Genomic DNA, 54,829 nt, shown 5'->3' with positions numbered 1-54,829 from the left:
GAGCTCAGGACCACGTACTGGCTTCAACGAAATTAATCTTCCACCAAGACAGCCAGGATCATCAATTATGCCTGGAAAAGTGAATCCTGTGATGTGTGAGGTTATTAACCAGTTATCTTTTCAAGTGATTGGAAATGACCATACGATTAGTTTAGCATCGGAAGCTTGGCAGCTAGAATTAAATGTAATGGAGCCTGTTTTAGTCTTTAATCTACTGCAATCTCTATCCGTCTTGAATAATGGAATGCGAGTATTTAGAGAATTTGCAGTCGAGGGCATTACAGCAAATGTGGAAAGATGCTTAGGTTTAGTTGAGGGTAGTGTTGGAATCGTAACAGCTATTAATCCTCATGTTGGCTATGAGGTTGCGACTCGAATTGCAAAAGAAGCCATTCAAACGGGTCGACCGGTAAGAGAAATTTGTTTTGAAAGAGGAATTCTCTCAGAAGAAGAACTGAATGAAATTCTGAATCCAAAAGAAATGACTAATCCAGGTATTGCTGGGTCTAGGTTTATCTCCATGTAGTTTTGCGCAAGCTGAAGGGACATTACATGTCACCTTCAGCTTTTTTTCATTTGTGCCGAAAAATCAGTTGAGGGAAAGAAAGCTGACATGTCATAATAAGCATAGAGATAGATAAAAGGTGGCCAATTCATGAAAAAGGTATGTGCCGGTTTAGTGTTGTTCGTTTTGGTAACTGGCTGTCAAGGGGATGCTGATTCTACTGATTTGGCAAATAGCTCGGTAAAAGGGGAAAAGTTTCATCCAATTGAGCCTAAAGAACAAGGGGATTTAGAAGTGATAGGATGGTTTGATAATCAAACCATACTGTATCTTCTTTCAGGAGAAGACTCGTTTGAGATGTATAGGCACGACATTTTTACAGGGGATGATGAGCTTTTATATTCTGATGACCAAAGCTTTCATCGTTTAGATGCAAATTACAATCATACACGATTTGCGCTACAAACGTTAAACGATCAAGATCAAGCCGAACTAATTATTCTAAATGCAAATGGTGAGGTGAGTAGCACACCAACACTTGAAGCAGATGATTACTCGATTTATTGGAGTCCGTATGATGAAGCTGAATTTATGGCTGTCGCTTTTTTACCTGATTGGAAACAAGAGGTATATCATATTCAGTTGGATCCGTTATCGATTGATAAAACAGGCATTCAGAGTAGCTATTTGCAATGGTCTTCTCCGGATTCTGTATCTTATTTAAACTGGAGTATGATTCCGTCTATTGAAGCCCCATTAAAACAATATGAACTAAGTTCATCCAAAATTACTGATGGTTATGGTTCGGGACTTTTCTAACCATGCGAATTTGTATCAAGATCGGTCTGTTTTAGTGAAATACAAGGAAATTCATGCAAATGAAATTCTCTACGAATTCACGGATGGAATGAAAAAGCTAGGTTCATTAACCATTCCAAGCTTTAAATACATTTTCGGAACAATGGTGGATTACATCATATGCCTTTGATGGATTACATGACATTTTCTATTATTTACGACCTCAATATTCAGCTGATTATGTATCCTATAAGGATGGGTTTGAACTGCTTGCCTATGACCTAAATGACGATTCATATACAAATTTAGGGCATGTGGATCATCAAGAGCCGCTTGTTTTATCTGATGATGGTAAATGGATCTTAACTGGCTCTAATAAACAAAAGCTCATGAATACCAATGATGGCTCCGTTTTCAAGCTATACTAGCATATGACTTTGCAAGAGAACGGTTTTCTGTCATACTGAAAGTAGAATTATATATAGACTAGGGGTGCCATTTTGTGGCTGAGAATCAGGAGATCTTCCTTTTACCCTCGTACCTGATCTGGATTATCCAGCGTAGGAAAGTCGACTAACTAAGCTTATTAACTTTGTAGCCGTACTCCTAACGCAGGAGTACGGCTTTTTGACGATATTAGGAGGATTATACATGAAGGAATTTCGGTTATATGCAATAACAGGGGAAGAATTTCACCCCGGAAAAGAGTTAGTGAATGTGATGGAACAAGCAATTCTTGGAGGAGTTGACATCGTTCAGCTTAGAGATAAAAAAAGCAGCAAAATAGACGTTCTTAAAAAAGCTAGGAAGCTTCGTGAAGTGACCAAAAAACATGGTGTTACGTTTATCGTAAATGATCATATTGACGTGGCTCTTGCCGTAGGTGCTGATGGAATTCATGTTGGACAAGACGATCTTCCTCTGGATGAAGTAAGAAGAATTGTTGGTCCAGATATGGTCATTGGAATCTCAACTCATCAAATAGATGAGGCTATACAAGCTGAAAAGGGAGGAGCCGATTATATCGGTGTCGGTCCAATATTCCCGACAAATAGCAAGGAAGACGTAGTTGATCCAGTTACAACCTCGTATATTCAACAAATTGAAGCGGAAATTAGCATTCCATATGTAGCAATTGGTGGGATCAAACGACATAATCTTAAACAAGTGATGGACGCCGGTGCTAAACGAGTTTGTATGATCACGGAGATTGTAGAAGCTGATGACGTAAAGGCACGCTGTGAAGAGATTATTAACCTGATGGAGGAGGCGACGACATGACCGTTCAAGTTAATGGACAACAGGTCTCACTTGAGGTTCAGACTCTTGAAGAGCTAGTTGATCATTATCAATTAGATCACGAGCTTGTTGTTACAGAAGTAGATGGTGCGATTATTGCTAAAGAGGAACGATCATCTACAAAGATTGCTGATGGTATGAAGATTGAATTGGTTCATTTTGTAGGAGGCGGTTAATGTGAAGCATGATTCGTTAGTTATTGCAGGCAGAGAGTTTTCGTCGAGGTTTTTTTTAGGAACAGGTAGATATCCGAACCCTTTTGTACAAAACGAGGCGATTAAAGCGGCGGGAGCTGAGATTTTAACGTTTGCCATTCGTCGAGTGAATCTGGAGAGTCCAGGTGAGGATGCGATTCTGCAGCATTTGGATTCTACGGCTTTTACGTATCTGCCGAATACGTCTGGAGCAAGTAATGCAGAAGAGGCTGTAAGAATTGCAAGACTCGCCAAAGCCTCTGGAATTAGTGATTGGATAAAAGTAGAGATTAGTGCAAACGAAAAAACATTACTGCCAGATCCAATTGAAACACTAAAAGCTACAGAGATTCTTGTAAAAGAAGGGTTCACGGTGTTACCGTACACATCAGATGATCCTGTTTTGGCAAAACGACTTGAAGAGGCAGGGGCAGCTGCGGTGATGCCAGGTGGATCGCCAATAGGTACAGGTCTTGGTATTTTGAATCCATATAATATTGGTTTAATTGTCGAGGAAGCAAATGTACCAATTATTGTAGATGCTGGCCTAGGTGCAGCAAGTGATGTGACACAGGCGATGGAGCTTGGTGTGGACGGTGTTCTGATGAATACACCAGTAGCAAAAGCAAAGGATCCTGTAAGAATGGCACAAGCAATGAAGCTGGCAATAGAAGCTGGACGCCTGGCTTATAAGGCTGGACGAATTCCTAAAAAACCGTACGCAACAGCAAGCAGTCAACTAGAATCATTTATCGTTAAATAGAGAGTGTGTGAGTTATATGGCAGATCGTATGATCGTTCTTGGAGGCGGGGTAATTGGACTCGCCACTGCTTTTGAATTACGTCAACGTGGACTAGAAGTGGCTGTTCTAGAAATTAAATCATTTGGTGGGCAGGCTTCTGGGGCAGCTGCGGGGATGCTCGCACCTTATTCCGAAATCGGAGAGGACCCGGATGATTTCTTTCGCCTTTGTTTATCAAGTTTGCGGCTATTTCCTAAGTGGCAGGCTGATGTAAAAAAAGCTTCAGGTCTTGAATTTGAGTATACCGAATCAGGAAGTCTTCATTGTGTGTACCATGAGGCTGACCTTTTATCCTTATCCTCTCGTCAAGGATGGCAAAAGGAATTTGGTGTAGAAGCTACTATACTAAATCAATCAGCTACCCAAAAACTTGAACCTGAGTTATCTGGTGAAGTGATTGGTGCGATTCACTATCCAGAAGAAAGTCATGTCTATGCACCGGATTATGTAAAAGCGCTAGAAAAAGCATGCGAAAGATCTGGCGTGGAACTTTACGATCATTTAGAGCATATTAAGCTTGAAGAATGGGAATCAGGTATTCGCTTAACATCTAAAAGTGGACAAGAATTTGAAGCAGATCAACTCGTTATCTCTTCTGGGGCATGGGCAAAAGAATACGAAGATGTCTTCTCTTTAAACTTTCCAATTTACCCAATTCGGGGACAGATTTGTGCCTATCAACTTGTGCCAGAACGAATCAAGCATATTCTTTATTCGAGCCAAGGCTATCTTGTCTCAAAAGCTGATGGAACACTTGTGAATGGTGCCTCTGAAGATATTGCTGGATTCGAAACAACAGTAACGGAAAAAGGCATTAATCGATTAACAAACTGGAATCATCATATGCTACCTTTTCTACAAGAACTTAAACCATTTCATCAATGGGCAGGTTTGCGTCCAGCTACTCAAGATGGGTACCCGTTAATTGGTAGGCTACAGCAAGCAAATCGAGTTATCTTTTATCCTGGACACTACCGCAATGGCATTCTGCTAAGTGCAGCTACTGCTAAAGCAGTGGCAGATCTAGCTGTACGTCAACTGCCTTTCATTTCATTAGATCGTTTTGAACCAGAACGTTTTTCATAAAAGAGGTGAGCATATGACACTCGCAAAAGTATTGACCATTGCAGGATCGGATAGTGGTGGAGGAGCTGGCATACAGGCAGATTTAAAAACTTTTCAAGAGCTTGATACGTATGGCATGAGTGTCATTACCGCCATTACTGCTCAGAATACAAGAGGGGTTCAAGCTGTATTTCCCGTACAATTAGAAGCATTACGAGCACAATTAGAGTCAGTTTTGAGTGATATTGGCGCACATTCTGTAAAAACAGGGATGCTCGTATCAGCCGAGCATATTCAGATCATTGCAGAGTTGCTTTCTACTTATGGATATAACAATCTCGTTATTGATCCAGTTCTCGGCTCAACTACTGGCTCTGAGCTGACAAAGCAAGAGGCTATCCATGAATTAAAAACAACATTATGGCCAATGGCTACAGTTGTTACACCAAATCTAATTGAAGCAGCGCGAATATTGGAGACGGCTCCTATTGAAACCGTTCAAGAGATGGAAGAGGCTGTTTATCAATTGCATGAGTTAGGGGCATCCAACATCTTATTAAAAGGTGGTCATCTGCCTGGAGAGGAATCCATTGATCTTTTATATGATGGACAGAATCTAACCCACTTCTCACAGAAACGTATAAATCAGGCGAATACACATGGAACAGGGTGTACATTAGCATCAGCTATAGCTGCAGAACTAGCTAAGGGAGCAGATATAATTGATGCTGTTGAGACCGCCAAAGCCTTTGTTACTTGTGCCATTAAAGAAGGATTTTCAATTGGTAATGGAGCGGGTCCCGTTAACCACTCCGCATATCGCCGTCGGTCATAAGAACTGGCGGTTTTTGAGTGTTTTCTTTCGCTTATTATGTATTCATGGTAACGTAGAGACACAAAGAAATCTGGGGGATAAAGGATGAAGACACGAGGCAATCATTTTATCGTTTTTTTATTACCAGCACTTTTAATGATTGTAATGGCGGTTGGTGGTTATTTCTATCTGAAAAATGATCAGTCAAATGAAGTGACTAACGCTGATTTGCAAGATAACATCGATTGGTCGGGATCACTTATGGCATCTACTGTTGAGTTATCGTGGCAGTGGCGAGCTATGCCAGCTGACGGCATGTTTGGTGATGACTATATCGGGGTGACGGGGGCAGTCGAGAGTCTAAGTGTAGAGCTACACGCATCAGATGGAATATTGTATGAAGCCGATGGAGTAGAGGTAGATAACGGCTGGATTGTAGCCTTCCCTAATGAACTAGATGAAAACAAAAGTCTTGGCAATCGTGGCACTCTTATTATTGAGCTAGAGTCTGATGATGTGTCTTATGAAGATCTAGAAGTATTTTTGTTACATACGTGGGCCCAACATGCGCCACTTGAACAACAGGATGCAACATTCTCAGACCCAACATTTGGTGAAGCAAGTAATGTCCCTTTTTGGGTAGAAGAGATTGAGGTAAGCTCGTATGTTCATTAGAGGCATGTCTTTCCAAGCAGGGGTTTTTTATATGACAAACCATTATGTAGCCTGTGCTAGCCATCATAAGGGGGAACTTACTTCATGGGTTGAGCCTATTTCGTTAAAAACGAGTATAAAGATGGGGAAAGAATTGCTTATCAGTTTACCAACCGTTTTGTGATCTTGACATTATTAGTTCTGGGAGGCATCATCTTGCCTCCTGTATTATGGGAAATGACAGGTCTCCCTTTTTATTCACTTTTATATTTGGCTTTTGGCATGCACTTTCTGTTCCCAAAGAAGTTGCGCAAATATCATGGAGCTGAACATAAAGTATTTAGTTCAAAGGGCTTAATCACTCGAGTGAGGTTAAGAAAGATCCAACAGGCATCGATTGTAAATCGTGGCTGCTCAACGAATGTGATTGTTGTTTATTTTTCAAGCGTACTTTTAGGTAGCATTCTATTGGTTCTGGCAAGACTAGATGTAGCCACAGCTTTAGCCATTTCTTCCTATGGCGCAATTGTACCTGCTTGTTTTACGGAACGACTCAATAAACATTGGCTAAAGCGATACATTTTGCCAGTATCAGCTTTTTTACAGCGATATGTTACAACTAGCGAACCCGAGCGAATGCATCTCTTAGCAGCTATTACCTCATACGGGTTATTAGCAGAAAAAGAGTTCCCACACCGAATAAGAAGAATTAAAAAAGAGAGGAAGAAAAAAATGGCGATTGTAGATGTAACAATCATTCCGATTGGAACAGAGGGACCAAGCGTAAGTGATTATGTAGCAAGTATTCAAACCGTTCTCGAATCTTATGGAGACAACATCACCTATCAACTAACACCGATGAGTACGTTAATTGAAGGGGAGCTACCTGTTTTATTTGAAGTCATTCAAGCGATTCATGAAGTGCCATTTAAAAGCGGCATTAAGCGAGTGGCGACTAATATTCGAATTGATGACAGAAGAGACAAGCACCAGACAATGGAAAGTAAGCTTGCATCAGTCCAAGAGAAAATGGTTCAATAAAACACAAAAAGCGAAAGCCACACGTCTTACATGTGTGGCTTTCGTTTTTTGTCATGCTTACAGTCTCTTTTCCATTGTAACATGAGGAATTCCGGCATCCATAAATTCTCCAGAACAAACTGTATACCCGATTCGTTTGTAAAAGCCAGACGCATGTACTTGTGCATTTAACTTGGCAACATCAAAACCTTGTTTAGTTACTTCCGTTTCGATTGCTTCCATTAACGCGGCCCCTGCACCAGTTCCTCTCATACTTTTCTGGATGCAAACACGTTCAAGTTTTGCATACGTTTCTAATAGGCGTATTCGTGCTGCTCCAGAGGGTACACCATGATCATACAGGACAAAATGAATGGCTGAATCATCTTCATGATCTCGTTCAAGATCTATTGATACACCTTGTTCCTCAACAAATACGTTTTTTCTTACGGAAAAAGCATCTTCTAATTCACGTGGAGTCGATACAGTACAAATGTTCCAGGTGCTACTCTTCATGTTGTAAGTTATTCTCCTTTTAATTCAAACGTCTTCACAATACTCCAACGACCATCCTCTTGCTGCCTGGATAAGATGAAATTCAGAAATTATTTCACTATGAGAAAATCCGCTCATCTTAAGTTGACCAATGAGATCGTCATTTTCTGCTTTTGGCAAATCTTGAGCAATCGTAATATGAGGGACAAATGTGTGTGCCATTTCTGATGAAAAAGGTGGTGAATGAAGTTTTTGATGTAGTGTTAACAGAGTTTCGTGCTCACGTATTTTTAAAAAAACCTTATGATATAAGGGGATGAAGGAATCCGCCTTATAGATCTCAATTACGACCGGTGGTTGCTCGCTTGCTACACTCTCTAATGAGTCGATGTAGGTAGATCGTTTTTCTTCATCTACTTCAAAAGGATCTGTTAGTGTTATATGTGGAGGAATGGATGCATAATGAGAATCAAATCTTTTCCTGAACGAATTTGCCTCGTCTTGTAATTCTTTTGATGGAAAAAGAGCAATACCATAAGTCATTTTAATTCCTCCTCATTTTAATATGTGTGACTTAAAAAGGTAGCATCACTTTTAATGCTGTTGGCAGATCTTTCTGCCAATATGTCCACGTATGGTTCCCTTCAAAAATCCGGAAGCTATACGTGAATGGAGAAGCCTCGAGTAGCTCCGATAATTCTTGATTTGGAGTAAGAAAATCCGCTTCTTCACCGTTTGTCATTTTCACTATGGTTTCCTCGGAACCTATCACATGATATAGAGATAAACTGTTCTTATACTGATGATCTCGAACCGCGCGCATAACATGCTCATCAACATACGGAGAGTGCATCATGACCTGACCAAATAATGTGGGATATTCTAAGGCAGTTAACAATGAAATGGTACCTGCAAGAGAGTCACCTGCTAGCGTCCTTGCAGATGGCAATTGATGAGTAGGAAAATTGTCATCCAAATACGGTAGGAGTTCAAATGCAAGAAATTTTCTATAAGCTTCTGAACGTTTGCCTTCTGGATGATAGCGCTCTCTTCTTTCAGGTACACTAGGATAAGGTACTCCTATTATGATGGTTTCGCGAACCTCATATTCACTAATTAAAGCCTCAAGTTGTCTCGGAATTCTTCCTAACTGAAAAAAATCCTTTCCATCTTGACAGATTAACAAGTCATAGGATGAAAGAGGTGTATAGTTTGGAGGAAGATAAATTAAAAGGGTAACCTCATCATCTAAATATTTACTTTGAATTGTGGTATCCTGTAACGTTCCTTGGAGCGTAGCCATGATGAAATCACCTTTCTTATGCAAAAAATAAGTCTTACTTTAAACCTTTAGATGTACTTTAGCCTAGTTTATCATATATTGTACAAAAAGCGATGAATCTGCCTATATGGTAGAATAGAAAATAAGGGAGGCGGTTACAATGATAGAAAGAGTTCCGTGTAAAACGGTTGAGAAAGCGGCCAGACAGAAACTTGCCGAACGTGGTGTCACAATTGAAGCAATCGCTGAAATTGTGTATGATCTTCAAAAGCCCTATGCAGAAAATTTAGACATGGCTTCATGTATAGAAAGCACAGATGCAGTACTTACTAAACGCGAAATTCAACATGCTATTTTAGTGGGTGTTGAATTAGATGAATTAGCTGAAAAAGGAATGTTAAGTGAACCTTTATTAAGTATGGTTAAACAAGACGAAGGATTATTTGGTGTTGATGAAACAATTGCTCTAGGTTCGGTATTTGGTTTTGGCAGTATAGCTGTCACTACTTTTGGTTATTTAGACAAACAAAAAGTAGGTATTATCGATGAATTGGATAAAAGGAAAGAACAGGTGCATACGTTCCTTGACGATCTTGTTGCAAGTATAGCTGCAAGTGCCTCGGCTAGGCTTGCCCACCGTATTCGTGATATCGAGGAAAACAGACGATTAGTTGATATTAGAAAAAGAGAAGAGGAGGACTTAATTGGTTAAACAATTTCTTTGAGAAAGATATGAATGTTTGATTTAATAGAAGGGAAGCATAAGAAGAAAGGTATGGGAAGATGAAATCAGAGTTGCCTCGTTGGATCTATTATAAGCAAGTATTTTATTCTCGGTTTCAAGCTGGTTGCTTGAAAGCGAAAATTGAGGATAACTGGCATAATGGTTATGAGGTAGGTCCTCTTGTTGAAGTGAAAAAACTTAAGTCAAATCGTTACGTTGTACGATACACGTATGATGAGATCATCTGATTTTTCTTTTTCATTGTCTGTATTTTCTAAATACCATTAAACTCTCTTTTAAATACTCCAACTCATCCATGCTAACAGATAAAGTATGATTGCTTTGTGTTTTGAGAATTGCAGGAGAGTGCGAATGACTTTGATCTGTGCGTCCGAGCAGATAGTCCACGGATACATCAAATGTATCTGCGAATAAATATAGGATGTCCATATCGGGTTTGCGAATGCCATTCTCATAGCCAGAAATAGTAGATGGAGCTAGGTTCATACTCTCTCCTAGTTGCTTCATCGTTAAGTTATGCTGTAATCTTTGTTCTCGCAGGCGAGAGGCAAACATAAAGGAATCTCCCCGTTTCATTATGGTATAGCCTTATTATACTTTGCGTAATGCAAAGTGCCAAATATTTTGGGGTTTATATTCGTATTGAATTGACGATTATGCAAAATGCATTATAATACATTGAAGGTACGTTACGATGATTTCAGGAGCAGGATGTGAGCATGTGATGAGCTTAGTAAAAAAAGCGAGACAGGAGCTTGGATATAGTTTGGAAGTTGCAGCTAGGGAAATTGGTATCTCTGCCGGATATCTTTCTCAAATTGAGAGTGGAAAGCGGCAAATCAGTTCTGAACGAGCACTCCTCATCGCCAACGTTTACAATGTTAACCTCGAAGACATCTTTACAGCAACAAGGTTTGGAAGAAAAGAAATAGAAAGTTTGTTAGATACACAAAAGACAGGCGGAGATTAACTCCGGCCTGTCTTCTTTTCTTTTTTACTTGGGATGAATCATTTCTTCAGGACGAACAGCTGCATCAAACTCTTCTTCTGTAAGCAATCCAGAGCTAATGGCGGCTTCTTTTAATGTTGTACGTTCGGCATGAGCTTTTTTAGCAATTTTTGCTGCATTCTCATATCCAATATGTGGGTTAAGAGCTGTAACAAGCATTAATGAATCATTAAGATATTGAGTCATCTTCTCTTCATCAGGCTCTAGTCCAATTAAGCATTTATCATTAAAGCTTTGTAAACCGTCTGTTAGTAGACGAAGTGATTGAAGCACATTAAAAATAATCACTGGTTTAAACACATTTAATTGGAAATGCCCTTGACTTGCTGCAAAACCAACAGATGCATCGTTACCAAAAATTTGCGTAGCAACCATTGTTAAAGCTTCACTTTGAGTAGGGTTTACTTTTCCTGGCATAATGGAGCTACCTGGTTCATTTGCCGGAATAACGACTTCTCCAATACCACAACGCGGACCACTTGCAAGTAAACGGATATCATTGGCAATCTTAAACGCATCTGCTGCCAAGGCTTTAAGTGCACTATGAAGATGGACTAATTCATCATGACTTGTTAGGGCATGGAAGTGATTTTGAGCCGCTTTAAATGTGGCTCCAGTTTGACTCGTTAATTGAGCAGAAACCTGTTCTGAAAATTCAGGTGGGGCATTAAGACCGGTTCCTACTGCTGTTCCGCCAATCGCCAATTCTCTAACATGATCAGTACTTTGCTTTATCATTAATTCACACTTTTCAAGCATGCGTTTCCAACCACTAATTTCTTGTCCAAATGTTAGTGGTGTTGCGTCTTGAAGATGTGTGCGTCCGATTTTAATCACATTTTCAAATGCTTTTTCCTTTTCAGCAAGTGTTGTAGTAAATGTTTGAACTGCTGGTAGTAGGTGATTCTCTACATAAAGAACCGTAGCTACATGCATAGCTGTTGGGAAGGTATCGTTTGAGCTTTGTGAGCGGTTTACATCATCATTTGGATGGACTTTTGTGTCATGACCATTTTCTTTTAGCCATTGATTTGCTATGTAGGCAATTACTTCGTTTACGTTCATATTAGACTGTGTGCCGCTTCCTGTTTGCCAAACAACAAGAGGGAAGTGATCATCGTGCTGTCCGTCTAGAATCTGGTCAGCTGCGACAGTAATCGCTTCGACTTTTTCCTTTTCAAGTCCTTTCAAAGATCCGTTTACAATCGCTGCTGCTTTTTTAAGATGAACAAATGCATAGACTACTTCTAATGGAATTTTTTCCTGACCAATTTTAAAGTTCTCTAAACTACGTTGAGTTTGAGCTCCCCAGAAACGATCTGCGTGTACTTGAATCTCACCAATTGTGTCTCTTTCTGTACGTGTTTGCACTATGCGTCACCCTTTATCACTTATTTATAACACTATTATCATAACAGATATTCAGATTTCCTTAAATGAAAACGTAAAACATTCAAAATGGAGGGACAGGAGTATAAGGATAAACCATAAAGACGAATGATTCTTAGTAGTCATTCCTCTCCCGGGATGAGGGGGCACGCTTTCCGTGGGCGGGCGCCCGCCTAATTTGGCTACGTCAAATCATTTCAACATTGGCCGTAAATCCCACCGGAGTCGGGCTACACTATCCCGTCCGTTATGTGGGAGCGTCATAATTTTTGTCGGATTTAAGACGTTATAAGAGGCTTAATCAAAAAATATAATTATCTAAATTTTAGTAATTAGGCTCAAAATATAAACGAAACAAACGACCAACAAACCTTAAAAAAGGATTGTTAGTCGTTTAGGTTTTACATAAAAGGGAGTATTTATTTCTTTCCCGACCTCTTAGTTTGATTACTCGTCAAATAGCTTTAGATACAGGTTGTATCCTTCTTCTTTTAGATCTTTTTTAGGCACAAAACGAAGGGCAGCGGAGTTTATGCAATAGCGAAGTCCATTCGGTCCAGGTCCATCATTAAAAACATGGCCGAGGTGAGAGTCTGCTTCCTTACTGCGGACTTCTGTGCGGACCATAAAATGACTGCGGTCTTCTTTTTCGAGTACTTCTTCTTCAACGATTGGTTTAGTAAAACTAGGCCAACCGCATCCTGCATCATACTTATCAGTTGAACTGAAAAGTGGTTTTCCGGAAACAATATCTACATAGATTCCATCTTCTTCATGATCATGATATTCGTTTCTAAATGGCTGCTCCGTACCGTTATTTTGAGTAACCTCATATTGAATAGGAGTTAGTTTTTCTTTTAATTCTTCTTTAGTTGGTTTTTGTGACATTATGATTCCTCCCAATTTGATTTAATAAATGCTTCACGACCAGAACCTTTTCGATACATCTTATAACGTAACGGATTTTTTTGGTAGTAATCCTGATGATACTCTTCTGCTGGATAAAAGGCAGAAGCAGTTATGATATCTGTAACGATTGGATTCTTGAATCGGCCGCTTGCTTCAAGCTGATCACGAGACTTCATTGCAGCCAGTCTTTGTTCTTCTGAATGATAAAAAATGGCAGTTTTATATGAATGTCCTCGATCAAAAAATTGACCACCTGCATCTGTCGGATCTATTTGTTGCCAAAAAACGTCGAGAAGTTTTTCATATGAAAACTCATTTGGATTAAATGTAATCTGAACAGCTTCGTAGTGTCCTGTTGATTCGCTGCACACTTCTTCATAGGTTGGGTTTTCAGTTTCTCCACCTGTGTAGCCAGAGACTACTGATTCAATACCTGGATAGGAATCAAATGGTTTAACCATACACCAGAAACATCCGCCAGCGAATGTTGCGATTTGATAAGTTGGTTCAGTCAAATTAAACTCATTCCCTTCTCGCCTTTTCAATCTCTTACTGAGTCTCTACTATATCATAGTGTGCACATAACTTAAGAAGGATACGCTTGAAAGCTGCGACAGATGGATTTTCTCTTATTATCAAAAATAAAAAAACGAACCATTATGTGAGTTGATCAACATAATGATTCGGCTTTTTTATAGCTTGTCCCAGTCTCTCGGGTTAAGATGTGGGATTTTGATTCAATTTGGTGGGGAGTGTTTCAACGGCTTCGGTGACTTTATCTAATTTCCGTTCCAAGCGGTTAAGAAGGTAGAGAGTCACCATAATCGGAAAACCATATTCACTGATTAAAGGCACCCATAGCTCAACGCTACTCATCGCTTATGAACCTACGGCAATGACGGTTACTTGGTGATCAACTAGTCGTGCACCTTTGATAGCGGAGAGACGACCGCCTGATGAAATGAATACGTCTTCGGCTAGAATTGTTTCCATGACAGTTTGAACAAGCTCAGCATCAACCGGTTCAATTGGATGATCAATACTAAGTGTGACCTGTTTGCCCTCTTGATTTTCAAATAATAGATCAAGTTTTTTGCTCATGAGAATCCTCCTTTTGGTTTGTAAACAGATTAGTCAATTGAATACGTGTTTTGACGCGAGATGCTATCAATCTGATACTGCTGTAAGCTAATTAATGCAGTAGCGACAGCTGTTAGAGAAGAATCACTAGCTTCTCCTTGGATATTTTGGAATGATTTTGTTGCCATAACATCCTTGCCATCATCGGCCAAACCGACATGGAATTGTAGAACTAAACGAGTTCGCTTGGTTACCCATCTTATCACCTCCTATATGCTATAAGTCGCAAGGAATAAGAAAAAGAGGGGATGGGAAAATTATTGTTTTAATGATGACTGTATAGGGGTAAGGAATAAAGATACCTAAAACAAGGAGATGAATAGCACATATGGAAGAAAAAAATCAACTGGAATCATCCCCAAAAAGTGTGCTATATATCTCGACGAGTATTATGGCGTTGCTTATATTGTGGGGAGTATTTTTCCCTGAGCTTTTAGCAAGTACAGCGGGACAGGCATTAGATTGGGTCATTGAAACCTTTGGCTTGTTTTTATATGCTCCTACTATCTGCGTTTGTGTTAATTGGACTGGGCTTAGCTGTTTCACCATTTGGAAAAATTAAGCTTGGAAAGGAAGAGGATAAGCCAGAGCATTCATGGTGGTCATGGATTGGCATGTTATTCGCTGCTGGTCTTGGTGTTGGATTTGTATTTTTTGGAGTAGCTGAACCGCTTCTCTATTATCTAGATACACCAGTTGGCATTGAATCTGGCACGGTTGAATCAGCAGAAGCAGGGTTACGATATGGTGTCTTTCATTGGGGGCTCCATGCGTGGGGGGCATTCTCAATTGTCGGATTAACACTCGCATACGTGCAATATCGTAAAAATAGACCAGCATTGATTAGCTCAGCATTTTATCCATTATTGGGTAATAAGGTGAATGGCTTGGGCAGGTCGAGTCATTGATATCTTAGCTGTCATTGCAACTTGTGCCGGCGTTGCAACAACTTTTGGTTTGAGTGCTTTACAAATCTCAGGAGGACTGTCATATGTTACGTCACTTCCTAACAATATTTATGTACAACTCGTAGTAATTGCTATTGTAACGGTTTTATTTATTTTTTCAGCAATAAAAGGAATCGATAAAGGCATTAAAAGATTAAGTAACATTAACCTTGTTATTGCGGGATTGTTGTTGTTATTTGTTTTATTTACTGGTCCAACCCTATTTATCCTTGAAAATTTGGTTAATACGTTTGGAGGATACATTTCGAATATTGTGTCGATGTCGTTTACAATGACACCTTTTAGTGAGAGTGAGTGGTTAGGAACGAATACCATCTTTTTCTGGGCTTGGCATATGTCATGGTCACCTTTTATTGGACTATTTATTGCTCGTATCTCTAAAGGTAGAACCGTACGTGAATTTATGGCTGGTGTCTTACTGGTGCCAACATTACTCGCTGTGATTTGGTTTACTACATTTGGCGGAGCTTGGACTATTTTTTGAAATGTATGGAAATGCAGGTCTGGCGAACATTGTCTCAAGTGAAGTTGAAGTGGCAATGTTTGTTTTACTCGAACAATTACCGTTAACTTCCTTAATAAGCGGAATAGCTATCATTCTCATTTTGATCTTTTTTATCACTTCTGCCGATTCTGCAGCTTTTGTGCTTGGATCAATGACATCAGGAGGAAATTTGAATCCAAGTCTCAAGCTAAAAGTATTATGGGGAGCCTTAATTGCTGTACAGCCGCTGTATTACTTATAAGTGGTGACGGTGGACTTGATGCCCTGCAAACTGCAGCGCTAACAGCAGCATTACCATTTGCTTTTATCTTGATCTTTATGATTGTTTCGGTATTCATCATGATGGGCAGAGACCTTGGATATGAAAAAAGAAAAAGTCGAAGTAAACAATTAGACTTGATTAAGTTAGAAGTACGAGATGATATTAAAGAGGATATCTATGAGGAATTAAAAGAAGAGGTTTATGAAGAGGTTAAGCAAGAACTTCAGGAAGAAGAATCAAAAAAACAGAATGATGACAAATAATTTAAGCAGCCGGACCAATTAACCTAGGTCTGGCTGCTTTTTCGTTTGAATAAAAATGTGCTGATGTAGAGAACAACTAAACCGGAAGCATATATGATAAGGGGAACCCCAAAATCTTTTTCATTTAATAGGAGATAAAACGAGTAGATCAGCAAGGCAAACATATAAAAAAAACAAGTGAAAGTGAGTCCTTTTTGATAAGCTATAGAATCCTCTTTTGTATCTTTTCTGAAGAACAGTCCCACATTATTGACTCCTTTATGTACTGGTTGCTTGATTTAGCGCGTGACGTTTTAATAAGGAGACGATTTCCTTTTTGGTTTCTTCTGATGAAGAGAGCTCTAATCCATAGCTATAATCAACAGAAGATTGGCGTTTCCATTGAACATTACCTTTAAATACTAATGGACTATCTTCAAGTGTACAGGTTAATTGAAGTGTTACCGTATATAATTCTGGATCTGGTAAGTTATAATGAGTTTTAATGCCAACACCGCTTGGACTAAGGTTTACGATAAAAAGGGTGCCAGCCGAAACTTGTACTGCTTTTTCGTTCATCTGAACAATTTCAAACGTTCCCTCAAGACTAGGTTTAAAATCATATCGGAAGCTCTCATCACGTTTGTAACGCATTATTAGACTAATCCTCCTTCATTGGACCATATAAACCCATTATCGGCAGAATCTATACGGAAATCAAGTGATAAAATTGAATGCCAAAATGAATCGAGAAGTATGCAAGCATACTAGCTGCAGTGAAATTAAGCCATTTGAGTACTTTAGGTTTCATTAAAAATGAGGAGAAATGTGTTAAGAATGATAAGTTCATATTCCAAAGCAAGATGCCTGTGAAAATTAAAAGACTGTGCCAAAGGATAACAGAATCACTTGATTGTTGAATTAATTCACTTAATACAGATCCATAAATGCCAAACCAAAACATTATATTAATGGGATTAATTAAAGCAATCATAAGTCCTGTATAAAAACAGTTCCAAAAAATTGTTTTTTTCGGTCGGTTTAAATGGCGATCCTTCCATAATGACTGCGGTGCTTTTTGAAACGTACGAATACTTAAATAGGCTAAAAATAGGCAACCACACAAATATAAACAAAGCTGAGTGATCTCGTGAGTTAGCAGAGAGCCTAATCCAAAATAGATGGTCGTCATAAATAAGGCGTCAGCAGTCATTCCTCCAATACCTACAGCGATTCCTCCTAAAAAACCATTTCTTAAGGTCCGATTGATGATTTCTAAACAGATTGGTCCAACGGGAGCTGCTAGAGAAATGCCTAATATAATAGCTGAGATTGCAGTGATCACGTCGCTTCATCCTTTCTCGTCCAACAATACGGTCTTTTACTAATAGATGTACTTGTCCTGATAAATAGACGTGTTATTTTTTGCGGAATATGTAGAAATGTAAAGAGATCTATAAAATCGATGTGAAAGCGATTACAGATAAAAGGTGTGGGGTAGAGAATAATAAGCACGATATCCTAACTAAACTGAAGGAGGAATTCATAATGAGTAAGAAATTATTGTACAGTATGATGGCAGGTATCTTTTCAGTCGGAATGTTGGCGGCTTGTGGTGATGGAGGAACGGACGAGATGGACCCAGGTGACCCAGTCGATCCAGGTGGTGACGAAATGGGAGAAGATAACTCTGATATGTAATTCAGTAAGACTCACTTATACTATTGGGTACGCGAGTCGGCTGACAAGCCACACCTTGTTAGCCGATTATTTTTGTGCGATCATTCTAGCGTTTTTTTTCTTCTATGTCATGGTAAAATAAGATTTATGACAAGGAGTTGAACGAACGAATGAGATTTAAAATTGGCTATCGAACAATTAAAACTGCAATTGGTGTTTTAGTGGCAACGGCCATCGCCCAAGCGATGCAGTTAGATTCATTTGGATCGGCAGCCGTTATTACGATTTTATGTATTTCAGTTACAAGAAAAAATTCATTACGAGTCTCATGGCACCGGTTTGCAGCTTGTTTACTAGGTATGGGATTAAGTATGGCAATGTTTGAGTTATTAGGATATCATCCGCTGATACTTGGGTTGTTTTTGCTCTTATTTATTCCAATTATTGTTGCTCTTAAATTAAGTCTAGGAGTTGTGACAAGCTCGGTAATCGTTCTTCATATCTACACACACGCCAATGCAACAGTTGATCTATTTATTAATGAATTGTTATTAGTTGTTGTTGGAATTGGAACGGCCTTATTAATGAACTTATATATGCCAAGTAGTGAACGACAGCTCCGAGTATTTAAGAAACATATTGAACAGAACTTTAGCTTAATCCTCTATGAATTCTCAAAGTATATTAGAAAAGGGGATAGCGAATGGACTGGAGCAGAAATTTCAGACACTGTTCGCTTATTAGAGCAAGGAAAAAATTTAGCTATCCGAGATATGAATAACCAAATCCTACGAGAAGAAGGTCAGTACTATCATTACTTTCAGATGAGAGAAAAGCAATTTGAAATTCTTGAACGATTAATGCCATTCATCACAACGATTCATGGATCCGTTTCGCAGAGTAACGATCTTGCAGATTTTCTTGAAGATCTAAGCAAAGCGGTTAGTCCAACCAATCATGTACCTTATTTTCTAGGACGGCTTGGATGAAATGCGCGAAAACTTTAAACAAATGGACTTGCCAACAACAAGAGAAGAATTTGAAGTTCGATCTGCTCTTTCATATATGATGCACGAATTACAACAATATTTGCTAATAAAAGATAGCTTATGGAATGAAAAAAAGGATAAAACCATTAAAAAAAGAGCATTCTAACCTTTATAAAAGGGGGAGTGCTCTTGTTAAAAACGATGCTTGCTATTCTTATTCTAGTAGCTTCACCCATTTGGCCAATTGGTGAGAACCCGACAAATGGGGATCCTTTTGTCATTGTTAATGTTCATACGAATCAGCTAGCTTTTATTCATGACGGTTTGATTCAAGAAGTGCTCCCTGCGGCAACGGGAAAGCAACATACTCAAACACCACTCGGTATGTTCACCATCACAGTAAAGGCCGAGCAGCCATATTATCGGAAAAAGAACATACCAGGTGGACACTCGGACAATCCACTAGGAAGCAGGTGGATTGGTTTTGATGCACTTGATACAGAAGGAAGAACGTACGGGGTACATGGAACAAATCGGCCAAACTCAGTTGGCTATGCCGTCACATCTGGTTGTATTCGTTTAACAAACCAAAACATTGAACGACTTTATAATCAGATTCCAATTGGCACAAAGATCCTTATAACTGAGCAAAACACTTCTTTTGAAGCATTAGGAATTGAATATGGCGCCTTATCTGATCAAAAAAAGAAACCCTATAAGGCGTTTCTTTTCTCAAACTTGTTTAGAATGCTCCGAGACCTGCTACGCCCATGAATACTCCACTTAGTATGATCGCAACAAGCATTACATAAATGATCACTTTTTGTACGCCTTTTCTTTGCACTTCAATCAACTCCCCTTATAACAATTTATCTATTTACTATTTTACTTGCCTTTGCTAATTCGGACAAGGGCAACTAACGAAAAAGGAGCAAGTTATGTCAAACCAATGGCAGGATACTGGCACCCACATTGCAATTGCTGTTCATTCCATACAAGCTGCAAAGATATTCTATCAAGAAAATCTTGGATTAACATGGGTAAAAGAAGAGATTGTACAAGAGCAAGGTGTAAAGGTTGCTTTTTTTAAAGCAGGTGGGATTCAAGTCGAGCTACTTGAACCGCTTAATCAGAACACGACTGTTGCCAAATTTTTGCATAAACATGGGGAGGGTATTCATCATTTAGCATTAGGAACTCCAGATATTCAGAAGGTGATCCTAAACATGACGGATAAAGGGGTTTCATTTGTTTCAAACGTTGTGTCAAATGGAGCGGATGATACAAAGATTGCTTTTATTCCACCAACAGAATCGCATGGTGTCTTGCTAGAAGTTTGTGAAAAACAGACGTTTAAGCGTGAAACCGAAGAGAATTTACTGTAGGATAAGAAAGGAAATGGAGGAGTCAATTACTTATGATTAATGAAACACGACTGCAAGATGAATTTATTGAATTGGTAAAAATTGATTCGGAAACTGGATCAGAAAGAGAAATAGCCAATGTATTAAAAAAGAAATTTGAAGCATTAGGGTTAGATGTATATGAGGATGATGCAGCCAAGCAGACGGGGCATGGTGCTGGTAACCTAATAGCAACCTTGCAGGCAACAGACGAGGCTACAGATAAAGATAAAACACCTATTTATTTTACATCCCATATGGATACGGTTGTCCCAGGAAATAACATCAAGCCAGAAGTGAAGGATGGATACGTTGTAACGGATGGCACAACGATCTTAGGAGCAGATGACAAAGCTGGTATTTCAGCGATGTTAGAAGCGATTAGAATCTTAAACGAACAAAATATCTCACACGGCATGATTCAATTTATTATAACTGTCGGAGAAGAGTCTGGTTTAGTTGGAGCTCGAGTGCTAGAGAAAGAACGAATTCTTGCTAAATACGGGTACGCACTTGATAGTGATGGTCCTGTAGGAGATATTATTGTCGCCGCTCCATCTCAAGCCAAAATCCATGCGAAAATTTATGGCAGAACTGCGCACGCTGGTGTAGAACCAGAAAAAGGTATCTCGGCCATAACAGTAGCTGCAAAGGCTGTTTCTCGAATGCCTCTAGGTAGAATTGATAAAGAAACAACTGCTAATATTGGACGATTTGAGGGTGGAAGTAAAACAAATATCGTGTGTGACTATGTAGAAGTTTTGGCTGAGGCACGTTCGCTTGAAGAATCAAAGTTACAGAAACAAGTAGAGAAAATGAAGCGTGGATTTGAAGAAGCTGCTGAGATGATGGGAACTTCAGCCGAAGTGAATATTGAAATCACATATCCTGGTTACAAAAAGTCCGAAACAGACCAAGTTGTGCAAATTGCACAAGCCGCGATGAAAGCAATTGGAAGAGTACCAAAGTTATTAGAAAGCGGTGGAGGTAGTGATGCAAATATTATCTCTAGTTTTGGAATACCCACTGTCAATTTAGCGGTAGGTTATGAAAAAATTCACACAAAAGAAGAACGTATGCCTCTAAGTGAATTAAACAAAACAGCAGAGGCGATTATTGCTATTACAAAGCAAGTATAACATTACATACTAAAAAAGGACATGTCCCATGAAGGGCTAGTCCTTTTTTCATGTGCTATTAATGTAGTAATTTTAAAGGTAATGGATCATTTTGACCAAATTCTAGACTTTCTAAAATCATTTCTTCAGTGTCTCCAATGTGTTTAGAAATCTCGGTGATTGATGGTGAATACCCTTTGATCTGTTCGTGCTGGCTGAGATAGTTGAACACTTTTTGAAGAGTTACCTCATACTGTGTATTCGTTTGTTGAATGATATAAGTCATTTCGCAGCACCTCCAATATAAATAGGGCGTAGTTTTAAAGCTAACTTTGTATAATACCACTTTATCTCATCAGGTATCAAGTTGCAAGACATCTATCTTTAAAAAACGAACATTCTTTCGTATAATGGGATTTAGGGAGGTGGTAATATGCGTATATTATTTCATGTTGATATGAATAGCTTTTTTGCTTCCGTTGAGCTTTCCTTCAGACCGGAGCTAAAAGGAAAACCAGTTGCGGTAGCTGGCAGTGTTGAGGATCGACGAGGCATTATTGTAACAAGTACATATGAAGCAAGAGCTCGTGGAGTAAAAACAGCGATGCCAGTTTGGCAAGCCAAAAAAGCCTGCCCTGAACTCATTTTACTGAAATCCAATTTTGAGCGCTATCGAACTGCCTCCAGAAATATGTTTGAAATTCTTAGATCTTACACCTCTTTAGTTGAGCCGGTTTCCATCGATGAAGGGTATATGGATGTAACCCAATACCATGAACAAATCCATCCATATAAATTAGCTCAGCAGATTCAGGAGACATTGATTCGAGATATGAATTTGCCCTGTAGCATTGGCATTGCGCCAAATAAATTTCTAGCAAAAATGGCAAGTGATATGAAGAAGCCAAATGGAATAACCATTCTTAGAAAAAGAGAGCTACCTGAACTACTTTGGCCACTGCCAATTAGTGAGATGCAGGGAATTGGCAAAAAGACAGTCGGTAAATGGGAAAAAGCGGAGATCCTTACCATTGGTGATCTTGCAAATGCTGATCCACATTTTATTACCGAGAAATTCGGTTCAATTGCACATAAGCTGCAAAAACGTGCTCAAGGAATAGATGATCGACCGGTGAATCCTGATTCCGTTCATGAATTTAAAAGTATCGGAAATTCAACAACTCTACCTAGAGATACAAAAAATGAACAGAAGATCGAAACAATATTAAAACAGCTTGCTGATTCTGTCAGTTATCGTTTAAATAAAAAAGAAGTAGTCGCTTACGGAATTCAATTAACGATTAAATATCATGATTGGAAGATCACAAATAAAAGTGAGAAGTTGAGTAACGCTTGCCACACATCAAACGATATATATCAACGGGCTCGAACCCTTTTTAAGAAGTCTTGGAATACAGAACCAATTAGGCTGCTTGGGATTAGCACGTATGACTTAGTTGATAAGCGTCATGCGTACAAACAGTTAAATCTGTTTTCACAAGAGAAGGACGTCAAGGATTATCATATAGATCAAACGATGTTGACCATTCAAGAGCGTTTTGGGCAGCATGCGTTAGTTAAAGGCGCTAAAGGATACGAAGCCAGAAGAAAATGGATTGAACAACGATCATTAAGAGGTACAAGTCTTGAGAAACCTGAAGATCAAAAACCTAATAGATAATTAAAGCAATTAGTTAAATAGTATAAAAAAGTCGCCGATATATAAGTAAAGAGATCGTGAAGCGGGAGTGTGTATCATGCAGGTTAATCATCTACTCAGTGGGAATACTGTGAATCCTAATCGTCAATTAAAGCAAGGAGATCTGTTGCGCGAAGCAACGTTTGAGCCTATCTCAGATACTGAAGCTAAAATTACGTATAGAGGAAAAGAAATGACAGTCACTGTAGATGGCAAGATGCCCCAGGCCGGAACAGCGTCATTTGTCGTAACAGAGGCTGGGGAAAACGGAATCCGTGTGCAGGAGTGGACGGCAAATGAATCAAAACAACAAACTAATCCAGCGGCTCGCTTTGTTGATTTAGCAGTAAAAGCTGGTGTTGACCGCCCAACACCTTTATTAATACAAGCAATGAAAATAGCAGGTGCGAATGGTCAAGATGTTTCAAGGGACACAATCCTTGCCCTGTCTCGATACCTTGAAACCTCAACGTCAACGGACTCCTCAAAACTAGAAACCGTTCGATCGTTAATGTCAAAGGATCTCCCAATAAATGAACGTCATCTAAAGGCTGTGCATGAGGCGTTACATGGTCGTCCGGTTACAAAACTCATACAAGAGCTAGAGCAACAGTTACCATCAAAAATAGAACGTAACATTCCTTCACTTTCTAAAGAACAAATGCTTCAGTTAATTAACCAACTCACTGAAGGGAAAAACCTAACAACGAGCCAACAACATTTTGTAGATAGTGTTCGCGCAAGTATTATTCAAGGGGTTACGAGAGAAAGTTATCAACAGTTACTTACATTAGTCTCAGAAACAATAGATACAAATATAACACCTAATTCTAATCCAAAAGAAGTACCTCAAAACACATCACCAACTGTAAATACGAAGCTAGTTACTAATGTAACACCGGCCCAAACACAACAGAGCATTTTTCATCAATTAAAACATATGGTTGAAACGAAAGATAATCCACAAGAAGCATTCGAGTCCGTAAAATCGATAGTACAGTCAACTAAAGATTTAGCACCTGACCAGTCTAATCGTCTTTCAAATCAAATTGATAAAGCGGTTGATCGATTGAACAACGGTAGAGAACTAGCAGCCAGACAAGTTTTTTTTGCAGCTGTTGAGTCTGAGGAAGCTCAGTTACAAACGAATGTCGCTCAGACTCATAGTGAACCTGAAGAAGTCGAACAACAAACAGATACGGCTAGGACTGTAATTGAAGCAGCAGGCGCCGTCCAAATACCAACGTCATCCACTAGTAAACAAATTGCCGTCACAACTGTTACTGAAAAAATGGCAAATGTGACGAATGAATTTAAGGCGTTTCAACGAGAGACCTCAAGAGCATTACGGCAAATCAATATTGAGCTAACTGAAAATAAGCAAATGGATACACAGGCACCCAAAAGCCAACTTGATGCAATTATACGGAAATTAGATCATTCAATTTTGCGTGGTGACGCGATGCAGTTTGCTGATATGAAAACAGAAAAACAGTTGATGATGGCGAGCAGTAGACTTGCAGATGCACGACAGCTACTTGCATCAGGCCATACCCAAAAAGCAGCTCAGATTGTTACGCAGGTTCAAAAACAAGTTGATGAACTTACGTTTAAACCTTCGCAGACAAAAGTTTTATTTGCGACAAACCAACAAGAAACCTCAAGTAGACATGCTCAATCTCAAGTTGCACCTCTTCAGCATTTTGAAGAAGCGGCAATGAAAGGAATGTCAGGGACTGCAAGAGGGGTTTTTGAAGCAGTAAGGCAAATGGGATTTAACCATGAGGTAGAGGTTGCTCAGCAATTGAGCGCAAAGGATGCTTTAAAAGAAGGTCCTCTTTCTGAAAGAAATCTAAAACAATCGTTATTGCAACTAGTGAACCAACATGATGAGGGTAGTAAAACAGCTCAACTGGCTAATCAGGCACTAAACAATCTCTCTGGCCAACAACTACTAAGTAAGCAGGATGCCCAACCAATACAAAGCCTGTTTTTCCAATTACCACTTATCTTGGAGCAAAAAGTTGAGCAACTTCAATGTTTTATTCAATCAAAAAAAGAGGGAGAGCAGGTTGATTGGCAAAACTGTAGCCTCTATTTTTTGATGGAAACACCAAAGTTGGGCGAGGTTGGAATATCGGTACGGGTAGTCCAACGACAACTATCTGTGACATTAAATAATGATCAAGCTGATTTTAAAGCAAGGATGGAGCCTCTTGTGGAAAAGGCGATTTCGAAGGTTGAAGCGATAGGTTATTCAATTTCCTCTATTGCATTTTCGGCTTTCTCAGAAAAACAGGCAGATGCGCCTGTAAGGCCAACTTCTAAACCAGTTTATTCGTCTGAGAAAGGGTTTGATTTTAAAATATGAGCACGTATCAATACTTTAATGAAAAAAGAAGAAAACAAACAAATGGTCCTTCAGCCGCTGTTATTCGATATGAAGACGAAGGATCTGCGCCTAAAGTTGTTGCACAAGGAAGAGGAAGGGTAGCCAATCAAATTATGGAGCTAGCGAAAGAGCACAATGTACATTTACAAGAAGACGCAAGTTTACTTTCGAATCTTCTTGATATGGACCTTGGCGATAACATCCCACCTCAACTTTACTCAGTTATGGCGGAGATTCTTTTATTAATAGAAGAGATGGAAGAAAACTATTAAAAATATCCGAGACGATGCCGATATGATAGATGAGGCAAAGGAGTGATTATGATGCCACTTATTTCTCAAGAAACATTGCATAAAAAAACACCTCAAGAGTTAACTCTACTTCTTTATGAAGCGGCATTAAATAATCTTGAGTTAGCTGAGAGTCACATTGATGAGGCTAACTTTGAACAAGTGAACAAACATTTGCAGAAAACGAGTGATATTCTTGAACGGCTTGGTGTAGGTTTAAACTATGATGCAGGAATTCTGTCTGATCAGTTGGAGCAAATTTATAATTATTTAGCTGATGAAGTCGTTACTGCTAATTTCTTAAAAGATAAAAAGCGTATTAGACATGTACACGAGATCTTACAATCACTATTTATTGCTTGGATCGAGGCAGTAAAAGGTAGAAAAGATTCCATAGATCGTATGAATATAAAACAGACAAATGCGTACGAAAAAAACGCTTCATATAAATAAATTCACGAGGAGAGATGAAACTTGAAAATTAATAATAATATTCAAGCCTTAAATGCGTACCGTAACCTCAGTCAAAATCAAATACATACATCAAAAAATCTTGAAAAGTTGTCATCAGGACTGCGTATTAACCGTGCAGCAGATGACGCTGCTGGCCTTGCAATCTCTGAAAAAATGCGCTCACAAATCCGCGGATTAGATATGGCTGAGCGAAATGCATTAGATGGAGTATCCCTTATGCAAACAGCTGAAGGAGCAATGCAGGAAGTTCATTCCATGCTACAACGCATGCGTGAACTAGCTGTACAAGCAGCGAATGATACAAATGATAGCTTTGATCGGGCTCAGATTCAGGATGAACTTGATCAACTATCATCTGAAATAGATTCAATATCTGAAAAGACTGAGTTTAACTCAAAGAAATTATTAGATGGAAATTTAACGGGTATTCAATTTCAAATTGGACCAAACACAGGTCAGTCTGTTTCATTTGATATTCCGAAAATGGACTCTGTAGAATTAGAGCTTACAGGTTTATCTGTTTCAACAAATGCTTTGGCTAGCAGTGCAATCGAGACGCTAGATAAAGCCATTGAAACTGTCTCAAAAAGCCGTTCCACACTTGGTGCGATTCAAAATCGTCTTGAACATACGATTAATAATTTGCAGGTAACAAAAGAAAACCTAACTTCTTCTGAATCGAGAATTCGTGATGCAGATATGGCAAAAGAAATGACCGAGTTTACTCGTAATAATATTTTAAACCAATCAGCAACAGCTATGCTTGGCTCAAGCGAATCAGCTACCTCAAGGCGTATTACAGCTTTTACAATAGGTTTTTAGACGAGAAGGAGGTTATCCTTTTCGTCTTTTTCAGGTAGAGTTCAAAGGCTTATGTTAAACTATATAGATCTGAATGGAAAGGCGTGAAACGCAGTGGATGTAGAGCGTATTATGCGTACTGGTGTTCAGAAGGTGGAACGAAAAAAGACTGAAGTTCAAGCTTCGACCACTTTCTCAGAAGTGATGAATAAACAACGTGTAGATAAAGTAATGGAGCAGCTAACGAAATTGATGCATCAAGTTGAGGATCAAGGCAAGGTTTTAGCTGAGACACGAACAATAGATGAATTACACAAATATAAAAAGCTTGTCAAAGAGTTTATGGATGATGCGGTGAAACACGGGTTAAGCTTAGAGGAAAAAAGAGGTTTTAATCGTCGTGGTCGTACAAAAATCTATAAGCTTGTACAAGAAGTGGATAGCAAATTAATTGATTTGACAAATGATGTACTGGATAAGCAAAAAAGTAGCTTAGATATTTTGAAAAAAGTAGGCGAGATTAAAGGATTATTAGTTAATATCTATGCCTAATCTGATGATTCCAAGCTCATTGGACTTTTTCTTTTTGGTTTGGTCATGATATACTTCCAAACAAGAAGCTATGGATAAGGGGCGGGGACAGTTGGATCGATTAATCTATACGTATAAAACAACCATTGATGCACCCACAAAACAGGTCTGGGACTTCTTTCAAGATCCTCTTAATTTAGCACGAATTCAACGTTTTCCAAAAGTGAATATCAAAGAATCTGGATCAAAAGAAGGAAGTCAGATCAAAATGAAGATTGGCTATCTAGGAATCGGAGTCAATTGGCACGCAACCATTGAAACGGTTAAAAAACCACATTACTTTATAGACACAGCTGAGAAACCTCCATTCCCATTTACCTACTGGCGACATACACATCGTTTTACAGTAGAAGATGGAAAAAGCGTGATGATTGATGAAGTTGAATTCGCTGCAAAATTGCCAAGTACAATAACAAATAAACTACTAACATATATGTTCCAATCGCGAGAAAAACAAATCACAGAAGCCTTTAAAGAGGATTCAGTTTAGAGAAAAGACTTAAGCTTGGACCTATCTATATGGATATTCTTCTAAGACGAACGATCACTGATCGTTCGTCTTTTTGTTATTGATTAAAAGAGTAAGCGGAATCTAGTATCACTCTCGCTCCGGGGACGGGGTAAGTCTCGCTTGGCGGCCTCCCTGCGGGTGCGGAGTGTATGTCCGAAGCGGTAGCCTTACTCATTTATTTATAATAGACAAAAAAACCGAATCATTATGTTGTGAGTTAAACATCATAATGGTTCGGTTTTTTGTGATTCTTGAACATTTCTGTCCCAAGCCCTTACATATGCAGATATTTACTGACTAAAGCAAGGATCGAACGTCTTGTTAAAATACTAACAAACAGCCCATTCTCATCAACTACGCACATAAAAGGGTGATTAATGGAAAGGGTCAAAGCTCGTGCAAAAGTAGCTTTATGTGAGATAGTCGGCACATCTTTATCCATAATATCAGCTACTATTTTATTTTGAAGTTTATCTACTTCAATGAATTCCAATCCGAGTAGTGAATCTAGAATTATGGACTTGCTAATTAAACCATGTAGTTTATCTTTGGTGTCTAGAACAGGAATGGCTGTATAACCGGATTTGACTAATACAAGCAGAGCATGCTCAAGAGGATTATTTAATTGTACATGAGCTACCTTTTCTGCTTGGATAAGTAACTCTTCAATCTCTTTATCCATGAGCTGTTGATTTTTTAAGATGTCAAACAACGAAATCACTTCTTTTTTAAGTATTTTTTAATTGAATAAACGTTTGGTGAAAAGAAAAATGCATATAGGGGGTAGCGTACAGTGAAACAGTTGTTTCTTTTATCCTACTAATAAATTCAGCTTTTTGTCAAGGAATCTGAAACGCTTTCACTCTATCCAAGCAATATTGAATAATGGAGTTTCAAATGGAAAAGCTATTAAAAAAACGAGGTGTAGATATGCATACCAAACAAACAGTGAAATATATTTGTGAGATCTTTCCTTCAGGTAATACATATTATTATAAGCAGGAGATCATTACACATGATTGTTGGGATAATGTACACTCGATCGCTTGGTCAACTCCTCGTCCAGTGTCCAAAAGAACTTTTGAAAAAAGACAGAAGGAACAATACCGAGTTGTTATTGTATATAAGCAATCTGCAACAATTATTAACCTAAATGAGTACAGATCGTAAAATTAGTAGTCTTGTCTCTTTAGGAGTTCATTGACAGAAGAATTATAAACCGATAGAATACTATTAAACTAATAAAGCATATATACTTACAAGGGATTATCTTTTTGGCTTAATATGTAGAGGAGGCCATATATGGATACACAAGATGACCTAGTCTTTGAGAAATTGTCAGATCTTTTAGAAAATCTGCAATATGGTTCTGTAACGATTTTTGTACAAGACGGTAAGGTTGTACAAATGGAGAAAAATGAGAAGGTTAGAGTAGGCAAAACGAAATGAAGGGAGGAAAAAGATATTGAGTCAAGTACTCTATGAAAATACTGACAAGCAGTCATTTGAACAAGTTAATCAATCACTTGCCAGCTCAGATAGTCTAGATGTCTTAAGATGGGCATTTGATATGTATGGTGACGAACTGGTTTATGCCTGTAGTTTTGGTGCCGAGAGCATGGTATTAATTGATCTAATTAGTAAAGTGCGTCCAAATGCACATATCCTGTTTCTTGACACCAATTTTCACTTCATTGAAACATATCAATTAATTGAAGAAGTTAAAAAGAAGTACCCTAAACTTCGAATAGATCTTCAGCAGCCTTCACTCACTCCAGAAGAACAGGCTGAGATACATGGAGATAAACTTTGGGAGTCCAATCCTGATCTATGCTGTAAGATTCGTAAGCTTAATCCATTAGAAGATAGATTAAATCAAAAGTCTGCATGGATATCGGGTTTACGGAGAGAACAATCACCAACAAGAGCAAATACACAATTCATTAATCAAGATAATCGATTTAAATCAGTCAAAGTATGTCCATTAATTCATTGGAAGGAAGATGAAATCTGGATGTACATCAATCTTCATAAGCTTCCATATAACAAGCTTCATGATCAAAACTATCCTAGTATCGGTTGCACACACTGTACAAAACAGGTAGCTGATGGTGAGGATAGCAGAAGTGGCAGATGGTCAAATACTGATAAAACAGAATGCGGATTGCATCAATAAAGGAGCGACATTGATTATGACAAGTATTAATGCACATGGTGGAGAACTTGTTCAACGATACCACCCTAATCACGACACATCAAACGCTACAGGAGAAATTGAGCTTGATTTATTTTCTCTTTCAGATCTTGAATTGATTGCAATTGGAGGATTTAGTCCACTTACGGGGTTTATGAACCAAGCGGACTATGACTCAGTTGTTTCGTCTCTAAGGTTGGCTGATGGTACGGTATGGAGTATTCCGATTACCTTGCCTGTTCCAGAAGAAAAAGCCGCCGAACTCAAAAAAGGTGAGCAAGCTACCTTGGTCTATGATGGTCAGATTTATGGAACAATAACGGTGGAGGAATGGTTTACACCAAATAAAACGATCGAAGCGGAAAATGTTTATCGTACCGCAGATTCGGCACATCCTGGTGTAAAGAAGTTATTCGATCGTCCATCTGTGTATGTTGCTTGTCCAATCATCTTAACAAAAAGACTTGATCGGGGCCGTTTTGAAGAATATCATCTTGATCCTAAGGAAACAAGAGCCAAATTTACGGAAAATGGTTGGAAAACAATTGTAGGTTTTCAAACTAGAAATCCCGTGCATCGTGCACATGAATATATTCAAAAATCTGCTTTGGAGATTGTAGATGGACTATTGTTAAATCCACTCGTTGGGGAAACCAAATCAGATGACATTCCGGCTGATGTTCGGATGGAAAGCTATGAAGTGTTATTGGAAAAATATTATCCGAAAGATCGGGTATCACTTGCCGTTTTCCCTGCCGCAATGAGATATGCTGGGCCTCGAGAAGCCGTCTTCCATGCATTAGTGCGCAAAAATTATGGATGTACCCATTTTATTGTTGGTCGTGATCATGCAGGTGTCGGTGATTATTACGGCACATATGATGCGCAGACTATTTTTGAGCAGTTTTCAGAAGAAGATCTTGGCATTCGACCTCTATTCTTTGAACACAGCTTTTATTGTAAGACTTGTGGAAATATGGCCTCAACTAAAACATGCCCTCACGACTCAGATAGCAGAGTCATCCTGTCTGGAACAAAGGTACGTGAGATGCTGAGCAACGGGAAGGTACCACCTGAAGAATTTAGTCGCAAAGAGGTTGTCGAAGTATTGATTCGGGGAATGCAGAAGGTGAGTGTGTAATGTCTAAATCAACAACAAACCTACACTGGCACCAAGCAGAAGTGACAAAGGAAAAACGTCAGGAGCATAAAGGCCATAAAAGCGCAGTGATTTGGTTTACTGGATTGTCTGGAGCAGGTAAATCAACTGTAGCTAATGCCATTGAGCAACGCCTAATACAAGAGAAAAAACATACGTATCTTCTTGATGGAGATAATGTTCGTTTAGGACTTAATAAAGGATTAGGTTTTTCTGAAGAGGATCGAAAAGAAAACATTCGTCGTATTGGTGAGGTGGCCAAGCTATTTGTAGATGCGGGAGTCATTGTTGCTACAGCTTTTATCTCACCATTTAGAGATGATCGCGATTCCGTACGTGATCTCTTGGATGAAGGTGAATTCATCGAAGTATATGTACGCTGTTCACTTGAAGAGTGCGAACAGCGAGACCCAAAAGGCTTATATAAAAAAGCAAGAGCGGGCGAGATCCCTGAATTTACCGGAATTAGTTCACCCTACGAAGAACCGAATAATCCTGAACTCATTTTAGATTCTGATAAAGAGTCAGTTGAAGAGTTGGTAGAAAAAGTAGTGGAGTATCTCAAATCCAAAAACCTTATTTGATGTTAGAGGAGAGATTTCTCTCCTCTTCTTTCTTATGGATTGGCTTTTTTAATGGCTGCTTCGGCATTAATTTCTCCGTATCCATAATAATTATCTTTTCCTGGCGTACCTAAATCATTGGCAGTGCTGCGAATGATCTCATACACCTCATCATTTGTTAGAGAAGGGTTGATTGAGCGAATTAATGCAGCAAGACCAACATGTGGACTAGCCATAGAAGTACCTGACATGACTACATATTGATTATCTAAATATAAGCTAGGAATACTTGTTCCAGGAGCTGCTACATCGACGTGATCGCCATAATTAGAGTAAAAGGCACGATCTTTTGATTCATCTAAGGCGGCTACAGTTAGAACTTCAGGATAAACGGCTTGGATACATTGGGTCACTAACATTATCATTACCTGATGCAGTGACAATCACAACATCTTTTTCATAAGCGTAGCGAATGGCATCATACAAGATTTTTGAATCATGATAGTCACCTAGGCTCATGTTCACTACATCTGCTCCATTATCAACGGCCCAGTATAAACCTTTGGCTACAGCATAAGATGATCCTTCTCCATTTTCATCTAGAACTTTTATGGGCAGGATTTTACTGTTCCATGAGACTCCAGCAATACCATCCTGATTATCCGTAATTGCAGCAGCAATTCCTGATACGTGAGTACCATGTCCATGTGAATCTGTAAAATCATCCGTATCATCAATGGCATTGTAACCTTTTACTGACTTGTTTTTTAGTTCAAGATGGTTTGCATCTATTCCTGTATCAATGATGCCAATGGTTACACCTGAACCATCAGAGTTGTTCCATGCCTTCTCAAGATCAAGTTGCTTTAAATTCCATTGATAGGGCTCAAAAAACTCGTCATTTGGAATCGCGTCTTGTTTGGCTAAACGATAGTCAGGTTCAACATAGCTTAAATAACGATTAGTAGATAAACGTTCTAACAACTGTTCAGAGGATGTGTCATCTTGTTCGACTAAATAAAACGGGTTATTGCTTTCAATAATGGTGAGGTCGGAATGATCTGCAAAAAATTCATCTGCATCTGTATGTTCTTTAAGCTTAATAACAGCCCTGTTTTGATGGAAATGTTCATTGTTCTTTGCGATTCGCTGATCGTCTGAATGAACAACAATTTTCCAACCAAGCTCAGATACCGTTTCAATATGCTGACCGTCTGGCACATCATCTACAGTTGCCCATTCAACATTGGTATGTTCACCTGAAGCAAAGAAGTTTCCGCCAACGTCTGCAACAGAAGCAATATCTTTAATGAACGCACGGACAAAGGATAGATCGATTTCGCCAACTACAGTGGAGCCGTCGTTTAGTTTTTTACCAAGGAGCATAAACTGAGTTCCATCTACTTCATAAGGATTTGAGTATTCATGGTCGCCTTTAGATTGGCTCAGCTTACTAAAATCAGGTTCATGTGTAAAACCTACATGCTGTTTTTCTTTCTGATCAACAAAGTGAGCAAAGCCGGTGATGTGTGGGTGTTCTTTAAGTTCAGATTCTAAAGCAGATTGAGTGATTTTATTTGAATCTGCCCATGTTTCAAGCTGATGATTCATTTGCTGAATAAATAAAGAAGTGGTTTGTTTTAAATCGCTTGCTAACAATTTATCCATTGAATGAGCTTCGTACTGTTTTTCAACGGTTAGACCTTGGATCGCTGAATGTTGGTCGGTTGGGAATGCATAGCTAGCTGATACGATAACTAATGCACATCCAGCAATGATCAGAAGTGGCTTGATAAAACGTTTTATGTTCATGAAGTAACCCCTTTTAATACGATAAATAATCATTTATCCTTAATAAAGGTAGTATGACTCTGTGATCACAATTAAATCGTGGAAATTAATAGGCGTAAAAAAACAGGAAGCTATACGCCTCCTGCTCATTATTTTCTAATATTAAATGCTGCATTAATTTGGCCGCGAAGCATACGTTCTCGTACTTCTTGCTTTTTAATGGCCTTTTGTTCCATTTTCCGAATTTCAAATGTTTGCATACCATCTTCCATCTTGTTCGCGATATCAATTAAACGCTCAACATCTAGGAAAGAATATTTGCGTGTGCCACCTTTTGAACGCTCAGGAAATAATAACTTACGTTCTTCATAGTAACGAATTTTACGTTCTGATAAGCCGGTTAACTCACTTACGATCCCAATGGTGATGACTTTCTTATCTTTATAAGACAACTGCTCCACCTCACTAAAAATCAATAAAACCAACTACTTTGTAATAATATATCACATTCAATTTATACTGTCAGAAGCATTGTTAGATAATCTTACTTAAATATTGGGAATGCATTACCAAATAAAGTGATTTTAAAGGTGTTTGCAGACTGAAGGAGAGTCCAATATGGATAAAACAGGCTTCGTATCATTTGTAGGAGCAGGTCCAGGTGATGCTGGATTAATTACGAGTAAGGCATTAGAACGTCTAAAGCTAGCAGATGTAATTCTGTATGATCGACTTGTAAACCCATTATTATTAGAAGAATGTGGGCCACATACATTATTAGTGTATTGTGGGAAACTTCCTGACAGACATTTGCTGAGACAAGAATCAATTAATGATTTACTGATCCAATATGCTTTAGAAGGAAAAAATGTTGTACGCTTAAAAGGTGGAGATCCTGGGGTTTTTGGACGTGTTGGAGAAGAAGCTCTAGCGCTTGAGCCTTATAACATTGCCTATGAAATCATACCTGGAATTACATCTGGCATTGCCGCTCCACTGTACGTTGGTGTTCCTGTAACGCACCGTAACCTAAGCACATCCTTTGCCATAGTAACAGCTCATAATCAGAAGGGGTCATCAACTGTTGATTGGCAATCACTAGCGAAAGGAATAGACACCATTGCTTTTTATATGGGTGTAAAAAGCTTAGATGAAATAACAGAAAATTTAATGAAGTACGGTCGTAATCCAGATGAACCTGTAAAAGTTATTCAATGGGGTACGCTAGGCAAGCAACGAACAATTACAGCGACTTTAGCCACGATTGCTGAAAAGTCTCGAGCGGATCATTTATCAAACCCTGCCATTACACTTGTAGGAAAAGTTGCAGGGTTAGGTCAAGGTCAAACGAATTGGTTTGAGCGCCAACCGTTGTTTAATACACATATCTTGCTGGCCCGTAGTTCGGCGCAAATTGGTAAGGGTGCTAAACAGTTGCAAGATTTAGGAGCGGAGGTATTTGAATATCCCCGCTTTCAGGTCCAAGCCAATGAGTATCCGGATGACGTTAACCTTTTTGAGTATGATCAGATCCATTTTAAGTCTGAAGAGGCAGTGACATGGTTCTTTAATTGGTTAAGTGAGAAGAAGATAGATATTAGACAAATAAAAGCAGGCATATACAGTGATTCTGGTGCTGCTCAACATGCACTTAAACGAGTAGGTATTCAAATTGGTCACAAATCGTTGCAAACAAAAGCTAAATCATTAATACTTGGAGCAACGAAACCATCTGAGTGTAAAGAGACTGACACATACGTCGAGACTCATCAACAAATACCTTTTACACAATCAAATCACACATTAAAACGATTATATGATGAGCAACGGTTCGAGATCGTCGTATTTCCAAATGCGAAGTCTATAGCAGGTGTTGTAAATGGAATAAAGGAATTAGCATTAACACCAGCTGAATTAAGTACTAAAGTCCAAATCATTTGTTTTGGACAAGCATCAGAGAAAGCCGCCATTGAAGCAGGATTTACTGTGACATATACATTATCTAAACCAAGCTGGCACACACTGACGGATTGGTTGCTAGATCTGAAAAAGGAGGTAAAAGCATGAAGGCTATCCTGTACGTTGGACATGGAAGTAGAGTGGAAGCAGGTAATGAAGAATTAAGAGCCTTTATTTCAAAGGCTAAACAGCAGTTTCCGGCAGTATCTATTCAAGAAACAGGTTTTATTGAATTGACAAGCCCCACTATTTTAGAAGCGATCACAAATTGTGTGAGGCAAGGCGCAACAGAAATTGCTGTGGTGCCAGTGCTTTTGTTAACGGCCCAACATGCAAAAGAAGATATCCCTGAAGAAATAGAAAAAGCAAAGGAACATTTCCCACATGTTCGCTTTGCTTACGGTAGACCTTTTGGAATTGAAGAAACAATTGTTGATTTAGTGAAACAAAGAGCGGAAGAGGCAGGATTAAAACAGGTTGATGGGCGACCAACATTTGAAGAAAGAGAGCCAACAACATTAGTCATAGTTGGTCGAGGAAGTAGTGATCCGGAACAAACGAGTGACTTGTTTAAAATCGCTCGGCTTGTGTGGGAGTCCACACCCATAACTGATGTTGAAGTTTGTTTTATCGCAGCTACTCATCCAACGGTTGATGAAGGTCTTCAAAAGGCGGCAAGGCTCGCGTCCGATACAATTTATGTTATTCCATATTTATTATTTACAGGTGTTTTGATGCAAGGCTTAGAAAAGCAACTTGCTGAGTTAAATAAAGTGTCGGACAAGAAAACCTTTATATTAGGAGATTATCTTGGTTTTGATGACCAGCTGATTCAAGTCTTAACAAACCGTACTAATGAGGTTCTAGTTAAACTGGGGTGAATAGGGATGACCGAGCGAATTCCATTAATGGTTAATATTCAAGGCAAATCGGTATTTTGCATCGGTGGAGGTAAGGTTGCTTCTAAAAGAATTCCTCTGCTTATTAAAGGTGGAGCAAACGTAATCGTCATTTCTCCAACTCTTCATGAAGAGTTAGAAGTATACATGTCAGATTTTCATTGGGAAAAACGAGAACTGCATGAGGCAGAGTCATTTAACGCTGATCTCTTATTTATCGCTACTAATAATCAACAGTTAAACGACGATTTATTAAGAATGGTTCGTGAAGGACAGTGGGTATATGCGGCACATAATGCAGAGAAAAGTGATTTTCACTTTCCCGCAGTGCTACATGAACCTCCAATAACATTGACAATTAGCACAGGAGGGGCTTATCCAGCCTATTTGCCTAAGCTTAAACAGATCCTGAAAGAGACCTTACAAAACGAGCATATTCTAGACGATCTAACGTATTTAAGTGAAGTCCGGATAAACATAGCAAACTCTTCACTCACTCTTGAACAAAAGACCTCCCTTCTACGAGCGTGCGCAACAGATGAATTCTTGAGACACCCTGAGAGAGCAAAACTTTTAGAACAATGGAAGGAAGAGGTACTAGTAAGCAAACAGTAAAAAGCGTGTAGGCCGATGTGGACCCTACACGCTTTTTGTTTTGATTAGTCTTTATTATAGTGAAGTTTTGCGACGGCATCGTGCTGGTGAATGGACTCTTCATTTCGACAATGTATTGTAAACTCACGAACTTCATCATGCTCGTACAAATCAGCAGCAACTAGTCTCGCCAAATCTTCAACAAAGCGTGGATTCTCATACGCACGCTCTGTAACAGCTTTTTCGTCAGGACGTTTTAACACGGGATAAAGGATTGAGCTAGCATTGGATTCAGCCGCTTCAACTAATGCTGTTTTCCAATCTGTCTCGGAATCATCTGTTGTGCGGATCGTCATCGTTACAAAACCACGTTGATTGTGTGCACTGTATTCACTAATCTCTTTTGAGCATGGGCATAACGTTGTAATCGCAGCTTCTAAGCTGATTTCCGTTTTGTAGCCACTTGCTTCATCAAATTCAACACGATACGTTACCTCGGCATGCGCTAGCCCTTCTTTTTGTGAAGAAGGTGCTTTTTTAAGGAAAAACCACGGGAAGGTCACCTCAATCTGTGCTCCCGTTTGGTTCATCTCACGAGAAAGTATTGCAGCAAGTTCACGTAATGTCTCAGGAGAAAGTAAGTGTACCTGATAAAATGCGTGAAGCTGCTCTGTTAATCGGCTCATATTGATGCCTTTATAGTCAGCGCCAAGATTTGTTGTTAAACGAAATTCAGCTGTTGCTGTTTGGGTTTCTGGAGCCCACGCAGATTCTACCATCACAGGGTATTTAACTTTTGAAATTCCAACCTGTTGTATAGGGAAAAAATAATCTGATGGTTTATTTTGCAAATCAGTCATAGCTTCTTTGTTTTTTGGTTTTGTTCCTTCTATTGGTTCAACTGAGCCAAATAAACGATGGCGTTCAGCCTTTGGTGGTAATACACGTGTCATCATGTTCACTCCGGTCTCTCAATATTCCAAGTGTGCTTGGTCTCATTCTTTTCTTACTTGTATTTTACAACAGGAAGGGAAGTACAAACAACAATATCGGTTTAACAAAGATCAAATTCTAAATTTTTCCTAAAATAAAGCGAGAAATCCTTACTTTTACGTGTTATACATGTAAAATTAATCTATACATAGATTGAGGAGTGGACTGATTGAAGTTTAAACATTTTATAGGAATAGGCATAGCCTTACTAATGCTTTCAGGGTGTCAAGAAATGACTGCAAACAATGAAGAACAGATGATGATCAAATCAAAAGAGCTATCTAATAATGAATCCAGATTATTAGGCACATTAACCGATTTTGCGACTTGGGTTGATATTGAAGAATTTAGTCCGGAAATAAACCAAATGAAAGTTGGTATGGACTATTATATCGATGGAGCATTGGTTGACGGTGATACAGAAATGACTTCATATGTTGGAGAGAAGTCAGAGAAGATTGAAGATATCCTCATTGCTTTAAATGTGAATGGAGACGAGCAAAAAACAATAAGTGGACTTATACAAGTAAACAATGAAGAAGGGAACACACGTTACGACTTCACTAGAAACATACCGGATTTCATGAGTGGGGGTAACCTTAGTCAGTATTTGTGGGGAGAAGGCGTTCAGGCAGTTATAGATGAAAAAATATACATTGGTTATTATGTAATAGGAGATCAAGATGTATCTGCACCATCACTTGAAGATGGCGAAGATGCCGATTTGAAAAACAGTAACGGTCATTTATTTGCATTTTATATATTGCTAGGTGAAGATTAAAAAGGAGCTGTGTCTATTGAAATTAGTAACGATTATCTTTCTTACGCTTGTTAGCATGATGATCACGGGGTGTTCAGCGGATTCAACACTTACGATTACGGATACGGATTTAAGCAATAATGAAGAAATTTTATTCGATGCGATTGCAAAGGAAACGTATCTGTTTGATCTAGAGGGGTCCTTACCAGTAGGAAAAGAAATGTATATTGGTGTTGATTATTATGAGTTTGGAGAATTAATAGAAGAGAAATCAATATTTGGGGTTGGCAGAAGTCATGATGAGGACGAGGAGTTTGTAGAAGAGTACGAAAAACTCTTTATCAGCTTGACCGAAGATGAATCAACATCTGTTGTGACTCTAGATATTGTCGTACATTCTGAAAATGGATCATACTCGACTTATTCTGAGTTAGGTGAATTAAATGTTGAAGGTAAAGCGTTTTCTTCAGGAAGTTTATTAAAAGATGAGAACAATGAAATAAAGTTATCAGAAGAAACAATTGACGAAAAAAACTATTTAGCTAGTTTCACCATAAGTCAGGATGGTACGTTTAGAGGTTTTGACCTTGAACATGCCACACAGCCAAATCAAGATTATGAATTTATGTATTTGTTTTATGTTCAACTTCAAGATTATGAAGAGAACTAGTGGCTAAAGCAGGGATTAACAAGCTCGATCAGCTAACGCTCTCTAACCGTTTGTAAGAGGCTCTTAAAGGCGTCATGTCCTTCGTAGCATCTTTGCGGAAAGCGCATAAGTATGCTATATTTGGAATGTTAAAAAAACGGATAAGAGAGAAAAAGTAAGGAGCTTGGAGAGGTAGAGATGAAGGTTGCAAAATTTGGGGGATCATCTGTAGCTAGTGCGGAGCAAATCCGTAAAGTTGCAGCAATCGTAGCAGAAGATAGCGAAAGAAAAATTGTAGTTGTTTCAGCTCCAGGAAAACGTGATAAGAATGATTCGAAGGTTACTGATTTATTAATTGAATTAGGTGAATTAAGCCTTTCAACGGGTGATGCAGAAGCTGAATTACAAGCTGTTATAGAGCGATACAAATTAATAGCAGATGATTTAGCCGTTGATCAAGAAATTATTAGTGTCATTGAAGCAGACTTACGCGAGCGGTTGGCAACAAATCGAGATAAACCAGGCGTTTTTATGGATGCAATTAAAGCAAGTGGAGAAGACAACAATGCCAAACTAATCGCAGCATTCCTTAAAAGCGAGGGAATGAATGCGACCTATTTAAATCCTAAGGATGCTGGTTTACTGGTTAGTGATGAACCAGGAAATGCACAGGTATTGCCTGAAGCTTATGATAACTTGATTAAACTTCGAGATACCGACCAAATCATTGTATTCCCAGGATTCTTTGGCTATTCTCCTGAAGGAACACTTGTGACATTTCCACGTGGTGGTTCAGATATCACAGGTGCAATCCTTGCTGCTGGTACGAAAGCAGAGCTTTATGAGAATTTTACAGATGTGGATTCAGTATACGCTGCAAATCCAAATGTGGTTGACAGTCCAGTTGAGATCAAACGCATGACTTACCGTGAAATGAGAGAGCTTTCCTATGCAGGATTTTCTGTTTTTCACGACGAAGCCTTAATTCCTGCGTTCCGTAATGGAATTCCGGTCTGTGTGAAAAATACAAACAACCCGTCATCATCAGGCACAATGATTATTGCAGAACGTGAATATTTCTTCAATCCAGTTATTGGTATTGCTGCTGATGATGGATTCTCAACAATATATGTACGAAAATACTTAATGAACCGTGAAGTAGGATTTGGTCGTCGTTTGCTTCAAATTTTAGAAGACGAAGGATTGTCCTATGAACATATTCCATCTGGAATTGATGATACGTCCGTTATTTTACGTGACCACCAATTAACAGATGACATGCAAGAGCGAATTATTGATCGCATCAAAAACGAACTTCATGCAGATGATGTTTATATTGAAAAAGACTTCTCGATGGTGATGATTGTTGGAGAAGGCATGCATAATACAGTTGGTGTATCGGCGCGTGCAACGCAAGCCCTAGCTCGGGCACATGTTAACATCGAAATGATCAACCAAGGATCCTCCGAAGTCAGTCTTGTATTAGGTGTTCATCAAGAGGATGCTGACCGGGCTGTTCAAGCATTATACGAAGAGTTCTTTGGTGCATCAGATGGGACGATTCAATAATAAAGAAAGACTTAATTAGCGATAAAAGCTAATTAAGTCTTTTTTAGTGAGATTAGTATATAATAAAATTAGTATCTGGTATTAATACTAGGTATATAAATTTTAAAAGGTGGTATATCATGCATATCTCCAAAGCTCGTATCACGGCAATAGGTTCTTATGTTCCTGAAAGAAGATTAACAAATAATGATTTGGAAAAGTTAGTTGAAACGAATGATGAATGGATAACAAAACGTACTGGCATTAAAGAAAGAAGAATCGCTCACGAAGAAGAATTCACAAGTGACATCAGTTATAAAGCTGTAAGAAACTTAATGGAACGATCTAAAAAATCAATTGATGATGTAAATATGATTATCGTTAGTACACTGACGCCTGATTTTAAAACACCAAGCGTCGCATCATTGGTCCAAGCAAAGCTAGGCATCCATAATGCTTGGGGCAATTGATTTAAACGCTGCTTGTGCAGGGTTTACGTATGGATTACATCTAGCCAATGCCTTAATAACTTCAGGCTTACACAGGAAAATTCTAGTTATTGGGGCAGAAACATTATCTAAAATCACAGATTATGAAGATCGTTCTACTTGTATTTTATTTGGAGATGGGGGCGGAGCGGTTTTAGTAGAATACGACGAGCATAATCCAAGCTTTCTGGCTTCTCATTTAGGTTCAGAAGGAGAAAAGGGGAGCAGCTTATACTGTTCTAACTTATCATCACGTATGTTTGAAGAAGAATTGACTAACAGTGGTAAAATCGTTCAAAATGGGCGTGAGGTTTACAAATGGGCTGTTACTACAGTTCCAAAAGGAGTGCAACGAGTTCTCGATCAAGCATCGATTTCTCTGCGTGACGTGAATTGGTTTGTGCCACATAGCGCAAATCTGAGAATGATTGAATCCATTTGTGAAAAAATTGATTTTCCATTGGAGAAAACGCTATATAGTTTAGTTAATTATGGGAATACATCTTCAGCCACTATCCCATTGTCCCTAGATAAGGCTTTGATTGAAGGGAACATTAGAAATGGAGACAAAATGTTACTATACGGATTTGGAGGTGGGTTGTCTTACGCAGGATTGCTTATTCATTGGAATCTAGATTAGATCTTAGCAAGAGATACTAGAATCTCATCACGAAGAATGGACATTTAAGCAAGAGCAAACGGGTTTTTACTAAGAAGCTACCACTCTTTTCAAGGCCGGAGAGGTGTTTGCCAAGGCCAGGCACCCTATACCAGGAGACTTCATGCAAACACCAAGGTGCACCGAGATTTAATAAGAAGATGAGCACAAAAGCAAGAAAGCCCAGGTCTAATCAAGTGAGGGAGCACGAAACCAAGAAAGCCCCACTCCCAAGCAAGACGGGCATCACATAACCAAGAGCCTCACTAGGCAAAAATCTCAAACTCACTTATTCTTTAACAATTCTTTTATCTCGGCCAATTCTTTTCGCACTTCTTCTAGCGCTTGTTGATCGTTCTCTTTTTTATCTTGCTCTTGATCTGCTTCGTTTGCCTTTTCGACGTTATTGACGATTACACCAATAAATAAGTTGAAAATAACAAATGTACCTATCAAGACAAACGAGATAAAGTAGATCCATGCCCACCAGAACTCTTCAAGAATAGGGCGCATGATGCCGCTCGACCATGAATCAAGCGTGACAATTTGAAATAATGTCATTAATGAAAGGTGAAGACTTCCAAAAAACTCAGGCTCGATACCTGAAAACAACATTGTGCCAATCACGGCAAATATGTAAAAGAAAATCGACATCAGGATAAAAATGTTCCCCATAGAGGGGATTGTAAGTAAGAGCGCATCTACAAGTCGTCTTAGTGATGGTATTACAGAGATGGCTCGCAACACACGCAGAACTCTTAGCACCCGTAATACGGTTACAAAATGAGCACCTACAAAGATATGACCAGCTCCTACGATGATCAGGTCAAACCAATTCCAGCCTCGAGTAAAAAACTCTCTTGGCCTAACTGCAAGGAACCGCAATACTAATTCGATGGTGAAAATATATAAAAGAATGCGATCAATAATAAAAAAGGTTTGTTTGTATTCTGAGTAAACCGCTTGGAAAAGTCTCTAAGCCAACGATGATAGCATTTAATAATATCAACGTAATAACGATTCCGGTAAACCAAGATCCTTCTACTAGTGGGTATAAGCGTTTTCTTAATCCTTGAATATTCATCCTGACTTAGAGCTCCTTTGTTTATCCTTATCTTTGTATACCGTTTATTATTTTACTAGACTAGTCCTAGAAAGCAAAACTAACGTACAAAAAACAACCATCTTTTTAGGAAGAGGGTTGTTTCTTGTACGTTAGTTTTTAGATAAAACCTGCCCAAGCTCTTTGGATCGGTTCACTGCATTGCCTACAGCGTCTTGGATCGCGTCTTGAAAGTGATGCTCAGCAAGCTTTTGAATCCCAGCCTCCGTTGTTCCGCCTGGACTCATAACCTCTTGGTATAGGGCGCGAGGTGTTTTATTTGTATTCTGAAGTCGTTTTCCCACACCTACTATTGTCTGGGTTACAAGGTCGTGTGCTTGCTCTTTTGATAGTCCAGCATTACAAGCTGCTTTCTCCATAGCTTCAACCATATAGTAAAAGTAAGCAGGACCACTACCGGCAACGCCAGTAACAGCATCCATTTGTTCTTCCTCCACTAATGATACAGAACCAATAGCCTTAAATAAGGTTTCGACTGTTAAAAGGTGAGCATCTGTTGCAAATTTGCCAAGACAAATCGCTGAAGCTGATTCGCCTACTTTGGCTGAGGTATTCGGCATTGTGCGAATAACTGGGTTATTAGTGATGAGTTCAGCCTCAATTAAAGTAGTGGGAATACCTGCAATGACCGATACAATCAGTTGATTTTCTGTCACATCTTCTTTGATGTAACTAATCGCATCTTGAAGATTTTTTGGTTTCATCGCGAGAATAATAATATCGGCTGATTGCACAGCTTCAAGTCGATTAGACTCTGTATTTACTTGGTACGTTTCATTTATATAAGCTAATCGATCTTGATCCTGTAGATTTGCTACTGTGATCGAACGAGAAGAGACGATGTTTTGAGAAATTAATCCTCCAATAATTGCTTCGGCCATTGAGCCGGCGCCTAAAAAGGTAATTTGTTTGTTTATTTGCATGAGAGGATCATTCCTTATGATTTAATTTGACCTTCACCAAAGATCATATATTTCGTAGAAGTGAGTGCTTCAAGTCCCATTGGTCCTCGTGCATGAAGCTTTTGAGTACTAATGCCAATCTCGGCTCCAAATCCAAATTCAAAGCCGTCCGTAAAACGTGTAGAGGCATTATGGTATACAGCAGCGGCGTCAACTCCATTTAGGAAAGCTAAGACATTGTCACTAGTTTCACTAATAATCGCCTCAGAATGATTGGTTCCGAATTCTCTTATATGAGTCAAAGCATCTTCAGTAGAATCAACAAGCTTTACTGCGAGCTTTAAATCAAGATATTCTTCGGCCCAGTCTTTATGATCGGCAATTGTAATGGTTTGGTCCCATTGCTTTAACTCCTCGTCTCCATAGATCTCTACTTTATGAGAATGTAAACTCTCAAGCAGAGAGGAGAGGTGGTCTTTTGCCCATTTCCGATGAATCAAAACGGTTTCTGCTGCGTTACAAACAGAAGGACGTTGTGTTTTGGCATTTAGTGTAATAGCCGTTGCCATCGCTTGGATCGGCTGATTCATCAATGAAAATGTGGCAGTTTCCAACACCCGTTTCAAGAACGGGGACGGATGCTTTTTCGACAACGGTTTTAATTAATGAAGCGCCACCTCTAGGGATTAACACATCAAGGTATTCATTTAAGGTAAAAAGCTCGGAGGCTGCTGCGCGACTTGTATCTTCTATTAATTGAACAGCTTCTTTAACAAAACCAACGCTTTCTAACGCTGTTTGCAAACTCTGAACAATTGAACGGTTTGAATGAATCGCTGTACTACTGCCTCGAAGCAACACAGCATTTCCTGTTTTTAAACAAAGTCCAGCTGCATCAACGGTTACATTAGGACGAGCTTCATAAATGATGCCAATGACTCCAAGAGGTACACGTTTTTTTTCAATCTTTAAGCCGTTTGGTCGATTTATTTCCTGAATGACTTCTCCAATTGGATCCTTTAGTTCGGCTACTTGTCTCAACCCATCTGCCATATCTTTCAGTCGTTCAGCTGTAAGCGTAAGTCTGTCGAGAAGGGTAGAGGATTGACCATCTTCAAGTCCTTTTTGAAGATCTAGGGCATTTGCAGATATTATGTGATCTTGATCTTGCTCAAGCTGTGTCGCCATTGCGAGTAATGCTTGATTTTTTGATTCTGTAGAAGCTCCTGCTAACTGGTAGGTGATCTCTTTTGCGTGCTTTGCCTTGTCTCTAATTTCACTCATTATTAGTCTGCTCCTTCCGATTGGCAGCTACCCATTGATCTCTATGAATAATTTCTTTTCTAGAATGATTGGTGATCTCACGTGCTTTTGTGCTATCTAATCCTTTTACAAGTGATATCTCTTCTGACGATAAATTTGTTCGTCCTTTTCCGAGTAAAAAACCTTTGGCATTACATACTTGGATTACCTCTTGAGCAGAGAAGATTCCACGAACTGAGACAACACCTGCAGGTAATAAGCTTTTTCCTTTTTGCAGTAAGGCATGTTCTGCGCCTTCATCAATCACAATGGAACCAACCGTTTGTGAGTGAAGAGAGATCCATTGTTTGGAAGTTGGCATAACAGGTTTATGCGAAAAGCTGCCTAGATACGTTCCATCACCCTCGCCACTCAGAATGGAGACCAGTTTAGCGTGACCTTCTCCTTTTCCGATAAATGAGTTCACTCCAAGGGATAGAGCCGTTTGTGCGGCACTAATTTTCGATTTCATTCCACCTGTTCCAACAGTTGTTCCAGATTCCCCGGAAAGCGCAAGGAGCTCCGACGTGATCTCAGGTATATGTGAGTACTTCATCGCATCAGGGTTTTTAAGCGGATTATCTGAATAGATGCCATTGACATCCGTTAAAATGATCAACATATCAGCATGAACAAATCCAACGACTAAAGCTGAAAGCAGATCATTATCGCCGAACGTAAGCTCATCTACACTTGTTGAATCATTTTCATTAATAATCGGGATACAGCCTCTTTTTAATAATTCTGTGATCGCACGGTTAGCATTCCCAAATCGAGTATGGTCTGAAAAGTCATCTCGAGTTAATAAAAGCTGTGCTGGAGTTAATGAATAGGGAGCAAATTGTTCGGTGTACCCTTGCATTAACAAACCTTGACCAACAGCTGCAGCAGCTTGTTTACCAGCTAACGTAACGGGTCGACTAGGGTAGCCAAGTGATGGAAAACCTGCTGCAACAGCACCTGAAGAAATTAAAATCACATCATGGCCCTGTTTTTTTAGCTCAGCAAGAGCCCCAACATGTTCAGTGAGCTTCTCCAAACTTAATGAGCCATTTGTCTCCGTTAATGAACTACTACCTATTTTTACGACGATTCGTTGTCGACCCATACGATTCCCTCTTTCTATAAAAAATAAAAAACACTTCTGTCCTATATAAGGACGGAAGTGTTATCCGCGGTACCACCTTGTTTGACATGTATCATGTCCACTTTAGCTCTCGTAACGTGAAAGGGACGTCCAGAATCACTGGAAGCTCAAAGGCAGGTTCATCTGATTAAAGCGGTGATGGGTCTTTCAGCCGGTGAACCCACTCTCTGAACACATTTTCTCAGAATACTAATCCTTATCGATGCGTTGTCATATAATGTGTCAAGTATAAGTCGACGCTTTAAAGAAGTCAAGAGGCAGAAGTAATTATTATTAGTTTAATTAGATTATTCGGACTATAGTTCTGTTGAGAAAAACAAACAATTGGGTAAATAGCCATTTAACAGGATTCCTTGTGTGTTAACCCAATCCGAACAAATTCTAAGGCACTCTTGCTAAAGCCAGTGAATAGCATAGGTTATGTACAAATGATGTTCAAGAGCGGAAGAGTAATTAAAGAACCCAAAAGGGGCTGATTATGGATGTGCGGCATTACAGGGTGGATAGATTGGCGAACAGACATGCGGACTGAGACGGCTGCGATTCATAAAATGGCAACAACATTAAATCGCAGAGGCCCGGATGATCTACGAGTGTGGACTTCTCCACATGCTGGATTTGGTCATGCGCGATTAGTTGTTGTTGACCCAGCAGGTGGCATTCAGCCAATGACAAGAACTGTGGCAAACAAGGACTATACGCTTGTATATAATGGAGAGCTTTATAACACGGAAGATATCCGAACAGAACTGCTGAAGCAAGGGCATACTTTTTCTGGTCACTCGGATACAGAAGTACTTCTCAAATCTTATATCGAGTGGGGAAGCGGATGCCTGGAGAAATTTAACGGCATCTTTGCCTTTGCTATTTGGAATGAACAAGATCAGAGCTTATTTATGGCAAGAGATCGCTTAGGCGTTAAGCCGTTGTTTTATTCCGTTTTACACGGGGCACTCATTTTTGGTTCAGAATTAAAGGCACTACTTGCCAATCCAAAACTTGATGCTGTTGTTGACCGGGAAGGTTTAGCCGATGTCATGGGCTTAGCTCCATCACGTACACCTGGTCAAGGCATTTATAAAAACATTTCAGAATTACGACCAGGACATATGCTAAATTATGATCGCAACGGGGCAAAAGTCAGCAGATATTGGTCTCTAAAAAGCAAGGAACACACTCAGGATGCAGACGAAACAGCCGGTCATATTCGCGAGCTACTAACGGATACAGTAAGCAGACAATTATTTGCCGATGTACCAGTAGGCATGTTTTTATCTGGGGGTCTAGACTCAAGTGCACTAACTGCATTAGCTGCCGAAATATACAAAAAAGAAGGCAAAGGACCCATTCGAAGTTATTCCATCGACTATGATGAAAATGATAAATATTTTAAATCAAGTGCCTTCCAACCAAATTCAGATGCGCCTTGGATCAAAAAAGTATCAGAAGAGCTAAAAACCAACCACACAAATGCAATCATCTCCATTGATACTCTAGCAGACCAACTAAAAGAAGCCGTTAACGTACGTGACTTGCCAGGGATGGCAGATGTTGATTCTTCGTTATTATGGTTCTGTAAAGAGATCAAAAAAGACGTGACGGTCGGTTTATCAGGTGAATGTGCAGATGAAATATTTGGAGGATATCCATGGTTTCATCAACCGGAAATTATGAATATTGATGGTTTCCCATGGATGCGCTCCATCGATGAACGTGAAGACTTATTAAACGACTCATGGAAAACCAAACTTAAACTAAAAGAATATGTGCACAGTCAATACCGCAAAACGATTAACGAAACACCACGCTTTGCTGGTGACTCAAAAGAAGAAGCAAGACGACGTGAGATCTCATACTTAAATATTATTTGGTTTATGACAAATTTATTGGATCGTAAAGATCGTATGAGCATGGGAGCAAGTCTTGAAGTACGAGTACCGTTCTCTGACCATAGATTAGTAGAATATGTTTGGAACATTCCATGGGAGATGAAACGATACGGAGGCAAAGAAAAAGGGATATTACGTAAGGCAATGGAGGGAATTCTTCCAGATGAAGTATTATATCGGAAGAAAAGTCCGTATCCAAAAACCCATCACCCAAAATATGCAGAGACAGTCAAACTGTTAATGGATGATGTACTATCTCAAAAAGACGCACCACTCTTTGAATTTGTAAACAAAGACAAACTAAAAGCTATCAACGAAAGTGGAGGCTTTGATACAGGAACGCCTTATTTTGGTCATCCAATGTACTTGTAAAGACGCCAGTAAAAATACACTAATCCCTGAAGCTAAAATCAGTAATAGCAACCTCTGCAAGCACCGCCTTACTATACCTTCCTCCGCTTTTTGTTTCTGAAGTAACATCAACCTCGATTGATTCAAAAATTCTTGTCAAAGCCTGTTTTTGGCTATCATATCCCAATTCTAACCATTGGTTTTCTAAGTCAGTAAGAAATTCAATAAGATCCTCTTGTGAAACTTCTTCTTCTACCGTAGCAGCGATTTGAACTAAAGACATTTCTTCTTCAATTAGTTTCTTCTGAATGTCTTTAAATCTAGTTCTAGTTATTTGACCATCGATGTATAGCTCGTTGGCACGTTCTTTTTTATTTTGAATTTCTTTTAGTTTAGATTCAATTTCAGCTTCCGATAAACTGATTGTTATTTTTTCTGAGATATCGGGATTATCTAAACTTAATTTTATTGATTTCTTAAAAGCGATATCCATTGATTTTTCGGGTATTTGTGGTAAATCACATACACCGTATTTTCTTCTGCCATTGCATTTATAAGTGCGTTCAATCCTGCCATTTTTTCGTCTAAGCCTATGACCTGTAATTTTATGACCACACCTTTTACAACGCAGAATACCAGAATAGGGGTAAGCATTATAAACTGCAGTCCTAGTTTTACCATTGCCTTTTCGGCTATCTAATATTTTTTGTACTAGGTTATATTGTTCTGGTGTAACCATTTTAATAAAGTCTTCCTGATCAATTTTCTCTTGAACAGCTTCATTAGTGAGCTTCCAATTACCGTTTATCATTTTTCTGTAGTTCCATCTTACAATGCCAACGTTTATTGGGTTTCTTGCAATGTACTCAATACTCTTACCATCCCATGGGTTACCACGGCGATTTCTAGATCCCATAGCATTAAGTTCTTTTGCGACAGTGTCAGCTGAGACACTAGCTATTCTTTCATAAATGTATTGGCCATACTTAAAGTTTTGTGGTTCAGGATATAACTTCTTATTGACTGTCTTATAACCAAAAGGAGTTTTGGTACCAGGACGATGACCGTTTTCGGCATTCTTAATAGAGACATCAAAAACCCTTTCTCCAATCGTTTCACGTTCCCATTGAGCAAGTGTTGCAATAATGGTTATAAACATTCGACCTGTAGCTGTAGTTGTATCAAATATTTCAGTACAACTCTTAAATTTAACATCGAATTTTTCCATCTCTTGAAGCATATTATGAAGGTCAACTACAGACCTTACAAATCTATCTAACTTATAAACAAGAATCACATCAAACTTATCTTCACTCATATCTTTCAACATTTTTTGAAGGTAGGGTCTATTAGTATTTTTTGCACTATAACCTTCATCAGCATAGTCGTCGTATACTGTCCAACCCTGTGACTCGACATAAGCTCGTAATCTAGACTCTTGAGCTTCAAGTGAGAATCCTTCTTCTCTTTGACGATCTGTTGAAACTCTTCTATATATAGCGCAACGCATGTGCCTGGCCTCCTAGAGAACAAAATACTTACTCACATCGAACTGAAGAAGTTCTTCTAAATCAGCAACTCTAATTAAATAAAAATCGGCTTCATATATATTATCTGGATGAAGCTTGGCAAATTCCATATCCTTTTTCACACTTGGTATGTGAACGCTAAATTGTCGATCTTTAAAAGGGTCACGAGTCAATGCAGCTGAATTAACGGTTACGATTGACATCTCATCGTGAAAATCTTCTTGATAAAAACGCTCAAAAGGAGAGTCGATTGTATAACTGACATACTCGTCATTGGTAATCGCAGAGACTAACATCCATTGGGGGTTTATCTGGCCATCTATTTCATCATAATAAACGCGTAACATCATTACTCATCCTTTCTTTACCTACTTGATTTTTTAATTGATTTAAGATCGATAGAGTACCGTTATGAACTTTACCAGGTTGTAAACTTTTACTTTTCACTCGATGGACAAATTCTTTTCTTCTATGTACATCGTACTGTTCCGATCTTGATCGTTCTCTTTTAATTGTTTCACAGCGTTCTAAGATCATATCTATAGGTAGCTCAAACAGTTCTGCAAGATATTTAGGATCTTTATATTTAATTAATAAAGGCTCAAAAATATGCAATGGCATCGCATAATATAAAGAAAGCCATCTTGCTTGTGATTCTTGTAAATCTCTAAAGCTAGTATCCATCTTATTCTGACTCCCATAATGATTAAAGTGGTGACTCAGTTCATGAAAGAAAGTGCGTCTAGTTTCTATTATCGAATTACCTTCAGTAAGTGCCATAATGGTAAATGAATCTCTATATAGAACTTTGCTTTTAAACTTAACGTACTGAATCTCTAATCTAAAGATATCTGCGAGATAATTCATGTCTAAATGTTCAACCGTTAAGATGCCTTTTTGCTTAAAAAATTTACTTGCAGTTGTGTCCTTCTGAGTTGCGAAGCGCATTGTATCCACCCTTTATAAGAATATATGTTCGTATCTATATTTAAAAGAAATAGCCCAAGGGCTAAGTACTTCTTTTTATAATTAATCTTCCTCAGGCAAACCTCTTGCTTTTAACCAACGCTTTTTGGTCTCTCTAAAATTTTTAAGCATTTCTTCTAAGTGCTCTTTTTCATCTTCGGATAAAGGCTCTTCACCGCCATCTTCAAACGCGATTGAGATCATTGAGTCTGGTTCGTCTACTCTTCCTAACAAATAATCAGTAGAAACTTCGAAGAAATCGGCTAACTTCTGAAGAGTATCATAGTCTGGTTGTGTCTGCTCTCTTTCATAACGAGCATAAGTAGATCGGTTAATTCCTAATTTATTTGTTAACCCTTCTTGAGATAACTTTTTTTGTTTTCTCAAAGAAGTAAGCCTCTTCCCATACATGATTTAGTGTCACCTTCTATTCTAGTGTGAATAATATGCACATTTCTATTATAGAGAAAGTAATACGTGAATAAAAGTTTTGTGAATAAAATACACAAAAAGTATTTGACTGTGCATAAATTGCACTGTATAATCAAAATTAAGTTAAGAATTAAGAAAGGAGCCCGAAAATGAACACTAAACTTTTAGAGCAAAAGCGAAATGAGAAAAAGCTAACTCAAGCTCAAGTAGCTAAGATCATAGGTATTGACCGTTCTTATTACACTAAAATTGAACTGGGTTTAGTTCCTAGTGTTAAGGTCGCTAAGAAATTGGCTCAGCTATTTAATTTAGAATGGACTATTTTTTTTGAAAATGATTGTGCAAAAAGTGCACAATAATAACAGGTTAGTCCTTCTGTCCAACTCACATAAGAATCACTAGGAAAGGAGGCATTACCAATGGACAGTAAAAAAATCCAACTGAATAAAGAACAAACAATCATCTTCAAAGAGTGTTTTATTGAAGATGCTAAGCGAATTATATCAAAACGAAAAGAACAAGAAGCACTTTCAAAAAAGGGTAGTGCTTAAGGGGAAATCTTCCCCTGATGTACAAGCTCCTTCATCTAAATATAGTTTACTAAATTTCACTTTATTTTTGATTCCAATACGCCATATATTCCAAATTGGAATATGAGAGGAGGTGAGAAGAGTTGAAGCTCAGCGCCATGATGCGCGCTATGAGGGTAAAAGCGGGATTTGATCAGCGTGAATTAGCAACAGAATTGAACCTATCACAGTCGTGCGTTTCTAAATTTGAAACAGGGAAGAAAATACCGAGCTTTCCGCAGATGATTCACTGGGCGGAAGTCACAAATGCTAAAGAATTAATCATAGCTTATATTGCTGCAGGTGACGGGTTGACGGTTTTACAAAATGCCATGCAATTAATTACAGGAGGTTGATCGTTATGAAAAAAGGATTAGTTGAGAGTGTGTTAATGAAAGATCGTGAAAAAATTATGGCTTTAAAAGGGCAATTATTAAATTCAATGGCTTCTGCAACTTACCAATTTGCTAAAGAGGATATGGAACAAGCTAAAAAAAATTTAGATGATGTTGAACTGATCATGCAGCGTATGGAGAATATGGCAGAAGAAAAATTAGTACATGATCGTGCAGACAGAAAACTTCAATCTGACATACAGGAAGCAGTTAGAACGTACGCCAAAACAACAGGTAATGAGAACATATATGGATTTGAGATAAATCTAGCGATTGGACGTGGTAAGAAATGAAACAACGACTGCAACTAAATATTAAAGGCCAGCAAATGATCATTGAAGCAATGGAAGATATAAGACCAAAGAGGTACTCAGCAGAGCAAAAACGTTTTGATCTCATACTGAACAAGGTCGTGGAAGGTAAAAAGGATTTTGATTCAGAGGAAATGATCTATATTACGCAATCACTTAGAAAACACAGTAAATTTTTATCTTTGTGTCGTGAAGAAGAGAATTGTCTCTCCTTTAGGAAACTAGCTGACAGAGTGGAAAGAGCTCGTATTGCTCACCAGGACAAGCATCATCCATTAAAAAAAGCACTTACTGCTGTAACAGTTAGCGCTTCGGTTCTTACTTAATTCAATAACACAATCATATCAATAATTGATTGTGACGGCAAGCTCAGCTTTGCCGTGAGGTGTACAAGCCCCCCTACTTGTGCGTCTCACGGTGCAGCTGCACCAAGTTCTTAGAAAACTGTATAGGAGGTATACCCATGGCTAGATTAGATTATCAATGTCCAACTTGCAGAAATACTGATCATCCAACTGGCGCGAATTTCTGCAAAATATGTGGCACTAAAATAATTAGAGGGGGTGAAACCAAATGAAGCAATTCATGTTCAGCTTTGATTCTGTAACACAAATTGATGTAGATCAATTTAAGAAGTTAGAAAAGCATATGAGTGAGTCAGCAGACTTTTATAAGAAAACAGGTCGCATTCAAAAGATGCGTGAGGAGTTAGCAGACAAGCGTAAATTCATGATCATTCGAGTTTGTATGGAAGCTGCAGTCAAACAAAAAGCCATTCGTGGTGGAACACGAATAGCTCAGGTAAGTGCTTAAGAATTAATGGTCTCTTTAGTATATAGCGCTTGCTGTTAAAACACAAATGGAGGTTAAAGGATATGACTAAATCATTAAAATTGCTCTCGATTGAACTCACTCATTTTAAAGGGATTAAAAGTTTTCGTTTGGAGGCGAATGGAGAAGACGTTGTTGTCTATGGAGATAACGCTAGTGGAAAGACCAGTGTATTTGATGCTTTCGTTTGGTTGCTCTTTAACAAGAACAGTCAAAATAAAACAGATTTTGATATCAAAACATTAACGGAGTCAGGAGATCACCTTCATGGTTTGAGTCATGAGGTAGAAGCTAAATTTGAGATAGATGGGATTAAGAAGCTGACCTTAAAGAAAGTCTATGCCGAAAAGTGGACTAAAAAACGTGGAAGTGCAGAGAGCACTTTCTCTGGCCACACTACAGACCATTTTATTGATGAAATTCCCAAAAAGAAAAAAGAATTTGATGAAAAAGTAGCAGAGCTCATTAAGGAAGATGTCTTTAAACTGCTTACATCACCAACTTACTTTAATGAGCAATTGCATTGGCAGAAGCGTAGAGACGTTCTACTTCAAGTCGGGGGTGATATCTCGAATGATGAGGTTGTGGCAGCTAACAAAGAGCTCGCTTCATTACCAAGTATCTTAGGCGATCGATCTATTGAGGATCATCGTAAATGGCTTACTTCTCAAAAAGCAGGTGTAAATGCACAGCTTGATACGTTACCTGTCCGCATTGATGAAGTTCAAAGGTCACTTCCCGATGTTTCTGGCTTAGATGAATCACTCATTGCCCAAGAGAT

70 protein-coding genes, 6 pseudogenes, 1 riboswitch and 1 other annotated feature (1 of these 78 cut by a window edge) are annotated in these 54,829 nt (G+C 38.8%); of the genes and pseudogenes, 50 read left to right on the top strand and 26 right to left on the bottom strand.

Annotated features, from left to right (window positions below; genetic code table 11):
- The 12 genes and pseudogenes from aspA to NDM98_RS24390 all read left to right on the top strand — a co-directional run.
- On the top strand, positions 1-526 hold the end of the coding sequence (gene aspA / locus NDM98_RS21815; protein ID WP_251611594.1) for an aspartate ammonia-lyase. It extends 887 nt beyond the left edge of the window; 526 of the gene's 1,413 nt are visible here — the last part of the coding sequence; its start codon lies beyond the left edge, outside the window; the stop codon is at positions 524-526.
- 129 nt (positions 527-655) lie between these two features.
- Positions 656-1,324 carry a YqgU-like beta propeller domain-containing protein gene (locus NDM98_RS21810; RefSeq protein ID WP_251611593.1) on the top strand — a complete coding sequence of 223 codons (669 nt, stop codon included), beginning with the start codon at positions 656-658 and terminating at the stop codon, positions 1,322-1,324.
- A 149-nt stretch (positions 1,325-1,473) separates the two neighbouring features.
- Positions 1,474-1,731: a YqgU-like beta propeller domain-containing protein gene (locus NDM98_RS24785; protein WP_373370439.1), complete on the top strand. Its 258-nt coding sequence runs from the start codon at positions 1,474-1,476 to the stop codon at positions 1,729-1,731.
- Positions 1,732-1,781: 50 nt separating this feature from the next.
- A riboswitch (TPP riboswitch) is annotated at positions 1,782-1,887 on the top strand.
- A gap of 67 nt (positions 1,888-1,954) precedes the next feature.
- Complete coding sequence (gene thiE, locus NDM98_RS21805) at positions 1,955-2,584, top strand: thiamine phosphate synthase (RefSeq protein WP_251611592.1); 630 nt, start codon at positions 1,955-1,957, stop codon at positions 2,582-2,584.
- Positions 2,581-2,778 carry a sulfur carrier protein ThiS gene (thiS, locus tag NDM98_RS21800; RefSeq protein WP_251611591.1) on the top strand — a complete coding sequence of 66 codons (198 nt, stop codon included), beginning with the start codon at positions 2,581-2,583 and terminating at the stop codon, positions 2,776-2,778. Before thiE ends, thiS begins: the two co-directional genes overlap by 4 nt.
- Position 2,779: 1 nt before the next feature.
- Entirely contained in the window at positions 2,780-3,559 is a 780-nt protein-coding gene (locus tag NDM98_RS21795) for a thiazole synthase (RefSeq protein ID WP_251611590.1), read from the top strand.
- A gap of 16 nt (positions 3,560-3,575) precedes the next feature.
- Positions 3,576-4,685, top strand: coding sequence for a glycine oxidase ThiO (gene thiO / locus NDM98_RS21790; protein ID WP_251611589.1), 1,110 nt, complete (start codon positions 3,576-3,578; stop codon positions 4,683-4,685).
- A gap of 13 nt (positions 4,686-4,698) precedes the next feature.
- Complete coding sequence (gene thiD, locus NDM98_RS21785; RefSeq protein ID WP_251611588.1) at positions 4,699-5,499, top strand: bifunctional hydroxymethylpyrimidine kinase/phosphomethylpyrimidine kinase; 801 nt, start codon at positions 4,699-4,701, stop codon at positions 5,497-5,499.
- An 84-nt stretch (positions 5,500-5,583) separates the two neighbouring features.
- Entirely contained in the window at positions 5,584-6,153 is a 570-nt protein-coding gene (locus NDM98_RS21780; protein WP_251611587.1) for a hypothetical protein, read from the top strand.
- Between the two features lie 31 nt (positions 6,154-6,184).
- Complete coding sequence (locus tag NDM98_RS23695) at positions 6,185-6,316, top strand: hypothetical protein (RefSeq protein WP_285804118.1); 132 nt, start codon at positions 6,185-6,187, stop codon at positions 6,314-6,316.
- Between the two features lie 53 nt (positions 6,317-6,369).
- Positions 6,370-6,738 (top strand): annotated as a pseudogene (locus tag NDM98_RS24395) (DUF1385 domain-containing protein); the annotation flags it as partial.
- 126 nt (positions 6,739-6,864) lie between these two features.
- The gene (locus tag NDM98_RS24390; protein WP_307728939.1) at positions 6,865-7,173 is read left to right on the top strand and encodes an MTH1187 family thiamine-binding protein; all 309 of its coding nucleotides are present in this window, start codon (positions 6,865-6,867) and stop codon (positions 7,171-7,173) included.
- 57 nt (positions 7,174-7,230) lie between these two features.
- On the opposite strand, the gene NDM98_RS21770 is transcribed toward NDM98_RS24390, so the two are convergent.
- From NDM98_RS21770 to NDM98_RS21760, 3 genes are read right to left on the bottom strand one after another with little or no spacing between them, the layout of a single operon-like run.
- Positions 7,231-7,668 (bottom strand): GNAT family N-acetyltransferase, encoded by a 438-nt coding sequence (locus tag NDM98_RS21770; RefSeq protein ID WP_251611585.1) that lies wholly within the window; start codon positions 7,666-7,668, stop codon positions 7,231-7,233.
- A 24-nt stretch (positions 7,669-7,692) separates the two neighbouring features.
- On the bottom strand, positions 7,693-8,190 hold the full coding sequence (locus NDM98_RS21765) for a 2'-5' RNA ligase family protein (RefSeq protein ID WP_251611584.1): 498 nt from the start codon (positions 8,188-8,190) through the stop codon (positions 7,693-7,695).
- Between the two features lie 31 nt (positions 8,191-8,221).
- Complete coding sequence (locus NDM98_RS21760) at positions 8,222-8,950, bottom strand: alpha/beta hydrolase (protein ID WP_251611583.1); 729 nt, start codon at positions 8,948-8,950, stop codon at positions 8,222-8,224.
- 139 nt (positions 8,951-9,089) lie between these two features.
- Between NDM98_RS21760 and NDM98_RS21755 the strand changes: the two genes are divergently transcribed.
- Together NDM98_RS21755 and NDM98_RS21750 are read left to right on the top strand one after the other, a co-directional pair.
- The gene (locus NDM98_RS21755; protein ID WP_251611582.1) at positions 9,090-9,641 is read left to right on the top strand and encodes a phosphatidylglycerophosphatase A family protein; all 552 of its coding nucleotides are present in this window, start codon (positions 9,090-9,092) and stop codon (positions 9,639-9,641) included.
- 71 nt (positions 9,642-9,712) lie between these two features.
- Positions 9,713-9,901: a hypothetical protein gene (locus tag NDM98_RS21750; RefSeq protein WP_251611581.1), complete on the top strand. Its 189-nt coding sequence runs from the start codon at positions 9,713-9,715 to the stop codon at positions 9,899-9,901.
- Between the two features lie 10 nt (positions 9,902-9,911).
- On the opposite strand, the gene NDM98_RS21745 is transcribed toward NDM98_RS21750, so the two are convergent.
- Positions 9,912-10,229 carry a helix-turn-helix domain-containing protein gene (locus tag NDM98_RS21745; protein ID WP_251611580.1) on the bottom strand — a complete coding sequence of 106 codons (318 nt, stop codon included), beginning with the start codon at positions 10,227-10,229 and terminating at the stop codon, positions 9,912-9,914.
- Positions 10,230-10,398: 169 nt separating this feature from the next.
- On the opposite strand from NDM98_RS21745, the gene NDM98_RS21740 reads away from it, so the two are divergent.
- Positions 10,399-10,644 (top strand): helix-turn-helix domain-containing protein, encoded by a 246-nt coding sequence (locus tag NDM98_RS21740; protein ID WP_251611579.1) that lies wholly within the window; start codon positions 10,399-10,401, stop codon positions 10,642-10,644.
- Between the two features lie 24 nt (positions 10,645-10,668).
- Here NDM98_RS21740 and fumC read toward each other — a convergent pair whose 3' ends face one another.
- From fumC to NDM98_RS21710, 6 genes are all read right to left on the bottom strand, one after another.
- Positions 10,669-12,054 (bottom strand): class II fumarate hydratase, encoded by a 1,386-nt coding sequence (gene fumC / locus NDM98_RS21735; protein WP_251611578.1) that lies wholly within the window; start codon positions 12,052-12,054, stop codon positions 10,669-10,671.
- Between the two features lie 465 nt (positions 12,055-12,519).
- A complete protein-coding gene (msrB, locus tag NDM98_RS21730) occupies positions 12,520-12,960 on the bottom strand; it encodes a peptide-methionine (R)-S-oxide reductase MsrB (RefSeq protein ID WP_251611577.1) in 441 nt (146 codons plus the stop codon).
- Positions 12,960-13,496: a peptide-methionine (S)-S-oxide reductase MsrA gene (msrA, locus tag NDM98_RS21725; RefSeq protein ID WP_251611576.1), complete on the bottom strand. Its 537-nt coding sequence runs from the start codon at positions 13,494-13,496 to the stop codon at positions 12,960-12,962. Before msrA ends, msrB begins: the two co-directional genes overlap by 1 nt.
- Before the next feature lie 202 nt (positions 13,497-13,698).
- A complete protein-coding gene (locus NDM98_RS21720) occupies positions 13,699-13,857 on the bottom strand; it encodes a YvrJ family protein (protein WP_251611575.1) in 159 nt (52 codons plus the stop codon).
- A gap of 3 nt (positions 13,858-13,860) precedes the next feature.
- Positions 13,861-14,082: a DUF2922 domain-containing protein gene (locus tag NDM98_RS21715; RefSeq protein WP_251611574.1), complete on the bottom strand. Its 222-nt coding sequence runs from the start codon at positions 14,080-14,082 to the stop codon at positions 13,861-13,863.
- Between the two features lie 29 nt (positions 14,083-14,111).
- Positions 14,112-14,327, bottom strand: a complete 216-nt coding sequence (locus tag NDM98_RS21710; RefSeq protein ID WP_251611573.1) for a DUF1659 domain-containing protein — start codon at positions 14,325-14,327, stop codon at positions 14,112-14,114.
- 273 nt (positions 14,328-14,600) lie between these two features.
- Here NDM98_RS21710 and NDM98_RS24385 point away from each other — a divergent pair, with 273 nt between their 5' ends.
- The 3 genes and pseudogenes from NDM98_RS24385 (at position 14,601) to NDM98_RS24780 (ending at position 16,119) form a co-directional block, all read left to right on the top strand.
- Positions 14,601-15,029 carry a BCCT family transporter gene (locus NDM98_RS24385; RefSeq protein WP_307728934.1) on the top strand — a complete coding sequence of 143 codons (429 nt, stop codon included), beginning with the start codon at positions 14,601-14,603 and terminating at the stop codon, positions 15,027-15,029.
- Positions 15,004-15,573 carry a BCCT family transporter gene (locus NDM98_RS24380; protein WP_307728933.1) on the top strand — a complete coding sequence of 190 codons (570 nt, stop codon included), beginning with the start codon at positions 15,004-15,006 and terminating at the stop codon, positions 15,571-15,573. Before NDM98_RS24385 ends, NDM98_RS24380 begins: the two co-directional genes overlap by 26 nt.
- A 1-nt stretch (position 15,574) precedes the next feature.
- Positions 15,575-16,119: pseudogene (locus tag NDM98_RS24780) on the top strand (BCCT family transporter).
- Between the two features lie 258 nt (positions 16,120-16,377).
- On the opposite strand, the gene NDM98_RS21700 reads toward NDM98_RS24780, so the two are convergent.
- Entirely contained in the window at positions 16,378-16,752 is a 375-nt protein-coding gene (locus NDM98_RS21700; protein WP_251611572.1) for a PilZ domain-containing protein, read from the bottom strand.
- Positions 16,753-16,804: 52 nt separating this feature from the next.
- Positions 16,805-17,443, bottom strand: a complete 639-nt coding sequence (locus NDM98_RS21695; RefSeq protein ID WP_251611571.1) for a LysE family translocator — start codon at positions 17,441-17,443, stop codon at positions 16,805-16,807.
- Between the two features lie 203 nt (positions 17,444-17,646).
- Between NDM98_RS21695 and NDM98_RS21690 the strand changes: the two genes are divergently transcribed.
- From NDM98_RS21690 to NDM98_RS21670, 5 genes and pseudogenes are all read left to right on the top strand, one after another.
- Complete coding sequence (locus NDM98_RS21690) at positions 17,647-17,799, top strand: hypothetical protein (protein WP_251611570.1); 153 nt, start codon at positions 17,647-17,649, stop codon at positions 17,797-17,799.
- A gap of 149 nt (positions 17,800-17,948) precedes the next feature.
- Positions 17,949-18,933 (top strand): annotated as a pseudogene (locus NDM98_RS21685) (aromatic acid exporter family protein).
- A gap of 35 nt (positions 18,934-18,968) precedes the next feature.
- A complete protein-coding gene (locus NDM98_RS21680; RefSeq protein ID WP_251611666.1) occupies positions 18,969-19,541 on the top strand; it encodes a L,D-transpeptidase in 573 nt (190 codons plus the stop codon).
- A 164-nt stretch (positions 19,542-19,705) separates the two neighbouring features.
- Positions 19,706-20,152 carry a methylmalonyl-CoA epimerase gene (gene mce / locus NDM98_RS21675; RefSeq protein ID WP_251611569.1) on the top strand — a complete coding sequence of 149 codons (447 nt, stop codon included), beginning with the start codon at positions 19,706-19,708 and terminating at the stop codon, positions 20,150-20,152.
- Positions 20,153-20,184: 32 nt separating this feature from the next.
- Positions 20,185-21,309: a M20/M25/M40 family metallo-hydrolase gene (locus NDM98_RS21670; RefSeq protein ID WP_251611568.1), complete on the top strand. Its 1,125-nt coding sequence runs from the start codon at positions 20,185-20,187 to the stop codon at positions 21,307-21,309.
- 58 nt (positions 21,310-21,367) lie between these two features.
- Here the strand turns inward: NDM98_RS21670 and NDM98_RS21665 are convergent, their stop codons facing one another.
- Complete coding sequence (locus NDM98_RS21665; protein ID WP_251611567.1) at positions 21,368-21,574, bottom strand: hypothetical protein; 207 nt, start codon at positions 21,572-21,574, stop codon at positions 21,368-21,370.
- A gap of 147 nt (positions 21,575-21,721) precedes the next feature.
- Between NDM98_RS21665 and NDM98_RS21660 the strand changes: the two genes are divergently transcribed.
- The 7 genes and pseudogenes from NDM98_RS21660 (at position 21,722) to NDM98_RS21630 (ending at position 28,025) form a co-directional block, all read left to right on the top strand.
- The gene (locus tag NDM98_RS21660) at positions 21,722-22,969 is read left to right on the top strand and encodes a DNA polymerase IV (RefSeq protein ID WP_251611566.1); all 1,248 of its coding nucleotides are present in this window, start codon (positions 21,722-21,724) and stop codon (positions 22,967-22,969) included.
- Between the two features lie 76 nt (positions 22,970-23,045).
- Positions 23,046-25,358 (top strand): hypothetical protein, encoded by a 2,313-nt coding sequence (locus NDM98_RS21655; RefSeq protein ID WP_251611565.1) that lies wholly within the window; start codon positions 23,046-23,048, stop codon positions 25,356-25,358.
- Entirely contained in the window at positions 25,355-25,651 is a 297-nt protein-coding gene (locus NDM98_RS21650; RefSeq protein WP_251611564.1) for an EscU/YscU/HrcU family type III secretion system export apparatus switch protein, read from the top strand. The genes NDM98_RS21655 and NDM98_RS21650 overlap by 4 nt, the downstream gene beginning before the upstream one ends.
- Positions 25,652-25,699: 48 nt before the next feature.
- Complete coding sequence (fliS, locus tag NDM98_RS21645; RefSeq protein ID WP_251611563.1) at positions 25,700-26,122, top strand: flagellar export chaperone FliS; 423 nt, start codon at positions 25,700-25,702, stop codon at positions 26,120-26,122.
- A gap of 21 nt (positions 26,123-26,143) precedes the next feature.
- A pseudogene (locus tag NDM98_RS21640) lies at positions 26,144-26,957 on the top strand (flagellin N-terminal helical domain-containing protein).
- A gap of 101 nt (positions 26,958-27,058) precedes the next feature.
- Positions 27,059-27,496 (top strand): YaaR family protein, encoded by a 438-nt coding sequence (locus NDM98_RS21635; RefSeq protein WP_251611562.1) that lies wholly within the window; start codon positions 27,059-27,061, stop codon positions 27,494-27,496.
- 91 nt (positions 27,497-27,587) lie between these two features.
- Positions 27,588-28,025, top strand: a complete 438-nt coding sequence (locus tag NDM98_RS21630; RefSeq protein WP_251611561.1) for an SRPBCC family protein — start codon at positions 27,588-27,590, stop codon at positions 28,023-28,025.
- 295 nt (positions 28,026-28,320) lie between these two features.
- Here the strand turns inward: NDM98_RS21630 and cbpB are convergent, their stop codons facing one another.
- Positions 28,321-28,758 carry a cyclic-di-AMP-binding protein CbpB gene (gene cbpB / locus NDM98_RS21625; protein WP_251611560.1) on the bottom strand — a complete coding sequence of 146 codons (438 nt, stop codon included), beginning with the start codon at positions 28,756-28,758 and terminating at the stop codon, positions 28,321-28,323.
- Positions 28,759-28,943: 185 nt separating this feature from the next.
- Between cbpB and NDM98_RS21620 the strand changes: the two genes are divergently transcribed.
- The 5 genes from NDM98_RS21620 (at position 28,944) to cysC (ending at position 31,983) form a co-directional block, all read left to right on the top strand.
- Entirely contained in the window at positions 28,944-29,216 is a 273-nt protein-coding gene (locus tag NDM98_RS21620) for a hypothetical protein (protein ID WP_251611559.1), read from the top strand.
- A gap of 132 nt (positions 29,217-29,348) precedes the next feature.
- Positions 29,349-29,495, top strand: coding sequence for a YezD family protein (locus NDM98_RS21615; RefSeq protein ID WP_251611558.1), 147 nt, complete (start codon positions 29,349-29,351; stop codon positions 29,493-29,495).
- A 13-nt stretch (positions 29,496-29,508) separates the two neighbouring features.
- Positions 29,509-30,222 (top strand): phosphoadenylyl-sulfate reductase, encoded by a 714-nt coding sequence (locus NDM98_RS21610; protein WP_373370438.1) that lies wholly within the window; start codon positions 29,509-29,511, stop codon positions 30,220-30,222.
- A 16-nt stretch (positions 30,223-30,238) separates the two neighbouring features.
- Positions 30,239-31,381, top strand: coding sequence for a sulfate adenylyltransferase (gene sat, locus NDM98_RS21605; RefSeq protein ID WP_251611665.1), 1,143 nt, complete (start codon positions 30,239-30,241; stop codon positions 31,379-31,381).
- The gene (cysC, locus tag NDM98_RS21600) at positions 31,381-31,983 is read left to right on the top strand and encodes an adenylyl-sulfate kinase (RefSeq protein ID WP_251611556.1); all 603 of its coding nucleotides are present in this window, start codon (positions 31,381-31,383) and stop codon (positions 31,981-31,983) included. Before sat ends, cysC begins: the two co-directional genes overlap by 1 nt.
- A 32-nt stretch (positions 31,984-32,015) precedes the next feature.
- On the opposite strand, the gene NDM98_RS21595 is transcribed toward cysC, so the two are convergent.
- From NDM98_RS21595 to NDM98_RS21585, 3 genes are all read right to left on the bottom strand, one after another.
- Complete coding sequence (locus NDM98_RS21595) at positions 32,016-32,381, bottom strand: S8 family peptidase (protein ID WP_251611555.1); 366 nt, start codon at positions 32,379-32,381, stop codon at positions 32,016-32,018.
- Positions 32,344-33,774: a S8 family serine peptidase gene (locus tag NDM98_RS21590; protein ID WP_251611554.1), complete on the bottom strand. Its 1,431-nt coding sequence runs from the start codon at positions 33,772-33,774 to the stop codon at positions 32,344-32,346. The genes NDM98_RS21595 and NDM98_RS21590 overlap by 38 nt, the downstream gene beginning before the upstream one ends.
- Positions 33,775-33,902: 128 nt before the next feature.
- Positions 33,903-34,205 carry a MerR family transcriptional regulator gene (locus tag NDM98_RS21585; RefSeq protein ID WP_143848559.1) on the bottom strand — a complete coding sequence of 101 codons (303 nt, stop codon included), beginning with the start codon at positions 34,203-34,205 and terminating at the stop codon, positions 33,903-33,905.
- Positions 34,206-34,371: 166 nt separating this feature from the next.
- Here NDM98_RS21585 and cobA point away from each other — a divergent pair, with 166 nt between their 5' ends.
- Genes cobA through NDM98_RS21570 form a run of 3 tightly spaced genes read left to right on the top strand, consistent with a single transcriptional unit; the run spans position 34,372 to position 37,226 of the window.
- On the top strand, positions 34,372-35,820 hold the full coding sequence (gene cobA, locus NDM98_RS21580; RefSeq protein WP_251611553.1) for a uroporphyrinogen-III C-methyltransferase: 1,449 nt from the start codon (positions 34,372-34,374) through the stop codon (positions 35,818-35,820).
- Positions 35,817-36,593 (top strand): sirohydrochlorin chelatase, encoded by a 777-nt coding sequence (locus NDM98_RS21575; protein WP_251611552.1) that lies wholly within the window; start codon positions 35,817-35,819, stop codon positions 36,591-36,593. Before cobA ends, NDM98_RS21575 begins: the two co-directional genes overlap by 4 nt.
- A gap of 6 nt (positions 36,594-36,599) precedes the next feature.
- Positions 36,600-37,226 (top strand): siroheme synthase domain-containing protein, encoded by a 627-nt coding sequence (locus NDM98_RS21570; protein WP_251611551.1) that lies wholly within the window; start codon positions 36,600-36,602, stop codon positions 37,224-37,226.
- Positions 37,227-37,270: 44 nt separating this feature from the next.
- Here the strand turns inward: NDM98_RS21570 and folE2 are convergent, their stop codons facing one another.
- On the bottom strand, positions 37,271-38,161 hold the full coding sequence (gene folE2 / locus NDM98_RS21565) for a GTP cyclohydrolase FolE2 (RefSeq protein WP_251611550.1): 891 nt from the start codon (positions 38,159-38,161) through the stop codon (positions 37,271-37,273).
- Positions 38,162-38,367: 206 nt separating this feature from the next.
- Here folE2 and NDM98_RS21560 point away from each other — a divergent pair, with 206 nt between their 5' ends.
- The 4 genes and pseudogenes from NDM98_RS21560 (at position 38,368) to NDM98_RS21545 (ending at position 42,283) form a co-directional block, all read left to right on the top strand.
- The gene (locus NDM98_RS21560) at positions 38,368-38,979 is read left to right on the top strand and encodes a YgaN family protein (RefSeq protein WP_251611549.1); all 612 of its coding nucleotides are present in this window, start codon (positions 38,368-38,370) and stop codon (positions 38,977-38,979) included.
- A gap of 16 nt (positions 38,980-38,995) precedes the next feature.
- Positions 38,996-39,628, top strand: a complete 633-nt coding sequence (locus NDM98_RS21555) for a YgaN family protein (RefSeq protein WP_251611548.1) — start codon at positions 38,996-38,998, stop codon at positions 39,626-39,628.
- Between the two features lie 177 nt (positions 39,629-39,805).
- Positions 39,806-41,176: an aspartate kinase gene (locus NDM98_RS21550; RefSeq protein ID WP_251611547.1), complete on the top strand. Its 1,371-nt coding sequence runs from the start codon at positions 39,806-39,808 to the stop codon at positions 41,174-41,176.
- 119 nt (positions 41,177-41,295) lie between these two features.
- A pseudogene (locus tag NDM98_RS21545) lies at positions 41,296-42,283 on the top strand (ketoacyl-ACP synthase III).
- 303 nt (positions 42,284-42,586) lie between these two features.
- On the opposite strand, the gene NDM98_RS21540 reads toward NDM98_RS21545, so the two are convergent.
- The 4 genes and pseudogenes from NDM98_RS21540 to proB all read right to left on the bottom strand — a co-directional run bounded on the left by NDM98_RS21540 (position 42,587) and on the right by proB (position 46,736).
- The gene (locus NDM98_RS21540; RefSeq protein ID WP_308807797.1) at positions 42,587-43,198 is read right to left on the bottom strand and encodes an ion transporter; all 612 of its coding nucleotides are present in this window, start codon (positions 43,196-43,198) and stop codon (positions 42,587-42,589) included.
- A gap of 318 nt (positions 43,199-43,516) precedes the next feature.
- On the bottom strand, positions 43,517-44,347 hold the full coding sequence (gene proC, locus NDM98_RS21535) for a pyrroline-5-carboxylate reductase (protein ID WP_251611546.1): 831 nt from the start codon (positions 44,345-44,347) through the stop codon (positions 43,517-43,519).
- 14 nt (positions 44,348-44,361) lie between these two features.
- A pseudogene (locus tag NDM98_RS21530) lies at positions 44,362-45,610 on the bottom strand (glutamate-5-semialdehyde dehydrogenase).
- Positions 45,603-46,736 carry a glutamate 5-kinase gene (gene proB / locus NDM98_RS21525; protein WP_251611545.1) on the bottom strand — a complete coding sequence of 378 codons (1,134 nt, stop codon included), beginning with the start codon at positions 46,734-46,736 and terminating at the stop codon, positions 45,603-45,605. Before proB ends, NDM98_RS21530 begins: the two are co-directional and overlap by 8 nt.
- A gap of 44 nt (positions 46,737-46,780) precedes the next feature.
- Positions 46,781-46,987: a binding site (T-box leader), on the bottom strand.
- 270 nt (positions 46,988-47,257) lie between these two features.
- Here proB and asnB point away from each other — a divergent pair.
- A complete protein-coding gene (gene asnB, locus NDM98_RS21520; RefSeq protein ID WP_251611544.1) occupies positions 47,258-49,036 on the top strand; it encodes an asparagine synthase (glutamine-hydrolyzing) in 1,779 nt (592 codons plus the stop codon).
- 19 nt (positions 49,037-49,055) lie between these two features.
- Here asnB and NDM98_RS21515 read toward each other — a convergent pair whose 3' ends face one another.
- The 4 genes from NDM98_RS21515 to NDM98_RS21500 all read right to left on the bottom strand — a co-directional run bounded on the left by NDM98_RS21515 (position 49,056) and on the right by NDM98_RS21500 (position 51,921).
- Positions 49,056-50,525: a recombinase family protein gene (locus NDM98_RS21515; RefSeq protein WP_251611543.1), complete on the bottom strand. Its 1,470-nt coding sequence runs from the start codon at positions 50,523-50,525 to the stop codon at positions 49,056-49,058.
- A gap of 12 nt (positions 50,526-50,537) precedes the next feature.
- Positions 50,538-50,894, bottom strand: coding sequence for a hypothetical protein (locus NDM98_RS21510; protein ID WP_251611542.1), 357 nt, complete (start codon positions 50,892-50,894; stop codon positions 50,538-50,540).
- The gene (locus tag NDM98_RS21505; RefSeq protein WP_251611541.1) at positions 50,872-51,492 is read right to left on the bottom strand and encodes an ImmA/IrrE family metallo-endopeptidase; all 621 of its coding nucleotides are present in this window, start codon (positions 51,490-51,492) and stop codon (positions 50,872-50,874) included. Before NDM98_RS21505 ends, NDM98_RS21510 begins: the two co-directional genes overlap by 23 nt.
- 81 nt (positions 51,493-51,573) lie before the next feature.
- Positions 51,574-51,921 carry a helix-turn-helix domain-containing protein gene (locus NDM98_RS21500; RefSeq protein ID WP_285804117.1) on the bottom strand — a complete coding sequence of 116 codons (348 nt, stop codon included), beginning with the start codon at positions 51,919-51,921 and terminating at the stop codon, positions 51,574-51,576.
- Between the two features lie 170 nt (positions 51,922-52,091).
- Here NDM98_RS21500 and NDM98_RS21495 point away from each other — a divergent pair, with 170 nt between their 5' ends.
- The 7 genes from NDM98_RS21495 to NDM98_RS21470 all read left to right on the top strand — a co-directional run.
- Positions 52,092-52,301 carry a helix-turn-helix transcriptional regulator gene (locus NDM98_RS21495; protein WP_251611539.1) on the top strand — a complete coding sequence of 70 codons (210 nt, stop codon included), beginning with the start codon at positions 52,092-52,094 and terminating at the stop codon, positions 52,299-52,301.
- A gap of 60 nt (positions 52,302-52,361) precedes the next feature.
- Positions 52,362-52,493: a hypothetical protein gene (locus NDM98_RS23690; protein ID WP_285804116.1), complete on the top strand. Its 132-nt coding sequence runs from the start codon at positions 52,362-52,364 to the stop codon at positions 52,491-52,493.
- Positions 52,494-52,615: 122 nt separating this feature from the next.
- The gene (locus tag NDM98_RS21490; RefSeq protein WP_251611538.1) at positions 52,616-52,867 is read left to right on the top strand and encodes a helix-turn-helix domain-containing protein; all 252 of its coding nucleotides are present in this window, start codon (positions 52,616-52,618) and stop codon (positions 52,865-52,867) included.
- A gap of 5 nt (positions 52,868-52,872) precedes the next feature.
- The gene (locus NDM98_RS21485) at positions 52,873-53,199 is read left to right on the top strand and encodes a hypothetical protein (RefSeq protein ID WP_251602874.1); all 327 of its coding nucleotides are present in this window, start codon (positions 52,873-52,875) and stop codon (positions 53,197-53,199) included.
- Complete coding sequence (locus NDM98_RS21480; protein ID WP_251602880.1) at positions 53,196-53,543, top strand: hypothetical protein; 348 nt, start codon at positions 53,196-53,198, stop codon at positions 53,541-53,543. The genes NDM98_RS21485 and NDM98_RS21480 overlap by 4 nt, the downstream gene beginning before the upstream one ends.
- Positions 53,544-53,790: 247 nt before the next feature.
- Positions 53,791-54,030: a hypothetical protein gene (locus NDM98_RS21475; RefSeq protein WP_251602882.1), complete on the top strand. Its 240-nt coding sequence runs from the start codon at positions 53,791-53,793 to the stop codon at positions 54,028-54,030.
- A 62-nt stretch (positions 54,031-54,092) separates the two neighbouring features.
- Positions 54,093-54,829, top strand: a 737-nt coding sequence (locus NDM98_RS21470; RefSeq protein ID WP_251611537.1) for an AAA family ATPase, incomplete at its 3' end; no start/stop codon positions are given.

The organism is Alkalicoccobacillus plakortidis (assembly GCF_023703085.1).
GTDB classification, from domain to species: Bacteria; Bacillota; Bacilli; order Bacillales; family Bacillaceae_D; genus Alkalicoccobacillus; species Alkalicoccobacillus plakortidis.
The sequence above is the reverse complement of the archived record's forward strand: the minus strand, read 5'-3'. Positions and strand labels throughout refer to the sequence as shown.

Bases quoted from the DNA above. Each gene is read 5' to 3' on its own strand.
- thiE (WP_251611592.1), top strand. From the start codon at position 1,955: ATGAAGGAATTTCGGTTATATGCAATAACAGGGGAAGAATTTCACCCC.
- NDM98_RS21690 (WP_251611570.1), top strand. From the start codon at position 17,647: ATGAGTAAGAAATTATTGTACAGTATGATGGCAGGTATCTTTTCAGTC.
- folE2 (WP_251611550.1), bottom strand. From the start codon at position 38,161: ATGATGACACGTGTATTACCACCAAAGGCTGAACGCCATCGTTTATTT.
- NDM98_RS21590 (WP_251611554.1), bottom strand. From the start codon at position 33,774: ATGAACATAAAACGTTTTATCAAGCCACTTCTGATCATTGCTGGATGT.
- NDM98_RS21480 (WP_251602880.1), top strand. From the start codon at position 53,196: ATGAAACAACGACTGCAACTAAATATTAAAGGCCAGCAAATGATCATT.
- NDM98_RS21595 (WP_251611555.1), bottom strand. From the start codon at position 32,381: ATGTTAGTGACCCAATGTATCCAAGCCGTTTATCCTGAAGTTCTAACT.
- NDM98_RS23690 (WP_285804116.1), top strand. From the start codon at position 52,362: ATGGACAGTAAAAAAATCCAACTGAATAAAGAACAAACAATCATCTTC.
- NDM98_RS21700 (WP_251611572.1), bottom strand. From the start codon at position 16,752: ATGCGTTACAAACGTGATGAGAGCTTCCGATATGATTTTAAACCTAGT.
- NDM98_RS21575 (WP_251611552.1), top strand. From the start codon at position 35,817: ATGAAGGCTATCCTGTACGTTGGACATGGAAGTAGAGTGGAAGCAGGT.
- msrB (WP_251611577.1), bottom strand. From the start codon at position 12,960: ATGTCACAAAAACCAACTAAAGAAGAATTAAAAGAAAAACTAACTCCT.
- NDM98_RS21680 (WP_251611666.1), top strand. From the start codon at position 18,969: ATGCTTGCTATTCTTATTCTAGTAGCTTCACCCATTTGGCCAATTGGT.
- NDM98_RS21655 (WP_251611565.1), top strand. From the start codon at position 23,046: ATGCAGGTTAATCATCTACTCAGTGGGAATACTGTGAATCCTAATCGT.
- NDM98_RS21510 (WP_251611542.1), bottom strand. From the start codon at position 50,894: ATGATGTTACGCGTTTATTATGATGAAATAGATGGCCAGATAAACCCC.
- NDM98_RS21550 (WP_251611547.1), top strand. From the start codon at position 39,806: ATGAAGGTTGCAAAATTTGGGGGATCATCTGTAGCTAGTGCGGAGCAA.
- NDM98_RS21755 (WP_251611582.1), top strand. From the start codon at position 9,090: ATGATAGAAAGAGTTCCGTGTAAAACGGTTGAGAAAGCGGCCAGACAG.
- NDM98_RS21650 (WP_251611564.1), top strand. From the start codon at position 25,355: ATGAGCACGTATCAATACTTTAATGAAAAAAGAAGAAAACAAACAAAT.
- cysC (WP_251611556.1), top strand. From the start codon at position 31,381: ATGTCTAAATCAACAACAAACCTACACTGGCACCAAGCAGAAGTGACA.
- NDM98_RS21570 (WP_251611551.1), top strand. From the start codon at position 36,600: ATGACCGAGCGAATTCCATTAATGGTTAATATTCAAGGCAAATCGGTA.
- thiS (WP_251611591.1), top strand. From the start codon at position 2,581: ATGACCGTTCAAGTTAATGGACAACAGGTCTCACTTGAGGTTCAGACT.
- fliS (WP_251611563.1), top strand. From the start codon at position 25,700: ATGATGCCACTTATTTCTCAAGAAACATTGCATAAAAAAACACCTCAA.
- NDM98_RS21500 (WP_285804117.1), bottom strand. From the start codon at position 51,921: ATGTATGGGAAGAGGCTTACTTCTTTGAGAAAACAAAAAAAGTTATCT.
- NDM98_RS21750 (WP_251611581.1), top strand. From the start codon at position 9,713: ATGAAATCAGAGTTGCCTCGTTGGATCTATTATAAGCAAGTATTTTAT.
- NDM98_RS21770 (WP_251611585.1), bottom strand. From the start codon at position 7,668: ATGAAGAGTAGCACCTGGAACATTTGTACTGTATCGACTCCACGTGAA.
- NDM98_RS21485 (WP_251602874.1), top strand. From the start codon at position 52,873: ATGAAAAAAGGATTAGTTGAGAGTGTGTTAATGAAAGATCGTGAAAAA.
- NDM98_RS21810 (WP_251611593.1), top strand. From the start codon at position 656: ATGAAAAAGGTATGTGCCGGTTTAGTGTTGTTCGTTTTGGTAACTGGC.
- NDM98_RS21620 (WP_251611559.1), top strand. From the start codon at position 28,944: ATGGAAAAGCTATTAAAAAAACGAGGTGTAGATATGCATACCAAACAA.
- thiD (WP_251611588.1), top strand. From the start codon at position 4,699: ATGACACTCGCAAAAGTATTGACCATTGCAGGATCGGATAGTGGTGGA.
- asnB (WP_251611544.1), top strand. From the start codon at position 47,258: ATGTGCGGCATTACAGGGTGGATAGATTGGCGAACAGACATGCGGACT.
- NDM98_RS21495 (WP_251611539.1), top strand. From the start codon at position 52,092: ATGAACACTAAACTTTTAGAGCAAAAGCGAAATGAGAAAAAGCTAACT.
- proB (WP_251611545.1), bottom strand. From the start codon at position 46,736: ATGGGTCGACAACGAATCGTCGTAAAAATAGGTAGTAGTTCATTAACG.
- NDM98_RS21515 (WP_251611543.1), bottom strand. From the start codon at position 50,525: ATGCGTTGCGCTATATATAGAAGAGTTTCAACAGATCGTCAAAGAGAA.
- NDM98_RS21660 (WP_251611566.1), top strand. From the start codon at position 21,722: ATGCGTATATTATTTCATGTTGATATGAATAGCTTTTTTGCTTCCGTT.
- NDM98_RS24380 (WP_307728933.1), top strand. From the start codon at position 15,004: ATGGCTTGGGCAGGTCGAGTCATTGATATCTTAGCTGTCATTGCAACT.
- NDM98_RS21720 (WP_251611575.1), bottom strand. From the start codon at position 13,857: ATGAGTAGCGTTGAGCTATGGGTGCCTTTAATCAGTGAATATGGTTTT.
- NDM98_RS21780 (WP_251611587.1), top strand. From the start codon at position 5,584: ATGAAGACACGAGGCAATCATTTTATCGTTTTTTTATTACCAGCACTT.
- NDM98_RS21745 (WP_251611580.1), bottom strand. From the start codon at position 10,229: ATGTTTGCCTCTCGCCTGCGAGAACAAAGATTACAGCATAACTTAACG.
- NDM98_RS21740 (WP_251611579.1), top strand. From the start codon at position 10,399: ATGAGCTTAGTAAAAAAAGCGAGACAGGAGCTTGGATATAGTTTGGAA.
- NDM98_RS21615 (WP_251611558.1), top strand. From the start codon at position 29,349: ATGGATACACAAGATGACCTAGTCTTTGAGAAATTGTCAGATCTTTTA.
- NDM98_RS21670 (WP_251611568.1), top strand. From the start codon at position 20,185: ATGATTAATGAAACACGACTGCAAGATGAATTTATTGAATTGGTAAAA.
- NDM98_RS21505 (WP_251611541.1), bottom strand. From the start codon at position 51,492: ATGCGCTTCGCAACTCAGAAGGACACAACTGCAAGTAAATTTTTTAAG.
- NDM98_RS21475 (WP_251602882.1), top strand. From the start codon at position 53,791: ATGAAGCAATTCATGTTCAGCTTTGATTCTGTAACACAAATTGATGTA.
- cobA (WP_251611553.1), top strand. From the start codon at position 34,372: ATGGATAAAACAGGCTTCGTATCATTTGTAGGAGCAGGTCCAGGTGAT.
- sat (WP_251611665.1), top strand. From the start codon at position 30,239: ATGACAAGTATTAATGCACATGGTGGAGAACTTGTTCAACGATACCAC.
- proC (WP_251611546.1), bottom strand. From the start codon at position 44,347: ATGCAAATAAACAAACAAATTACCTTTTTAGGCGCCGGCTCAATGGCC.
- NDM98_RS21665 (WP_251611567.1), bottom strand. From the start codon at position 21,574: ATGACTTATATCATTCAACAAACGAATACACAGTATGAGGTAACTCTT.
- NDM98_RS21715 (WP_251611574.1), bottom strand. From the start codon at position 14,082: ATGAGCAAAAAACTTGATCTATTATTTGAAAATCAAGAGGGCAAACAG.
- NDM98_RS21760 (WP_251611583.1), bottom strand. From the start codon at position 8,950: ATGGCTACGCTCCAAGGAACGTTACAGGATACCACAATTCAAAGTAAA.
- NDM98_RS21765 (WP_251611584.1), bottom strand. From the start codon at position 8,190: ATGACTTATGGTATTGCTCTTTTTCCATCAAAAGAATTACAAGACGAG.
- NDM98_RS24390 (WP_307728939.1), top strand. From the start codon at position 6,865: ATGGCGATTGTAGATGTAACAATCATTCCGATTGGAACAGAGGGACCA.
- thiO (WP_251611589.1), top strand. From the start codon at position 3,576: ATGGCAGATCGTATGATCGTTCTTGGAGGCGGGGTAATTGGACTCGCC.
- mce (WP_251611569.1), top strand. From the start codon at position 19,706: ATGTCAAACCAATGGCAGGATACTGGCACCCACATTGCAATTGCTGTT.
- NDM98_RS23695 (WP_285804118.1), top strand. From the start codon at position 6,185: ATGACAAACCATTATGTAGCCTGTGCTAGCCATCATAAGGGGGAACTT.